This window comes from Microbacterium sp. SORGH_AS_1204, assembly GCF_030818935.1.
Classification (GTDB): Bacteria; Actinomycetota; Actinomycetes; order Actinomycetales; family Microbacteriaceae; genus Microbacterium.
Genome location: NZ_JAUTBD010000001.1, coordinates 3,658,139 through 3,706,564 on the forward strand (window position 1 = coordinate 3,658,139; position 48,426 = coordinate 3,706,564).

40 protein-coding genes and 1 pseudogene (1 of these 41 running past the window's edge) are annotated in these 48,426 nt (G+C 70.6%); 32 read left to right on the forward strand and 9 right to left on the reverse strand.

From position 1 onward, the window contains the following. The 3 genes in view from QE410_RS16850 to QE410_RS16860 are tightly spaced (each overlapping or abutting the next) and all read left to right on the forward strand, a layout consistent with a single transcriptional unit that may run on beyond the window. Positions 1-867, forward strand: partial view of an LLM class flavin-dependent oxidoreductase gene (locus QE410_RS16850; RefSeq protein WP_307334148.1) — the 3' portion only. Its footprint begins 267 nt before the window's first position; the window shows 867 of its 1,134 coding nt (coding positions 268-1,134); its start codon lies off the left edge, out of view; the stop codon is at positions 865-867. Next, positions 864-1,982 carry an LLM class flavin-dependent oxidoreductase gene (locus QE410_RS16855; protein WP_307334150.1) on the forward strand — a complete coding sequence of 373 codons (1,119 nt, stop codon included), beginning with the start codon at positions 864-866 and terminating at the stop codon, positions 1,980-1,982. Before QE410_RS16850 ends, QE410_RS16855 begins: the two co-directional genes overlap by 4 nt. Further along, positions 1,979-2,761, forward strand: a complete 783-nt coding sequence (locus QE410_RS16860) for a DUF1684 domain-containing protein (RefSeq protein ID WP_307334152.1) — start codon at positions 1,979-1,981, stop codon at positions 2,759-2,761. The genes QE410_RS16855 and QE410_RS16860 overlap by 4 nt, the downstream gene beginning before the upstream one ends. A gap of 26 nt (positions 2,762-2,787) precedes the next feature. On the opposite strand, the gene QE410_RS16865 is transcribed toward QE410_RS16860, so the two are convergent. Further along, complete coding sequence (locus tag QE410_RS16865) at positions 2,788-2,988, reverse strand: hypothetical protein (RefSeq protein ID WP_307334155.1); 201 nt, start codon at positions 2,986-2,988, stop codon at positions 2,788-2,790. A gap of 190 nt (positions 2,989-3,178) precedes the next feature. On the opposite strand from QE410_RS16865, the gene pdxH reads away from it, so the two are divergent. The 3 genes from pdxH to QE410_RS16880 all read left to right on the forward strand — a co-directional run bounded on the left by pdxH (position 3,179) and on the right by QE410_RS16880 (position 6,482). Further along, the gene (gene pdxH, locus QE410_RS16870) at positions 3,179-3,820 is read left to right on the forward strand and encodes a pyridoxamine 5'-phosphate oxidase (RefSeq protein ID WP_307334159.1); all 642 of its coding nucleotides are present in this window, start codon (positions 3,179-3,181) and stop codon (positions 3,818-3,820) included. Between the two features lie 236 nt (positions 3,821-4,056). Further along, positions 4,057-5,211 (forward strand): GTPase family protein, encoded by a 1,155-nt coding sequence (locus tag QE410_RS16875; protein WP_307334162.1) that lies wholly within the window; start codon positions 4,057-4,059, stop codon positions 5,209-5,211. Between the two features lie 611 nt (positions 5,212-5,822). After that, positions 5,823-6,482: a HEAT repeat domain-containing protein gene (locus tag QE410_RS16880; protein ID WP_307334167.1), complete on the forward strand. Its 660-nt coding sequence runs from the start codon at positions 5,823-5,825 to the stop codon at positions 6,480-6,482. 283 nt (positions 6,483-6,765) lie between these two features. On the opposite strand, the gene QE410_RS16885 is transcribed toward QE410_RS16880, so the two are convergent. After that, on the reverse strand, positions 6,766-7,389 hold the full coding sequence (locus tag QE410_RS16885; RefSeq protein ID WP_307334170.1) for a hypothetical protein: 624 nt from the start codon (positions 7,387-7,389) through the stop codon (positions 6,766-6,768). Positions 7,390-7,587: 198 nt separating this feature from the next. Between QE410_RS16885 and QE410_RS16890 the strand changes: the two genes are divergently transcribed. From QE410_RS16890 to QE410_RS16900, 3 genes are all read left to right on the forward strand, one after another. Continuing rightward, positions 7,588-8,727, forward strand: coding sequence for an acyltransferase (locus tag QE410_RS16890; RefSeq protein WP_307334173.1), 1,140 nt, complete (start codon positions 7,588-7,590; stop codon positions 8,725-8,727). Between the two features lie 218 nt (positions 8,728-8,945). Further along, positions 8,946-9,104 (forward strand): hypothetical protein, encoded by a 159-nt coding sequence (locus QE410_RS16895; RefSeq protein WP_307334177.1) that lies wholly within the window; start codon positions 8,946-8,948, stop codon positions 9,102-9,104. Between the two features lie 75 nt (positions 9,105-9,179). Further along, positions 9,180-10,667, forward strand: coding sequence for an SDR family oxidoreductase (locus QE410_RS16900; RefSeq protein ID WP_307334181.1), 1,488 nt, complete (start codon positions 9,180-9,182; stop codon positions 10,665-10,667). Positions 10,668-10,947: 280 nt separating this feature from the next. On the opposite strand, the gene QE410_RS16905 is transcribed toward QE410_RS16900, so the two are convergent. After that, the gene (locus QE410_RS16905; RefSeq protein ID WP_307334185.1) at positions 10,948-11,355 is read right to left on the reverse strand and encodes an NUDIX domain-containing protein; all 408 of its coding nucleotides are present in this window, start codon (positions 11,353-11,355) and stop codon (positions 10,948-10,950) included. Positions 11,356-11,531: 176 nt separating this feature from the next. Between QE410_RS16905 and QE410_RS16910 the strand changes: the two genes are divergently transcribed. The 3 genes from QE410_RS16910 to QE410_RS16920 all read left to right on the forward strand — a co-directional run bounded on the left by QE410_RS16910 (position 11,532) and on the right by QE410_RS16920 (position 13,327). Further along, positions 11,532-11,876 carry an LPXTG cell wall anchor domain-containing protein gene (locus tag QE410_RS16910; protein ID WP_307334188.1) on the forward strand — a complete coding sequence of 115 codons (345 nt, stop codon included), beginning with the start codon at positions 11,532-11,534 and terminating at the stop codon, positions 11,874-11,876. Positions 11,877-12,323: 447 nt separating this feature from the next. Further along, a complete protein-coding gene (locus QE410_RS16915) occupies positions 12,324-12,956 on the forward strand; it encodes an acyl-CoA synthetase (protein ID WP_307334192.1) in 633 nt (210 codons plus the stop codon). Beyond that, positions 12,953-13,327: an amino acid transporter gene (locus QE410_RS16920; protein WP_307334195.1), complete on the forward strand. Its 375-nt coding sequence runs from the start codon at positions 12,953-12,955 to the stop codon at positions 13,325-13,327. The genes QE410_RS16915 and QE410_RS16920 overlap by 4 nt, the downstream gene beginning before the upstream one ends. Positions 13,328-13,545: 218 nt before the next feature. Here the strand turns inward: QE410_RS16920 and QE410_RS16925 are convergent, their stop codons facing one another. From QE410_RS16925 to QE410_RS16945, 5 genes are all read right to left on the reverse strand, one after another. After that, entirely contained in the window at positions 13,546-14,586 is a 1,041-nt protein-coding gene (locus QE410_RS16925) for a zinc-dependent alcohol dehydrogenase family protein (RefSeq protein ID WP_307334198.1), read from the reverse strand. 357 nt (positions 14,587-14,943) lie between these two features. After that, on the reverse strand, positions 14,944-17,793 hold the full coding sequence (locus QE410_RS16930) for a discoidin domain-containing protein (protein ID WP_307334201.1): 2,850 nt from the start codon (positions 17,791-17,793) through the stop codon (positions 14,944-14,946). 586 nt (positions 17,794-18,379) lie between these two features. Further along, positions 18,380-19,759, reverse strand: coding sequence for an adenylosuccinate lyase (gene purB / locus QE410_RS16935; RefSeq protein WP_307334204.1), 1,380 nt, complete (start codon positions 19,757-19,759; stop codon positions 18,380-18,382). Between the two features lie 27 nt (positions 19,760-19,786). Beyond that, positions 19,787-20,293: a low molecular weight protein-tyrosine-phosphatase gene (locus tag QE410_RS16940; RefSeq protein ID WP_307334206.1), complete on the reverse strand. Its 507-nt coding sequence runs from the start codon at positions 20,291-20,293 to the stop codon at positions 19,787-19,789. Between the two features lie 366 nt (positions 20,294-20,659). Beyond that, a complete protein-coding gene (locus QE410_RS16945) occupies positions 20,660-21,064 on the reverse strand; it encodes a phage holin family protein (protein ID WP_307334208.1) in 405 nt (134 codons plus the stop codon). Between the two features lie 97 nt (positions 21,065-21,161). On the opposite strand from QE410_RS16945, the gene QE410_RS16950 reads away from it, so the two are divergent. The 4 genes from QE410_RS16950 to QE410_RS16965 all read left to right on the forward strand — a co-directional run bounded on the left by QE410_RS16950 (position 21,162) and on the right by QE410_RS16965 (position 25,893). Continuing rightward, positions 21,162-22,238 carry a histidinol-phosphate transaminase gene (locus tag QE410_RS16950; protein ID WP_307334211.1) on the forward strand — a complete coding sequence of 359 codons (1,077 nt, stop codon included), beginning with the start codon at positions 21,162-21,164 and terminating at the stop codon, positions 22,236-22,238. Positions 22,239-22,358: 120 nt separating this feature from the next. Then, positions 22,359-23,489: a thiamine pyrophosphate-dependent enzyme gene (locus QE410_RS16955; protein WP_307334214.1), complete on the forward strand. Its 1,131-nt coding sequence runs from the start codon at positions 22,359-22,361 to the stop codon at positions 23,487-23,489. Further along, on the forward strand, positions 23,486-24,463 hold the full coding sequence (locus QE410_RS16960; protein WP_307334217.1) for an alpha-ketoacid dehydrogenase subunit beta: 978 nt from the start codon (positions 23,486-23,488) through the stop codon (positions 24,461-24,463). Before QE410_RS16955 ends, QE410_RS16960 begins: the two co-directional genes overlap by 4 nt. A gap of 95 nt (positions 24,464-24,558) precedes the next feature. Then, complete coding sequence (locus QE410_RS16965; RefSeq protein ID WP_307334219.1) at positions 24,559-25,893, forward strand: dihydrolipoamide acetyltransferase family protein; 1,335 nt, start codon at positions 24,559-24,561, stop codon at positions 25,891-25,893. A gap of 9 nt (positions 25,894-25,902) precedes the next feature. Here the strand turns inward: QE410_RS16965 and QE410_RS16970 are convergent, their stop codons facing one another. Further along, positions 25,903-26,592: a gamma-glutamyl-gamma-aminobutyrate hydrolase family protein gene (locus QE410_RS16970; RefSeq protein WP_307334223.1), complete on the reverse strand. Its 690-nt coding sequence runs from the start codon at positions 26,590-26,592 to the stop codon at positions 25,903-25,905. Positions 26,593-26,873: 281 nt separating this feature from the next. On the opposite strand from QE410_RS16970, the gene QE410_RS16975 reads away from it, so the two are divergent. From QE410_RS16975 to QE410_RS17050, 16 genes and pseudogenes are all read left to right on the forward strand, one after another. Continuing rightward, positions 26,874-27,515 carry a hypothetical protein gene (locus tag QE410_RS16975; RefSeq protein WP_307334225.1) on the forward strand — a complete coding sequence of 214 codons (642 nt, stop codon included), beginning with the start codon at positions 26,874-26,876 and terminating at the stop codon, positions 27,513-27,515. Positions 27,516-27,534: 19 nt separating this feature from the next. Further along, positions 27,535-29,244, forward strand: a complete 1,710-nt coding sequence (locus QE410_RS16980; RefSeq protein ID WP_307334228.1) for a signal peptidase I — start codon at positions 27,535-27,537, stop codon at positions 29,242-29,244. 208 nt (positions 29,245-29,452) lie between these two features. Continuing rightward, entirely contained in the window at positions 29,453-32,401 is a 2,949-nt protein-coding gene (locus QE410_RS16985; protein ID WP_307334232.1) for an immunoglobulin-like domain-containing protein, read from the forward strand. Positions 32,402-32,573: 172 nt separating this feature from the next. Further along, positions 32,574-33,605, forward strand: coding sequence for a LacI family DNA-binding transcriptional regulator (locus tag QE410_RS16990; RefSeq protein WP_307334236.1), 1,032 nt, complete (start codon positions 32,574-32,576; stop codon positions 33,603-33,605). 257 nt (positions 33,606-33,862) lie between these two features. Beyond that, positions 33,863-36,847, forward strand: a complete 2,985-nt coding sequence (locus tag QE410_RS16995; RefSeq protein WP_307334239.1) for an immunoglobulin-like domain-containing protein — start codon at positions 33,863-33,865, stop codon at positions 36,845-36,847. A gap of 331 nt (positions 36,848-37,178) precedes the next feature. Further along, entirely contained in the window at positions 37,179-37,835 is a 657-nt protein-coding gene (locus QE410_RS17000; protein WP_307334241.1) for a hypothetical protein, read from the forward strand. A gap of 110 nt (positions 37,836-37,945) precedes the next feature. After that, positions 37,946-39,052, forward strand: coding sequence for a hypothetical protein (locus QE410_RS17005; protein ID WP_307334244.1), 1,107 nt, complete (start codon positions 37,946-37,948; stop codon positions 39,050-39,052). Next, complete coding sequence (locus tag QE410_RS17010) at positions 39,049-39,297, forward strand: hypothetical protein (protein WP_307334247.1); 249 nt, start codon at positions 39,049-39,051, stop codon at positions 39,295-39,297. The genes QE410_RS17005 and QE410_RS17010 overlap by 4 nt, the downstream gene beginning before the upstream one ends. 185 nt (positions 39,298-39,482) lie before the next feature. Then, a complete protein-coding gene (locus QE410_RS17015; protein WP_307334250.1) occupies positions 39,483-40,514 on the forward strand; it encodes a LacI family DNA-binding transcriptional regulator in 1,032 nt (343 codons plus the stop codon). Between the two features lie 200 nt (positions 40,515-40,714). Next, the gene (locus tag QE410_RS17020; protein WP_307334253.1) at positions 40,715-41,731 is read left to right on the forward strand and encodes a substrate-binding domain-containing protein; all 1,017 of its coding nucleotides are present in this window, start codon (positions 40,715-40,717) and stop codon (positions 41,729-41,731) included. A gap of 111 nt (positions 41,732-41,842) precedes the next feature. Further along, a complete protein-coding gene (locus QE410_RS17025; protein ID WP_307334256.1) occupies positions 41,843-43,414 on the forward strand; it encodes a sugar ABC transporter ATP-binding protein in 1,572 nt (523 codons plus the stop codon). After that, positions 43,414-44,451: an ABC transporter permease gene (locus QE410_RS17030; protein WP_307334260.1), complete on the forward strand. Its 1,038-nt coding sequence runs from the start codon at positions 43,414-43,416 to the stop codon at positions 44,449-44,451. Before QE410_RS17025 ends, QE410_RS17030 begins: the two co-directional genes overlap by 1 nt. Next, positions 44,448-45,500 (forward strand): ABC transporter permease, encoded by a 1,053-nt coding sequence (locus QE410_RS17035; protein WP_307334263.1) that lies wholly within the window; start codon positions 44,448-44,450, stop codon positions 45,498-45,500. The genes QE410_RS17030 and QE410_RS17035 overlap by 4 nt, the downstream gene beginning before the upstream one ends. Then, positions 45,497-46,258: an L-ribulose-5-phosphate 4-epimerase gene (locus QE410_RS17040; RefSeq protein WP_373459357.1), complete on the forward strand. Its 762-nt coding sequence runs from the start codon at positions 45,497-45,499 to the stop codon at positions 46,256-46,258. The genes QE410_RS17035 and QE410_RS17040 overlap by 4 nt, the downstream gene beginning before the upstream one ends. Next, positions 46,255-47,862, forward strand: a complete 1,608-nt coding sequence (locus QE410_RS17045) for a xylulokinase (protein WP_307334269.1) — start codon at positions 46,255-46,257, stop codon at positions 47,860-47,862. Before QE410_RS17040 ends, QE410_RS17045 begins: the two co-directional genes overlap by 4 nt. Before the next feature lie 42 nt (positions 47,863-47,904). Next, a pseudogene (locus QE410_RS17050) lies at positions 47,905-48,426 on the forward strand (L-arabinose isomerase); the annotation flags it as partial.

Here is a 48,426-nt window from a genome sequence, read left to right on the forward strand (position 1 = left end):
CAGGCGCTGCTCGTCGACACGTTGTCGGGCGGACGTCTCGACCTGGGCGTGGGCACGGGCATCGCGAACGAGGAGTTCGCGACCGTCTGGGGGTTCGAACGGGCCGACGCACCCGGACGGGCCCGCGAGATCGTCGAGATCCTGCGTCAGGCGATCGATGACGGCGTCGTCGACTTCGAGGGGGAGTTCTACTCCTTCCGCGACGTCGAGATCTCCCCGCCCGCGGGGCGACCGGCGCGGGATCTGCTGTGGACGGCGGCCGGGCGCAATGCCGTGTCGCTGGCCCGCGAGCACGGCCTGCGCCTGATGATCCCGCGGCCGCTGCCCCTGGCCGAACGCCTGCGGATCAACGCCGAGTACCGCGACGCGGTGCCGGGCGGGGAGGTCATTCACCTCCGGTCTGGGCTCGTCGCCCCCACCCGACAGCAGGCTCGCGAGCGGGCGGTGGAGTTCCTCCGCGAATATGCCGCGATCTACCTCCGCACAGACTGGCGTGGCGGTCCCGACAGCGCCAGCTTCGACGACATCGCCGAGAAGCTCAGCTTCGCGGTGGGCACGGCCTCCGAGGTCGCCGACCGCATCTGGGAGTGGACCGCGCAGTTCGGGGGCACCGAGCAGACGGCGATCCAGTTCCAGGGTCCGCACGTCGCGCACGCGCACGTGCTCGAGTCCATCGAACTCTTCGCCGAACAGCTCCCGCAGCTGCAGGCCGACGCCGCGCGCACCTCCGTGCCGTGGGTCGACCGTGGCATCCCCGCTCGTGCCCTCCCCTCCGAGCTCGCACCGTACACCGACCGTCTCGCCGAACCCGACGTGAGCGTCGAGCGGGTCGGCATCCGTTCCGAAACCGCAGGAGTCCTCTCATGACCGCTCGTCCGCTGCCCAGCACCCTCGATGCGCGCGCCGACAGCCCGCTCGGCGAGCGCCTCCGGGTCGGATTCATCACACACCTCGACCAGCACGACGACCTCTCGCGCATCTACCGCGACAACGTCCGCCTGGTGCAGGGGCTGGAGGCACTCGGTTACGACAGCGCCTGGATCGCCACCCGGCACTTCTTCTCGGGTTGGGCCGCGCTGCCCTCGCCCTACGCGTTCCTGGGGGCCGCGGCGGTGAGCACCTCGCACATCGCGCTGGGCACGGCGGTGCTGCCGGTGGTCCTGGATGACGCGGTGCGGGTCGCCGAAGACCTCGCCGTCATCGACCACCTCTCGCAGGGGCGTCTGCTCGCGGGGCTCGGCAAGGGCGTGCCGAGCGACTCGTTCCACGTGTTCGAGGCCTACAGCCCCGACCGCGACGGAACCTTCGAGGCCAAGCTCGACACCCTCAGCTGGGGCCTGCACGGCAGTGCCGTCGAGGGGGGCTCGGCATCGATCTGGCCGCCGGCGCCCGCACTCGAGGGGCGGCAGTTCGCGGGGAGCTCGAACATCGAGAGCATCCGCGCCGCCGCCCGCCGCGGTATCGGACTGATCCTCGAGCGCTTCGGCAACGGGCCCGAGCGGACGCCCGAAGCCCGCGCGGGCTTCCAGAAGCGCCAGGCCGATTCGGTCGTCGAGTACCGGCGTGTGTTCGCCGAGACCTGGGGCGACAGCCGAACCCCCTACGTCATCACCTCGCGGTCCGCGTTCCCCGGCCCCACGACCGACGCCGCGCTCGCCGAAGCCGCTGAGACCGCCTCCCGCTGGAACAGCTTCGCCGCGCAGATCGGGCGCGTGGATGCCTCGCGCTCGGTGGCCGAGCAGTTCCTCTCGGACAACTTCGCCTGGGGCGACCCGCAGGCCCTCGCCGACGACCTGCTGGCCGATCCCACCGTGGCGCTGACCGACGAGCTGGTGCTCGGCATCCATCCCGTCACCGCGTCGATCGACGACACCCTCGAGAAGGCCCGCATCCTCCTCGAAGACGTGGTGCCACTGGTCGAGGAGGGGTGGCGGGCGGCGCGTGCCGTTGAGCGCGCGCCCGCGCAGGCGGTCAGCTCGTGAGCACGGACTTCGCCGAGCGGTGGGAGCGCTGGCACGCGGCGCGCGAACGGACGGTGCTCGCGCCGCACGGCGTGGCGTCGCTCGCGATCACGGCGTGGCTCACGCCCGACGCCCGGGTCATCGACGGAGCCGCGGGGCGGTGGTGGGCCGACGAGGACCGCGCCGTCGGGTCGGGTCTCTCGACGGCGGGATACCGCGACGCCGACGGCAGCCCGATCGGCGACGAGGTCACGTTGCGCGCGGGCGAGATCCTCACCGACGGTGAGCGGGAGCTGCGCGCCTACGCCCGTGACGGCGCTCCGGCGCTCCGGGTGTTCGACCCGCGGGCCGCGAGCCGCCTCCGAGTCGCCGGCATCGACGCGTGGGAACCGCGCGAGGAGTGGTCGGTGACCGCGCGCTTCGAGCCCGTCGACACCCCGCGCGAGGTCGAGTCGGTCGACGGGCACCGATCGTTCGCTGCGACGACGGGCCTTCTGCACCTGGTGACGCCCGACGGTCGGGAGCGGACGCTGGATGCCACGGTGGGCACGGATGCGCTCTCGGTCGTGTTCGCCGACGCCACCAGCGGGCGGGAGTCGTATCGCTTCCGCTTCCTGCGCGTCGACCTGCCGGATGCCGAGGGCCGGACGCGCGTCGACTTCACGCGCGCGTTCCTGCCGCCGTGCGCCTTCAGCGACCACTACGTGTGCCCGTTGCCCTCCGCCCGCAACCGACTGGATCTCGCGGTCGAGGCGGGAGAGAGGGTGCCGCGTCTCCAGGAGGCCGTGGACGCGCTCTGACGCGCAGGGTTCGGCCCCGGGTGCCCTTACGGCTTCCAGAACCCGAGCGTGCAGAGCAGCCGGGTCTCGGCGTCGGCGTCGGCGGGCGCGAGCGCGTGACGAGCGGAGGGCGAGGGCGTGACGAGCGGAGGGCGAGGGAGGAACGGAGGGCGGATGCCGCCCCAGCGTCCTCCCGCGGTCACATCCCCTCCGCCCGTCACGTCTCCGTCCTCCGCGTCGCCGGCCACCCGCCAAGGGTGCGCCCCCGCGTCGTGCGCGGCCTGCTGCGGTTCGCGCTCAGCTGAGCGCCCCTGCCTCGTGCGCGGCCTGCCGCGTCTAGCGACCCCGCGGTCCGCGACCCCGCAGTCCGCGACCCCCCGCCCGTCGCCACGGAGCGGCCGTACGATGGGCCTCCCGCCACAGCCCCGGAGGATCGCGATGACCGAGAACCCCCTCGCCCACCGACTCGACTACACGCTCGACGAGCTCGACGACGGCGCGCTCGCGGCATCCCCCACCGCCCTTCTCCAGCGGTGGCTGCAGGATGCCGCCGACCTCCCCGAGCCGAACGCGATGGTCGTCTCGACGGTGGATGCCACGGGCGCACCGACCTCGCGCACGGTGCTGCTGCGCGGGATCGACGACGACGGTGCGCTGTGGTTCTTCACCAACCGCGAGTCGCGGAAGGGGCGGGCCCTGGCCGCGAATCCCGCGGTGTCGATCCTGTTCCCCTGGTACGCGCTGCAGCGCCAGGTCATCGTGCTCGGGACCGCGACGCCTCTGCCCGCCGAGCGTGACGACGCCTACTTCGCCTCCCGCCCGCGCGGTTCGCAGCTGTCGGCGTGGGCGAGCCATCAGTCGGAGCCGGTGGCATCCCGCGCTCTTCTCGAGGAGCAGATGGCGGAGGTCTCGCGGCGTTTCGGTGACGACGAGGCTGTGCCGCGTCCGCCGCACTGGGGTGGGTACCGTGTGGAGCCGCGCGAGATCGAGTTCTGGCAGGGGCGTCCGTCGCGGCTGCACGACCGGATCGTGTTCACGCGCGACGGCGACGGGTGGGCGGCGGTGCGGCGGCAGCCGTGACGATTCGCTTCGCGCGGAGCGGCGAGCTGCCGATGCGCCGTCCGCCTGACGCGGAGCGGAGGGGAATCCGGTAGCGGAGGACGGGCGCCGCGCGGAACGTCCTCCCCTCGCCGGATCACCTGCGGTCGCAACGGCCCGCGCGCAAGGGGAACCTGCGCCGGGCATGCTGCGCCGTAGATTCGTGGCATCCGCAGTCCAGCGCGAATCGCGCGTGATCCGAGTTGTGAGGCGACACCATGGCGAAGAAGAACGCGGACAGACCCGACCTCGACGACAAGGCGTTCGTCCAGGCGACGTCCGAGGCGCGATCGCGTTACGGGCGGTTCAACCTCGCCATCGTGGGTGCGTCGGGAGTCGGCAAATCGTCGCTCGTGAACGCCGTCTTCGGCCGCGACTGGGCGAAAGTCGGCCGGGGACTGCCGGTCACGCGGGGCGTGCAGTTCTACAGCGACGACTCGCTCGGCATCTGGGACGTCGAGGGGTTCGAGATCGGCTCCCCCGTTCCTCCCGACCAGCAATTGCGCAATCACCTGGATGCCATCGCGGCGCATTCCGGTGACCACCAGATTTCCGTCGTCTGGTATTGCGTGAAAGCGAACGACGACCGGCTCACTCCCGCCGACATCGCGATGATCCGCGAGCTCGATGCGCGGGGACTGCCCGTCATCCTCGTGCTCACGAAGGTCGATTGGATCAAGAACCCTCTCACCGGCCACCAGGGCGTCGCGAAAGACGTCGAAGCGTTCGTCGATTGGCTCAACGACCCCGTCGACGAGGCGGGCGCGCGGCTGCGCATCCCCTACCGACGGGTCATCCTCACCTCGACGCGAGACAAGCACGGAAAGGGGAAGGGGCACGGCCTCGGTGACCTTGTCACGGAGACGCTCGCCCTCGCGCCCGAGCGCGACAAGGATGCCTTTCGCATCGCACAGCGCCTCAACCTCCCGTGGAAGCGGGAGATGGCTCGCCCGATCATCGCGACGGCATCCGCGGCAGCCGCGGGGGCTGCGACCGTTCCGCTTCCTGTCTCGGATGCTCTCACTCTTGCGCCGATCCAACTCACGATGATGGGCCGCATCGCCGCCATCTACGACCTCGAGGTCAAGACGATGCTGTCGGCGGGGGCGCTGGCCCAGTTCGGCGTGCAGGTCGCGGGGCGGGCGTTGGCGACCAGCTTCCTCAAGCTGATTCCAGGCGCCGGCGTGGTCGTGAACGCGGCGGTGGCCGGCGCGCTGACCGCGGCGACGGGCGAGAGCTGGATGAAGATCTGCGAGCTGCTCCACACCGGCAAAATCGACGTACGCAAGCTCGACCAGGAGTGGGCCAAGTACGCGCCCAGCTTCATGGACGTCGCGCGCAAGCTCGTCGAGCGGCGGGTCGGCCGGAAGTAGCCGCCGCCGGGCACTGCCCGTGACGAGCGGAGGGCCGGGGGCGGGCGGAGGAGGGATGCCGCTGACGCGTCCTCCCGTCGTCCCTGCTCCTGCGCCGGTCACGGCGTCCACTCGTCGGCGGCGAGCTTCGCGCCTGCCGGTGATGAGTGGAGGGCGTGGGGCGGGCGGAGGGGGGATGCCGTTGACGTGTCCTCCCGTCGTCCCTGCTCCTGCGCCGGTCACGGCGTTCACTCAATCGGCGGCGAGCTTTGCGCGTGCCGGTGATGGGCGGAGGGCGAGGGGTGGGCGGAGGAGGGATGCCAGTGACGCGTCCTCCCGTCGTCTCCGCTCCTGCGCCGGTCACGGCGTTCACTCAATCGGCGGCGAGCTTCGCGGGTGCCGGTGATGGGCGGAGGGCGTGGGGCGGGCGGAGGAGGGATGCCGTTGACGTGTCCTCCCGTCGTCCCTGCTCCTCCGCCGGTCACGGCGCCCGCGCCCCGCGGAACGAGCGGACGAGAGTCGGCCACCGGAGGAGGGATGCCGCGGCGGAGATCCTCCCGCCCCCGGATCTCCTCCGCTGCGAACCGTCAGCCGCCCGCACCCCTCCCGCAGCGTGACACGCTGGACGCACCATGACCGACACGACCTCCGCCGAACGCCTGCGCGCGGCCCTCGAGCACCGCGACGCGTCGGCCCGGCTGCAGGCCGCACTCGCCGCCGGCACCCGCCCCGACGACAGCTACATCGCCGAGCTCGTCGCCCGGTGCGCGGTCGAGGGCGACTTCTTCGTGCGCGACATGCTCACGTGGGCGTTGACGCGGCACGAAGCGGCGCGGGCCGTCGCGGCGCTGCTGCCCGAGGTGGGGTCGGAAATCCCGCAGGCGCGGAGTCAGGCGCTGCACACGCTGTCGAAGATCGGCGATCCCGCCGCGTTCGCCGTGATCACGCCGGCGGTGCTGCGCGACCGGCACCCCGAGGTGGCGCGGGCGGCGTGGCGCACGGCATCCGGACTCGTCCCTGACGACGCGCACGAGTCGCTCGCCGAAGAGCTCGCCACCCAGTTCGGCCGCGGCGACCACGACACCCAGCGCAGCCTCAGCAGGGCGTTCGCGGCGATCGGGTACCGCGCCGAGCCCACCGTCGAGCGCGCGGCGGCCTCACCGTACGACGTGGTGAGCGCGCACGCGCGGGCGACGGCGATCGTGATGGACGACCCCGACACCGAATTCGCCGAGGCCGTCGTCGAGGCGCGTCGGGTCGTGGCGCAGCGGGCGCTGCCACCCGAGGGCTGACACACGCCAGCGCGGAGGGCGGTTCTCCGCCGAGAACCGAGCGCCGCAAACGCCGGAGTGGAGGGTGAAAACCGGGCGCCGCGAACGCCGCCGCGCAGGGCGAGACCTGAACACCGCCGCGGAGGGCGAGAACCGAACGCCGCCGCGGAGGGCGAGAACCGAGCGCCGCCGCGGAGGCCGCAAACCGTGCGCTGCGCCCCCGCCCCCGGATGCGGCGTGTGCGGCGTCACGGTCGCCGCGTCCACACGAGCGAGCCCCGCGCCCGAGGCGGAACCGACGCCGGTCACTGCATCGCGTACTGCCACACCCGCGGCACGGCGCCGCCGGCGACCCACTCCCGCAGCAGCTCCACGCCCCACGGGTCGAGCCCCCACGTGTCGGGAACGTGGATGCCGCCGATGCCCGCGGCATCCGCTCGCTTCGCCCGGCGGGCGAGGCCGTCGGGCAGGCGGCTCCCCGAGAAGTCGAGCACCGCATCCACCACGACGACCTCGTCGCCGGCGGGGAGCGTGCGCGCGCGTTCGATGAGCGCCTGCACCTTCCAGTGCTCCCACAGCACGTTCGGGCCGGTGTCGACGCGGGTGTCGGTGGGGTCCGCAGGGAGCTCGGCGGCATCCGGGAACCGCACGGCATCCGTCAGCTCGAGCTCGGCAGCCAGCGCCCGCAGAGCGGGCGGGTCGACGAGGCGGCGGGTGTTCCAGACGAGGTCGGCGTCGAGCTCGCGCAAGCCGCTGAGCACGGCGGGCCGGAAGAAGAATCGTCCGTCGGCCGTGACCTCGGCGTCGCCCGGAACGGGCAGGGGGCCTTCTTCTCTGCCCTCGCGCATCGCGGCGTATGCGCGCACCGGGGAGTCGATCTCGACCAGCAGCACGCCGTCGACACCGAGCAGAATCGTTCGTCGGGCCATGCGTCCAGTGTGCCGTCCGCCCGCTCGTCAACCCCCGCGCCTTTCAGGAACTCCTGACCAGAGGGGAGTATCTTCTCGAATGGTCTGCGCGACTCCATGTGCTCAGGTCGGCCCCAACGATGTCGTCGACGCCGGGTGCGTTCGCGCTCGAGAACGACACGGGAGGCGATCATCAGCACCGCACTGAGCGCACCCCCGATGGCGGCCACCCCCGGACCCCTCGACCGCGTGCGCACCCTCCCCTCGCTGACCGGTTTGCGCTGGGCCACGGCGATGCTGATCTTCGGCCACCACCTCATGGCCGTGAACTACTTCGGCGGCACCGCCGGCGTCGCGTGGGGCGTGCTGTTCGAGGCCGGCAAGACCGGCGTGACGCTGTTCTTCATCCTTTCGGGCTTCGTGCTGGCCTGGGGATACAAGCCGCACCAGACCGCTCGCTCGTTCTGGTGGCATCGCGTCGCGCGCATCTACCCCCTGCACCTCGTCGGTGTCGCTCTCGCCCTCGTGGCCGCGGCGACCCTCGTGCCCGAGATCCGCACCGACGGCGCCGCGCCCCTGGTCGCCAACGTGTTCCTCGTCAACGGGTGGGTACCCGACTGGTGGCAGGCCGGTAACGCCGCCAGCTGGTCACTCGTGTGCGAGGCGTTCTTCTACCTCGGCTTCCCGTTCCTCATCCGTCCGCTGGTGCGGGCGTCGAACCGCGTGCTCACGGCGGTCGTCGTGGCATCCCTCGTGCTCGTCGCCCTCGCCCCGCAGATCGCCGCCTTCGCGCCGGGCGTGCTGTCGTCGGCATCCACTCCGCTCCTGCGTTTGCCCGAGTTCGTGCTCGGCATGACCCTCGCCCTGATGCTGAAGAGGGGCGAATGGATGCCGCTGCGCCTCAGCATCGCGTTGCCCCTGGCCGTCGCCGGGTACGCGCTGTCGGAGGCGCCGATGCTGCCGGGCACCGACATCCACCTGGGAATGGCCGGCACCGTCGGTTGCTACGCGCTGCTGGTCGCCTCCCTCGCGAACGCCGATGCCCGCGGGCGCTCGACCTTCCTCGCCCGGCCGCTCTGGCAGGAGCTCGGACGCGTGTCGTTCGCGTTCTACCTCGTGCACCTGCTCGTCATCGCGTCGGTGTCGTCGGCCTGGCCCGACGGTCACCCCGAACTGCCGTGGCGGCAGGCGGTGCCGCTCGCGCTCGCCGCCTTCGCGATCGCGTTGGCCATCGCGTGGGTCATCCACAAGCTGGTCGAGATCCCCGCGCAGCGGTGGCTGCTGCGGTTCGACCCGGACCGCGCGCGGCATCGGGGCAGGCGAATGGATGCCGCGAGCCCGGCGCCGCGGCGCACCTGAGACGGGCCCCTCGCGGTGCCGAGGCCCCTCGATACCTTCTCGCCCGCGGTGCGGGACACAACGCAGAAGATCCTGCCGGGCGCACGTGCGCAGCGGCGGGAACACCCATCCGGCACTCGGCATACCCGCCGATCTTCCTGTCTCATGTCGTGGACGACGGCGCGCGGGTCGGCCCCGACCACGTTGACCAGCAGGGTGCGCCTGGCTAGGCTCGCCGGATGTTCTCCGGACTCGCTGGCCCGCACCTGCTCATCATCCTTCTCACGTGGGGCCTCTCGCTGGCCGTCATCGGCGCCGTCGTCTACGTCGTGGTGCGCCTCGCCGTGCTGCACGCGTTGAAGGCGCATACCCGCTGGGTCGACGGCGGCAAGTCCTAGCCCGCCGCGCCCCGCGACATCAGCGCGACACGCCCGGCCCACCGCGCGTCCAGCAAGCCCCCGGTACACTGCCCCGTGCCCGAAACACTGCTGAGCCCCGACCGCGATGCCGCGCGGTCGACCACCATCGATCCGTTCGAGCTCGAGATCGCGCTGCGCGTCATCGACGCCGCCTCCTCGCTCGACCACGACGACCCCGCCTACATCGCCCTGCGCCGCCAGACCGGCAAGCTCTACAAGGACGTCAAGCGGCAGTCGCGCAAAGAGAAGCGTCAGCGCATCGCCGACGCCGATCGTGCGGTCGTCGCCGCCACCGCTACGGGAGCCCCGGATCGGATCGACGACGAGACCCGCGGCATCCCCCTGGCCGCCCGCACCTCGATGCCGTTCGCGGGCGAGCTGATCAAGGCCCGCGCCTGCTACATCTGCAAAGAGGACTACACCCTCGTCGACGCGTTCTATCACCAGCTGTGCCCCGACTGCGCGTCGATGAGCCACGAGAAGCGCGACGCCCGCACCGACCTCACCGGGCGTCGGGCTCTGCTGACCGGCGGCCGCGCCAAGATCGGCATGTACATCGCGCTGCGGCTGCTGCGCGACGGCGCGCACACCACCATCACCACGCGCTTCCCGCGCGACGCGGTGCGCCGGTTCTCGTCGCTGCCCGACAGCGCCGACTGGATCCACCGGCTCAAGGTCGTCGGCATCGACCTGCGCGACCCCGCCCAGGTGATCGGTCTCGCCGACTCGGTGGCATCCGAGGGTCCGCTCGACATCCTCATCAATAACGCCGCCCAGACCGTGCGGCGCTCGCCGGGTGCGTACAAACCCCTGGTGGATGCCGAACTGGCACCGCTTCCCGACGGACCGCTGCCCGAGCTGCTCACCTTCGGCCACACCAACGACGCGCACCCGCTCGCGCTGGCGCAGTCGGTGTCGTCGCACCCGATCCTCGCGTCGGCGGCGCGCACGGCCGAGGAGCTCACCGCCGAGGCGATGGCCGCGGGCTCCTCGTCGCTGGAGCGGCTGATGACGGGTACCGCGATCGACGCCGGCGGCCTCATCCCCGACGAGGACCGCATCAACAGCTGGACGCAGCACGTCGACCAGGTCGAGCCGCTCGAGATGCTCGAGGTGCAGCTGGCCAACATGACGGCGCCGTTCCTGCTCGTCAGCCGACTGCGGCCGGCGATGGCGGCATCCACCTTCGACCGCAAGTACATCGTCAACGTCTCGGCGATGGAGGGCGTGTTCGGCCGCGGCTACAAGGGCCCCGGCCACCCGCACACGAACATGGCGAAGGCGGCGCTGAACATGCTCACGCGCACGAGCGCCCGCGAGATGTTCGAGTCGGACCGCATCCTCATGACCGCCGTCGACACCGGTTGGATCACCGACGAGCGCCCGCACTTCACCAAGGTGCGCCTGGCCGAGGAGGGCTTCCACGCCCCGCTCGACCTCGTCGACGGCGCGGCGCGCGTGTACGACCCGATCGTGCGCGGCGAGGCCGGCGAAGACCTGTTCGGCATCTTCTTGAAGGACTATCGCAAGAGCAGCTGGTGAGCCGCCGCGCGGCGCTCCCCGAGCTCGAGAGAGCCGGGCGTCGCGGCGTCGGCCATCCGGCGGGCCCGGGAACACGCGTCCTCGGCGACGTCATCTGCGCGGGCGACGTCGGGGGAGGTTCCTTCGCGCCGATCGTGTGATCTCGCGCGCTGACGCCCGGCGCGGGCGCGGGCCGCGCGGCGGCCCGGCACGGGCCCGTGCGGCGTATGGGCGCAGGCGCGGACGGCGGGCCGAGTGCGTATGCGGCGGCCCGAGCCGGGGCCCGGGCGGTCGCGACGCGTCAGGCGGGCAGGAAGTACTGCCGCGCCAGCGGAGCGATCTCGATTCCGGATGCCGTCGCGGCGGTGACCCAGCGCAGCTCGGCGATCTCGGCATCCGGCACCGGCTGCTGATCGCCGATGTCGACACGGAACACGTCGGCGACCACCTCGAAGCCGGGCTCGTTCGCGGCGCTCGCGGTGAAGCGTCCGAGCGGCTCGAGGTCGGCGGCGTCGACGATCAGGCCGACCTCCTCGGCGAGTTCGCGCGCGAGGGTCTCGGCGGGCGTCTCATCGGGTTCGGGTTTGCCCCCGGGCTGCATGAACGCCGTCGTGCCGGCCTTGCGCACGACCAGCAGGCGGCCGTCGGCGTCGGTGATGACCGCGGCCGAGACGTGGATGCGGCGCGGGGGAGTGGCATCCGGAATCACCTGGGCACGGTAACACTCGCGAAGGCGGTTGCTCGCGGCACCCTGGGCCGGCGCGCCCGGAGAACCCGAGCGCCCGTCGATGAATGCCGGCGTTGTGCAATCAATAGACGAATTCCTGTGCATTCCTCGCGCCGCACGGGCCATTTACGCCATACTCCCGAGAGGAGGTTCTTCGCGTGATTCTCAAGACGACGGCGGCAGTGTTGCTGGCCCTCGCCCTTTCCACCCCCCTGGCTGCGCAGGCCGCGACGGGGGATTCCACAGACGGTTCGATGACGATCTCGGTCGAGATCCCCGCCCGCACCGCGGCTCCGACGCCTCTGCCCACGGCGACGCCGACGGCCGCCCCGTCGGCGACCGCGAGCCCCGCCCCGGCCGGTTCGGAATCGGATGCCGACGCCTCCCGGCCGGGTGCTCTTCCGGCGACGGGCGGAGAGATCGCGCTGTGGGCCGGTGCGCTCGGCGCGGTGGCGCTGGTCGCCGGGCTCGCGATCCGCGCCGCACGACGCCGCCGCGTGTGAGTGCGGGGCGCTCTCCGGTCAGGTGCCACCGCCCGATGCGCCACGATCTCCCCCCGCCCACTGCCGGTTCGCGATCGGACGCCCGGAAGCAGCCACCGTCTCTTCGGCGGTGAGTGATCCGCGCCGGGCGGGGATTCCGGAGCACGCTGCCGGCGCGCCACGCTCGAACGTGCGCCGTCCTACGGGCCGGGACGCCCCCACACGCCCCGGACCGCAGCGCGGCGTTCAGTCGGCATCGCCTCGAAAACCGGTGCCGTGGCACGAAACTACGGGTCTGGGTGCGGTCCTTGCGGCCGATGTGACCGAAAGAACACCCATTCTTGCTTTCGCAGTAAGGGACCGGTTGCGGCGGGGGCTCACGTCGCTCGATGTCGTGCTTCCTCGGAGGGCGCTCAGCCCCCGAGGAATAGACTTGGCCTCATCCATTCCGCTCTTCCGGGACCCTCCGTGACCACTTCCTCCTCCGCGCGCGCCTTCGACGTCCGCCACCTGCAGCTCGCCCGCGCCGCTTTCGCGGCGCTCGCGGCCGTCATGGTCACCTTCTCGTCCGACCACTCCGCACCCCTGGGGCTCGGCGTGTTCAGCGGATTCGCACTCGCGACCGGACTCGCGTTCGCGATTGCCGCGTGGCTGGTGTTCCCGCGCGACGAGCGCATGGTCCCCGTGCTCCTGGCATCCGTCTCGATCATCGCGGGGCTCGTCTCCAGCGTCGGCGCCTGGCGCACGACCGGCGTCTTCTTCGCCGTGGTGATCGCCTGGGCGCTCGTGTCGGGACTCATCGAGCTGCTCGGCGCACTGCGCGACCGCAAGGCCGGCCGCACCGCCGGCGTGCGCGACGGCGTGCTCATCGGCATCCTGGGTCTCGTGCTGGCGGCCGTGCTGCTGCTCACCCCCATGCAGTACGCGCTCGATTACGACATCACCGGTGCGGGTTCGTTCACGTTGACCGGCATCACCATCGCCGTGGGACTCTTCGGCGGGTACGCGGCGGTCGTCGCCGTGTTCCTCGCGATCGCGGGCTTCTCGCCGCGTCGCCCCGAGCCCGTTCCGGCCGTATCCCCCGAGGAGGCCGCGTCATGACCGACAAGCCCACCACGCGTAAAGACCTGATGAAGCCCGTACAGCTGCTCGGACTGGCCTTCGTCGCCGCCCTGTTCGCCGGTTTCGTCACCCTCATGTCGATGGGGTTCTTCCAGACGCGTCCCGCCGACCAGATCCAGAACGCCCTCGTCGTCGCGCTCGTCGCCGCCGGCGCGACCTTCATCGTCGTACTCGTGAGCGTCGCCCTCATGCTGCTCGCCGTCGACCCGTCGAAGGTCACGCAGACGGTGGATCGTCCGCTGCTGCTGCCCAAGGACACTCCGGATGCCACGGCCCCCGGTGCCGCGGACGCATCGGCCGAGCGGCCTGTCGACAAGCCCGACGAGGGCGACGCCGCGCCGAAGGCCTGACGCCCCGCGGGGCGCGTGCGGTGATCCGCCGCGCCTCGCGTCTTCTTCGATGCTCGTGGTGGCTCTTCGCGGTGGCTCTTCGCGGTGACGAAGGGAGGGGCAGGGACGAGCGGAGGACGCATAGAGGGCTTTCGGCCCTCCCGTCGCTCCATCTCCTCCCGACGTCACGCGTCGGTCACGGCGCCGGTGAGGCGCGCCGGCCACCGCGCCCGCGGCGGTCAGGCGCGCCGCGGGTCGATCATCGTCATACCGGCGGGTGACGCGGTGTCCATGGTCCGCAGCAGTTCGGCGGCCTCGCCGAGGCCGACCACCCGCTCGATGAGTTCCTGCGGGCGAAGGGCGCCGCTCTCGATGAGCGCGAGCATCGCGGGGTAGTCCGCCGCGGCCATGCCGTGACTGCCCAGCAGGTCGAGCTCCCACGCGATCACGCGGGCCATCGGCATGGCGCTCATGCCGTCGGCCGTGGGGAGCAGGCCGACCTGCACGTGGCGGCCCCGGCGGCGCAGGCTCAGCACGGCGTCGCGCGCCGTCTGCGCGCTGCCCACCGCATCGACCGACACGTGGCTGCCGCCGCCGGTGATCTCGTGCACTGCGGCGGGGATGCCGGCGCCGTCGGCGATCAGCGTGTGCTCCGCGCCCAGCCGGCGCGCGGCATCGAGTGCGGCGGGGGTGCGGTCGACGGCGATCACACGGGCGCCCAGGGCTGCGGCGATCATGACGGCGCTCAGGCCCACGCCCCCGGCCCCGACGACCGTGACCCATTCGCCCGCCTGAATGCGCGCGCGGCCGGTGAGGGCGCGGTACGCGGTGGCGAAGCGGCATCCGAGAGCCGCCGCCGCCTCGAACGAGACACCGTCGGGGATGCGCACGACGTTCGTGTCGGCGGCGCGCAACACCACGCGCTCGGCGAACGAGCCCCACTGCGTGAAGCCGGGCTGCTGCTGATCGGGGCACACCTGGGCGTTGCCGCTCCGGCACCACTCGCACGCGCCGCAGCCCATCACGAAGGGCACGGTGACGCGGTCACCGACCTGCCAACGCTGCACGCCGGCGCCGACCTCGACGATCACGCCCGCCAGCTCGTGGCCGGGGACGTGCGGAAGGGCGACGTCGTCATGGCCGACCCAGGCGTGCCAGTCGCTCTTGCACAGCCCCGTGGCGAACACCTCGACCACCACTCCGCCGGCCGGTGCGCTCGGCGCCGCGACGTCGCGCACTTCGAGCGGCTCGGCCAGGGTGTCCATGATCATCGCGCGCATGGCATCCATTCTCCCGGTCGCGGCAGGGCGTCCACGCTCTAGCGCTGCATTGCCGCGCACGAGGCTCCTGTGCCACCCGGCGCCCGACTCACACGCGACGCCCGACTCATGCGGCCCCCGTCCCACACGCGGCGCTCGGCGCGTCCGCGGCGCTCGGCGCACCCCGACGCCCGCCTCATGCGGCGCCCGGCGTTTACGCGGCGCCCGCCTCACACGCGGTGCTCGCCTCACCCACACCGCCCGCCCCATACGCGCTCGCTCTCGCGCGACGCCCGGCATTGACGCGGCCCCGCCGCGCACGGACGACGCCCGACCCGGTACGCGTGGGGGCGCGTGCCGGGCCGGGCGTCGGGTCGGTCAGCGGCAGGTGCGGGCGGTGAACGCCACCTCCTGGGATCCGCTCGCGTCTCCCGCCGAGGTGGTCACCGTGACGGTGCCCGCGTCGATCGACGTCGCGCGCGTGGACTGCGCGATCGAGGCGGTCTGGCCGGGCTGCATCGCCGTCAGCGTCCGGCGACCCCACGGTGACGACACCTCGACGTTCACTGGCGTCGACTCTGCGTTGCGCACCGTGGTGACCAGCGTCACGCGCCCGCTGATGCACCGCGAGGTGACCGTCGCGGCGGCCTTCGGCGGCACGACGACCTCCGGCACCACGATCTCGGGGATCTTCAGGTACGAGCCGGGAGTGGCGAAGGTCACCCGCAGCCCGGTGGCGCGTACCGCTTCGAAGCGCAGGACCGTCTTGGCGTTGTTCACGACGGCGGGGGCGGCGCCGACCACTGTCACCGGGGTCCACGTGCCGTCGGCGGCGCGGTACTCCGCGCTCACGCCGGTGACCTTGCCCTCGATGTTCGTGAACTCGACGCCGCCGATGCCGTGCGCGCTCCCGGTGGTGAGGGTGAACGTCGCGCTGTCTTTCAGGGCGGTGTCGCTCCACGTCGACCACGAGGTACCGCGCCGGCCGTCGCAGGCGAGGTTCGGCGTCATGACCTCATAACGGGTCTGCCAGAACGACGCCGCCACGGTGGCGTCGCTCGCGCGGCAGACGTTGGGCACGCCGGCCTGGCCCCAGATCGACACCTCGGCGATCGACTGCCAGGTGTTCGTCTGCGTGGTCATGCGCAGGCGGAGGGCGCTCATCGGCGCGAGCGCGCGCGTGTCGAGGGTGACGACGGGCGCCGGCTGCGTGGCATCCTGAGCGACGGTCGCGGCCACCTGCGAGCTCACCCACGCGCCGTTCGCGTCGCGGTACTGCACCTCGATGCGCGAGGGCCAGGTGGCGGTGGCGCCGTCTTTGTAGGTGTCGACGACGACCGAGTCGATCGCGCGAGCGGTGTCCCACTCGAAAGCGAGCCAGCTGTCGCGGGGGTAGCCGCTGCTGGACCAGTCGTCCCAGCCCTTGGAGGTGCGACCGTCGATGACCGTGCGGGCGAGGTCGTTGCGGTGGGATGCCGAGACGGAGGCCTCGGGAGCGATTTGCACGACACCGGGCTCGACCACGTCAACGGTGCGGGTGAAGGTGCGGCCGGCGGTGAAGTGGGCGTCTGCGGCGAGGGTGCCCGTGAGCGTGCGGGTGCCCAGGCGGCCGGTGTCGAGCGTCGTCCAGGTGACGCCGACGTCGGTGCGCCGCCCGTCCACCTCGACGGCGACCGTCGTGGGCAACGTGGCCGACGTGCCGCGGCGGACCGTGTCGGGCAGGCGGTCGTCTGCGACCTTCCACGTTCCGCGGCCGAAGCCCTTGTCATCCCAGTACGAGGCGTCCCAGCCGTCGGCGTAACGGGCGGGGTCCTCGGCCGCGGGGTTGTGCATCTCGAGGCGACCGTTCTCGCCCACCGTCAGCGGCAGCCAGACGTAGGTGGAGTCGGACTTGCCCTCGTTCCACCGGTCGCCCATGTAGACGAACTTGCCGGGCTCGAGCTCGAACACGTTGGTGGTCTGCGACCCGAAGGTGGTGCGGCGGGCGTCACCGACCGACAGCAGACCGTCGCCGCCGTCGGGGATCGAGTTGTACGACACCGTCTCGTTGGCGTCATCCGCTTCGATGCCGCGGATCCACGTGCCCATCAGGTTCTTCGTCGTGTAGTAGGTCTGCGGGTTGGGTGCCCATCCGGTCGCTCCCGACGTGATGACGCTGTACGTGCCGTCGCGCTCGAAGATGGCGGGGGCCTCGAGGTGTCCGCACTCCTTGACGATCTGGAAGTCCTCGCCGCGCACCGGCGCCTCGGGCGTGCCGTCGGCGAAGACGTACGGGTAGCGGCCGTCTTCGGAGTACTGGTTCACGTCGAGCGTGTCGGAATCGGTGGTGTGCGTGACGTTCGTATACGAGTCGTCGAGTTCGGCGACGTAGAGCGTGTAGTTCTCCTCCGACGAGTACGAGATGTACGCCTTGCCGTCGTCATCCTGGAACACCGTCATGTCGCGCGCCTGACCGGGCACGGCGTACTGCGTGCACGCCTGGTAGTCCTGGCGGTTCGGCATGCGGAACGCGCCCGTCATGCGGAAGGGGCCCGCGGGGGAATCCGACACGGCGACCGCCGCCATCGATCGGGCGTACGTGCTGCCGCCGGGGGCGATGCGCCCGTCGGCGTGCCACCACATGACCCACTGTCCGGTCTTCTCGTTGTGCAGGACCTTGGGGCGCTCGAAGATCGCGGTGTAGTCGGAGTTCTGCGTCGAGTTCAGGTGGTACGCCAGGGCGTCGATCTTCTCGGTGCGGGGCTGACCGTTGTCGTCGACGGTGTCGTAGAGGTTCTCGAAGTAGGGCGTGAGCAGCTCGTCACGGGTCGAGATGCTGCGCAGCGCATCGCCCAGGTTGGTCCAGTTCCGGGCATCCGTCGAGCGGTAGACGGCGACGCCGGGGCTGTTCCAGTAACCGTTCGTGCGGTCTTCGCCGTACCAGTAGTAGACGGTCTCGCCGTCTTCCTCCGTGGTCACGACCTGGCCGCCGTGCGCCTGGATGTGACGCCCGTCGGTGTCGTACCACTTCGGCTGGAAGTAGGTCGCCGCACTCGCTCCGGGGTCGGCCAGGGGCTGGAAGTTCGTGTACGTCACGGGCGGGTCGACGCGCGGGACGCCGTCGTTCGGGTCGGTGGCGACCCCGTTCGCGGCAGCCGCGCTGAGGGGGGATGCCAGGGTCCCGGCGAGGACGGCCGTCGTTGCGGCCGCGAGGAGTCGGCGTGTGAAGGAGGGGCGTCGAGGCGTCATCGCGTCTGTTCCGATCCGCGCCGCGACGATGCGGCGCATGACGGCCGGAGCCGTGGTGGGGGTGTGTTGACGTCAACATTAGGAGTCGGCGATGCGCGACGTCCAGTGCTTTCTCCGCGCGAACGCCCCGGGCGTGGGGTGCGGGGCACCGCGGGGAGCGGTGCGGGACAGCTGCCAGGCCCCCGAGACGGGCGCGTGCTCTCGCCGCACGCGACCTCCGCGCGGCGGTGTATGCGCCGTGCCGGTCGGGCCGTGCACAACGGCCGAGGTGGTGGAGGACACGCCGTGTGGGGGTGGGATGGGCCGGCATGTCGGCGGAGACTTCCGCCGTTGTGCACGTCCGGGCGGCGTGCGGGTGCCGCGGGGCGGCGTGCGGGTGCCGCGGGGCGGCGTGCGGCCGCCGCCGGGCGGTGAGTCCGCCGCGCGAGAAGGGCCGTGCACAACGGCGGAGGTCGTGGAAGACACGCCGTGTCGGGATCGGTCTGGACGGCGTGTCGGTAGGAAAGTCCGCCGTTGTGCACGCCCGGGGACCGGTCCGTCGATCTCGACGACCGCCTGCCCCGCGTGTGTCGCGGCTGGTGGCGCCTTACAGCGCGTCGACCACCCGCGACGCCAGCCCCGCATACGTCGCGGGCGTGAGGGCGAGCAGGCGCTCCTTCGCGGCATCCCCGATGTCGAGGCCGCGCACGAACTCCGCCAGCTCGGGGGCGCCGACCCGGCGACCGCGCGTGAGGTCTTTGAGCAGGGCGTAGGGGTCGGTGATCTGCGATCGACCCGCGGCGATCTCGGCGCGCACCACGGTCTGGATGGCCTCGGCGAGCACCTCCCAGTTCACGTCGAGGTCGGCCAGCAGCACGTCTTCGGCGAGCGAGATCTCGGTGAGACCCCGCTGCAGGTTGTCGAGTGCGAGCAGCGAGTGGCCGAAGGCGACGCCGATGTTGCGCTGCGTCGTGGAGTCGGTGAGGTCGCGCTGCAGGCGGCTCGTCACCAGGGTGGATGCCAGGGTGCTGAACAATCCGCCGGCGATCTCGAGGTTGGCCTCGGCGTTCTCGAACCGGATCGGGTTGATCTTGTGCGGCATCGTCGACGAGCCGGTGGCCCCGGCGACGGGAATCTGGGTGAAGTACCCGAGCGAGATGTAGGTCCAGATGTCGGTGGCGAGGTTGTGCAGGATGCCGCCCGCGTGCCGCGCCCGGTCGTACAGCTCGACCTGCCAGTCGTGCGACTCGATCTGCGTCGTCACCTCGTTGAAGCCGAGGCCGAGCGACTCGATGAAGGCGCGCGTCAGCGACGGCCAGTCGACCTCGGGCTCGGCGGCGACGTGCGCCGACCAGGTGCCGGTGGCCCCCGAGAACTTCGCGAGGTACTCCCCGGCATCCAGCTGACGGATGACGCGCTCGAGGCGCCACGCGAAGACGCCGATCTCCTTGCCCATCGTGGTGGGCGTGGCGGGCTGGCCGTGGGTGCGCGAGAGCATCGCGGCGTCGCGGTGCTGCACCGCGAGCTCGGTCAGGGCGGCGGTGACGGCGCGGAGCTTGGGCAGCCACACCCGCTCGACCGCGCGCTTGACGGTGAGGGCGTAGGCGGTGGAGTTGATGTCTTCGCTGGTGCACGCGAAGTGCGTCAGCTCGGCCAGGGCGGTGAGCCCGAGGCTGTCGAGACGGTCGCGCACGAGGTACTCGACGGCCTTCACATCGTGGCGCGTGACGGCTTCTTTCGCGGCGAGCCACGCGATCTCGTCGGCGCCGAACTCCTCGTACAGCGCACGCAGGCGCGCACGGTCGGCATCCGACACCGGCGACGTGCCGAACAGCGAACGGTCGGTGAGGGCGAGCAGCCATTCGACCTCGACCTCGACGCGGGCGCGGTTCAGGCCCGCCTCCGACAGGTAGTCGCCGATCTCCGACACGGTGGCGAAGTACCGGCCGTCGAGCGGGCTGAGGGGCTGCGGAGGCAGAGAGGACACGGGTCTCCCGGGGGTCGCGCGAAAGGGTCAGCCCGCGGAACGGATGGCGGGCTCGAGCTGCCGGAACAGGGCGCGGCTGGCTCGCTCGATCATACCGAGCACCTCGTCGAACATCGGGGCCCCGGCGTAGTACGGGTCGGGCACGTCGAGGGTCTCGGCATCCGGCAGGAACGACTGCAGCAGCGCGATCTTGTCGGTGTCGTCGTCGTCACGCGCCCACCCGCGCAGGACGCGCTCGTGGCTGCGGTCGAGGGCGACGACGAGGTCGTTGCGGGTGAAATCCGCGGACTGGAACTGCCGCGCGCGGTGAGCGGCCCCGTCGTATCCGAGGCGGTCGAGCGCTGCGAGCGTGCGGTGATCGGCGCGCTCGCCGACGTGCCAATCGCCCGTGCCGGCCGAACTCGACGCGATGCGGGCGCCGAGGCCCGAGGCCTCCGCAAGATGCCGGAACACCACATCGGCCATCGGCGACCGGCAGATGTTGCCGCTGCAGACGAACACGACGCGGAAGGGCGCGTCGGCACTCGCGGTCATCCCTCCATCATGGCGGGGACGGGCCGCGACCGCACCCGTCGATTGGGGGCGGGGCGCACGGGGTCGGTCGGGGCGTCCGGCGCACGCGGGTCGCGGTCCCTTCGACAGGCTCAGGGACCTCGGTTCGCGTGTGGATGCGCGGGGCAATGGCATCCGGTTCCTGAGGAGGCTGAGCCCGTCGGGGCGTCCGGGCGCGCGCGGGGTGCGGTCCCTTCGACAAGCTCAGGGACCTCGGTTCGCGTGTGGATGCGCGAGGCAATGGCATCCGATTTCTGAGGAGGCCGGGCCCGTCGGAGCCTCCGGGCGCGCGCGGGGTGCGGTCCCTTCGACAGGCTCAGGGACCGGGGCTGTGGCGCGCGGGCGGCGTCAGCGGCGCTCCCGCTCCTCGCGCCGCGGACGCAGGATGCCGCCGAGCACGGCGTTGATGATGCCGATCAGCAGGGCGGCGATCACCGTGAGCCAGAACTCGCCGGTGCGAAGCCCCCAGTCCCAGTTCTCGGTGATGACCGCGGTCAGCCACAGCAGGAACCCGTTGATGATCAGCGAGATGAGACCGAGCGTGAGGATGTAGAGCGGGATCGCCACGATCTTCACCACCGTGCCGACGATGCTGTTCACGAGCGCGAAGATCAGCCCCACGAGAAGCAGCGTGAGCAGCACCTGCCCCCACTCGCCGGGGGCGAAGGGGATGAGCCGCACCTGCAGGGCGGGCAGCAGGGTGACGATCCAGATGGCGAAGGCGTTGACGGCGACGCGGACGACGAAGCGCATGCCCCCACCCTGGCACGCACGGGCGGTCACCGTCAGGGCGTTGCACCTGTGGAGGAGGGGCTGACGAAACCGGCGGCCCCGCGGATAGGCTCGCGGGGTGAGTGACGAGAAGGTGCTGCCCCGGATCCGCCCCGAGATCGCCGCCCTGCCGGCGTACCGGCAGGGTCGCCAAGCCAGCCCCGACGCCTTCAAGCTCTCGAGCAACGAGAACCCCTTCGAGCCGCTTCCCGGTGTGCTCGAGGCGGTCCACGCCACCGGCGCCTTCAACAGATACCCGGATGCCACGGCCGCACGCCTGCGCGAGCGTCTCGCCGCGCGGTACGGCGTCTCGCCCGACGAGGTGCACGTCGGTGCGGGTAGCGTCTCGCTGCTCGCGCAGCTGCTGCTGGCGACTTCGGGCCCCGGCGACGAGGTCGTCTACGCCTGGCGCTCGTTCGAGGCCTACCCCTCGCTCGTCGCGGTGGCCGGTGCGACCAGCGTGCAGGTGTCGCTCACCGCCGACGCCCGTCACGACCTGCCGGCCATGGCCGCCGCCGTGACCGAGCGCACCCGGCTGGTGATCGTGTGCAGCCCCAACAATCCCACCGGCACGACCGTCGGCTACGACGAGTTCGCGGCCTTCGTCGACGACGTGCCGCGCGACGTGCTCATCGTGCTCGACGAGGCCTACGGCGAGTTCGTCACCGACCGCGGCTCGGTCGAGGGCGGTCGCGTGCGTGCCGTGCTCGACCGGCCCAACATCGTGGTGCTCCGCACCTTCTCGAAGGCGTACGGCCTGGCGGGCCTGCGCGTGGGCTACGCCATCGGCAACCAGGCGGTGCTCGACGCCGCCCGCAGCACGGCCATCCCGCTGTCGGTCACGGCCGCGGGCGAGGCGGCGGCGCTGGCGAGCCTGGATGCCGAGAGCGAGCTGCTGCACCGGGTCTCGGTGATCGCCGCGCGGCGCGATCGGCTGGTCGACCGCCTGCGCGAGACCGGGTGGGACGTGCCCGACGCGCAGGGCAACTTCGTCTGGCTCGCCGCGGGCGAGCGCACGCTCGAGGTGGCCGCCGCGTTCGATGCGGCCGGGCTCATCGTGCGCCCGTTCGCGGGCGACGGCATCCGCATCTCCATCGGGGAAGAGGAGTCGCTCGACCGCATCGTCGAGGTCGCCGCCGCCACCGCCGCGGGCTGACCCGGGTCGTCCCCACCGGAGACGTGGCGGCATCCGTTTGTCACACGTCGACGGCGAATTCCGGCATCCGTTGTGCACCTCATGCGGTCGCATGCATGGGCCGGGCGTTAGCGTGGGGGAATGACCCCGCTCGACGACCCCGCTCTCGTGCGCGTTCTGGCAGCCGACGGCACGCTGGCGCCCACGCCCGCCGCCGAGCGCTACCTGCCGCTCATCGACGCCCTGACCGACGCCGAACTCGAGACCTTCTACCGCGACATGGTCTCGATCCGCGCGTTCGACGTGCAGGCGACCAATCTGCAGCGCCAGGGCCAGCTGGCCCTGTGGCCGCCGTCGTTCGGGCAGGAGGCGGCGCAGGTCGGCTCGGCCCGCGCCGCTCGCGCGCAGGACCACATCTTCCCCTCGTATCGCGAGCACGTGGTCACCCGCATCCGCGGCGTCGACCCGCTCGACATCATCCGCCTGATGCGCGGACTCACGCACGGCGGGTGGGACCCGACCGACCCCAAGAACGGCAACACCCACATCTACACGCTCGTGCTCGGCGCGCAGACGCTGCACGCCGCGGGCTACGGCATGGGCCTGGTGTTCGACGGCAAGTGCGGCACGGGCGATCCCGAGCGCGACGAGGCCGTCATCGTCTACTACGGCGATGGCGCCTCCAGCCAGGGTGACGTGCACGAGGCCATGGTGTTCGCGGCCAGCTTCCAGACCCCGCAGGTGTTCTTCCTGCAGAACAACCAGTGGGCCATCTCGGTGCCCGTCGCCACGCAGTCGCGCTCGCCGCTGTACAAGCGCGGTGAGGGCTACGGCATCCCGAGCCTGCAGGTCGACGGAAACGACGTGCTCGCCAGCTACGCGGTGTCGAAGGTCGCCCTCGACGAGGCCCGCGCCGGCGGCGGCCCCCGGGCGATCGAGGCGATGACCTACCGCATGGGCGCACACACGACCAGCGACGACCCCACCAAGTACCGCACCTCCGACGAAGAGAAGGCGTGGGCCTTGCGCGACCCGATCGCCCGCATGCGCACCTACCTCGAGGGGCGCGGCGCCTCGCAGCAGTTCTTCGACGATGCGGATGCCGAGGGTGCGGCGCTCGCGAACGACGTGCGCGTGCGCACGAACGAGCTCGGTGCGATCCCGCGCTCGCACATGTTCGAGAGCGTCTACTCCGAGGCGCACGCGCTGATCCAGGAGGAGCAGCGCTGGCTCGACGACTACGAGGCGTCGATGGAAGGGGGCGCCCAGTGAGCGAGAACCTGCCGATCAGCCGGGCGCTGAACGCGGGCCTGCGTCGCGCGCTCGAGACCAATGACCGTGTGCTGCTCATGGGCGAGGACATCGGTCCGCTCGGCGGCGTCTTCCGCGTGACCGAGGGCCTGCAGAAAGACTTCGGGCCGCGCCGCGTGATCGACTCGCCGCTGGCGGAATCGGGCATCGTCGGCAGCGCGATCGGTCTCGCGATGGGCGGCTTCCGGCCCGTGCTCGAGATCCAGTTCGACGGCTTCGTCTTCCCCGCGTTCGACCAGATCACCTCGCAGCTGGCGAAGCTCACGAACCGCCACGAGGGCGCGTTGCAGATGCCCGTCGTCATCCGCATCCCCTACGGCGGGCACATCGGCGCGGTCGAGCACCATCAGGAGAGCCCCGAGGCGTACTTCACGCACACCCCGGGCCTGCGCGTGGTCAGCCCCTCGAACGCGAACGACGCCTACTGGATGATCCAGCAGGCCATCGACTCGCCCGACCCGGTGGTGTTCTTCGAGCCCAAGGCCAAGTACTGGCAGAAGGGCGAGGTCGACACGACGGCGCCGGCTCTGCCGCTCCATGCCAGCCGCATCGTCCGCCGCGGCACCGACGTGACCCTGGTCGGTCACGGAGCCATGGTCACGACCCTGCTGCAGGCGGCCGCGCTCGCCGAGAGCGAGGGCACGAGCTGCGAGGTCATCGACCTGCGCTCGCTCTCGCCCGTCGACTACGGCCCGCTGTTGGATTCGGTGCGCCGCACCGGCCGCATGGTCTACGCGCAGGAGGCGCCGGGCTTCACCTCGCTCGGCTCCGAGATCGCCGCCACCGTGATGGAGAAGGCGTTCTTCGCGCTCGAGGCGCCGGTGCTGCGGGTCTCGGGCTTCGACGTGCCGTTCCCGCCCGCGAAGCTCGAGGGCACGTACCTGCCCGACGCCGACCGCATCCTCGAGGCCGTCGACCGGTCTCTGGCCTACTGACCCATCCACCCCTCGACGCCGAGGCCCGTCTCCCGCCGGAGCATTCCGTTGCGGCGACGCCGGTGCCAAGCTGGCTCCCGAGCAAAGGACACACCGTGACCGATCAGACCTTCGTTCTCCCCGATGTCGGAGAAGGCCTCACCGAGGCCGAGATCGTGCAGTGGCGCGTCGCGCCCGGTGACACCGTCGCCGTCAACGACGTGATCGTCGAGATCGAGACGGCCAAGTCGCTCGTCGAGCTGCCCTCGCCGTACTCCGGCACGGTGGGCGAGCTGCTGGCATCCGAGGGGGCCACCGTCGAGGTCGGCGCCCCGATCATCACGATCGGGTCTGCGGATGCCGCGCCCGCGGCGCCGTCGGCCCCGACCACCGTTCCCGAGCCCAGCGACCCCGGCGGGGCGGTGCTCGTCGGCTACGGCACGGGCGGCGCGGTGTCGTCGCGGCGTCGGACCCTTCGACAAGCTCAGGGACCGTCCGCGGAGCGCCCGGTCAAGGCGTCCGTCGGCGTCGTCGCGAAGCCCCCGATCCGCAAGCTCGCGCGCGACCTCGGCGTCGACCTCTCCGCCGTCACGCCGAGCGGTCCCGCCGGCGAGGTGACCCGCGACGACGTCGTAAAGCACGCCGAGCAGGCCAGCGTCTTCCGCAACATCGAGACGCCCGCGTGGGGCGCCGTGCGCGAGGAGACCATTCCCGTTCCCGCCCCGCCCGCGCCGGCCCCGGTCGCCGACGCGCGCGAGGAGTCGATCCCCGTCCGTGGCGTACGCAAGGCCACCGCCTCGGCGATGACCTCGAGTGCGTACTCCGCGCCGCACGTGTCGGTGTGGGTCGACGTCGACGCCTCGCGCACCATGGAACTGGTCAAGCGCCTGAAGGCCTCGCCCGACTTCGCCGACGTGAAAATCTCGCCGCTGCTGATCATGGCCCGCGCGGTGATCTGGGCGCTGCGCCGCACGCCCATGATCAACGCCGCCTGGGTCGACACCGACGCCGGCGCGCAGATTAGCGTGCGTCACTACGTCAACCTCGGCATCGCCGCGGCCACCCCGCGCGGCCTGCTCGTGCCCAACATCAAGGACGCGCAGGCGATGAACACGCGCGAGCTCGCCAAGGCGCTCGAGCACCTCACGCTCACCGCGCGCGAGGGCAAGACGAGCCCGGCCGACCAGACCGGCGGCACGTTCACGATCACCAACATCGGCGTGTTCGGGGTGGATGCCGGCACCCCGATCATCAACCCCGGCGAGGCCGGCATCATCGCCCTCGGCGCGATCCGCCAGAAGCCGTGGGTCGTCGACGGCGAGGTGCGCCCCCGCTGGGTGACCACGGTGTCGGGCTCGTTCGATCACCGCGTGGTCGACGGCGACGGCATCTCGCGCTTCATCGCCGACGTGGCATCCGTTCTCGAGGAGCCCGCGCTGCTGCTCGACTAAGCCGGGCGGTCACGCCGTCGCCGTCGCGAGCAGCGCGGCCATCGCCGGCACGAGCTGGCGGGCGGCCGACCGCGGGTGCTCGAGGTGCCACTGATACGCCCGAACGGGCAGCCCGCGGTGCCGGACGGCCTCGATGGTGCCGTCGGCGGCGCGCGCCGTGGCATCCAAGCCCTCGCCGAGGCGGTCGAGCGACTGGTGGTGGCTGCAGAGGTGGTCGCCGGCCGTCGACATCGGGTCGGGGTGGTCGAAGCCGACCGCGGTGGCGACGAAGGGCTCGCTCTTGGAACCGCGGTGCCCGTCGATGTGCTGGTGGAGGGTGCCGCCGAAGGCGACGTTGACGAGCTGCATGCCGCGGCAGATTCCGAGGAGCGGGCGCCCGGCGGCGACGGTGTCGCGGATGATCGCCAGCTGCGCGTCGTCGGCCGCGGTGTCGTAGGGCGTCCACTCGGGTCGTGAGTCACTCGCGCCGTAGGCGCGGGGGTCGACGTCTTCGCCGCCGAGGATCACGACGACATCGGCCGATCGGGCCACCCCCAGGAGGTCGTCGAGCGGCTGCTCGGCCGCGGCATGCAGAGTCGCGTGCCACCCGGCGTCGCGCAATGCGGTCAGGGCGCCGGCGTTCAGGTCGTCGAGCAGGTCTTGATAGTGCGGTGCATTCGGGCGGGCATCGCGGATGTGGAACAGGGCGGCGGTCGGCATCGGGTCCTCGAAGCGGTCGGGCGGAATCTCAGGATGCCAGCAGCCGGCACTGTGCGCCGAAACGCGCGCGCGAAGGCGTAGATGAATGAACGGATCGGGTCATTGATGAGGCGTCGTTGCGCTTTCCTTGCGCAAAGACCGGCGCAAAAGATGCGTTGTGAGAATCCTATGGAGGACCTCAGGATTCGCTGGTGGCGCCCTCACCCCGCCCAGCGGTGCGCTCCCTACCTTCCTGAGTGCGGCGGGAAACGCCGGCTCCACCTCATCAAGGAGAAGAACACGTGACCAAGCCCACGGCCGCCCGTCGCCGCCTCGTCCTGCCCGTCGTCCTCGCCGGTAGCGTCGCCTCGCTCATCCTGGCGCTCGGCCTCTCGCCGACGGTCGCCGCCTTCACGGCATCCATCCAGAACACCGTCAACTCGGCCGCGACCGGCGTCCTCAGCATGCAGGAGTCGAACGCCGACGGCACCGTGCGCTGCAACAGCACCGACGGCGGCTCGATCTCGACCAACTCCGCCACCTGTTCCACGATCAACAAGTACGGCGGCAGCACCACGATGGTCCCCGGCCAGACGGTCACCACGAACATCTCGATCACTAACACCGGCACGGTCGCCGCCAAGACCTTCAGCCTCACCCCCGGCGCGTGCTCGCAGGCCGCCAACGGCACCGTCAACGGCTCGGCCACCGACCTGTGCACGAAGATGACCCTCGTCATCACCTCCGGCGCGTCGACGATCTACTCCGGTCCGCTCTCGGGGTTCACCGCCCCCGTCGACATCCTCGCGAAGACCACCACCACCTCGCTCGCGGCCGGCTCGACCCTGTCCTTCAGCTTCGCCGTGACCATGCCCGCCGGCGCGGACAACACCTATCAGGGGCTCAAGGCGTCGCAGGTGCTCACCTGGACCTTCAACTCCTGATCCGGGGGACCCGAACCCCATGACAGACAGCACCGTGGCGATCACGCCCCGAGGGAACCGCCGAGCAACGCTCGCGGTGGCGATCATTATCGCCGTCCTCGCGGCCGTGATCGCCACGGTGCTGTCGGTGACCGGGGCCCGCCTCTTCGTCATCGAGACGGCGAGCATGGCCGAGACGGCCCCGGTCGGCACGCTCGTCGTCGCCCACCCGAAGCCGTCCTACGCGATCGGCGACGTCGTCACCTTCGTGGTCGACGGGCGCACGGTCACGCACCGCATCGTCGGCGAGCAGGACGGTCGCTTCATCACCCAGGGCGACCTGAACGGCTCACCCGACGCCTGGCAGCTCCTCCCCGACCAGATCGTCGGCACGGTCGTCGCCATCGTCCCGGGTCTCGGATTCCTCCTCAAGGCCGCGCCGCTGCTCTTCCTCGCCGGACTCATCGTCGAGGCCGTCGCCCGGCTGGTCGGCGGGCGGCGTCGCGGGTGGCGCGTCGGTCTCCGGCTGACGGGGATGTCGCTCGCCGTCTCCGCGCTGTCGCTGTGGCTGCGGCCCTGGTTCAACGTGCAGATGATGGACTTTCGCGCCGCCGACGACGGCAGCGGAGCGCTCATGCACATCGTCAACACGGGCCTGTTCCCCGTGGTGGCGGGGGCGACGCGGCTGGTCAGCGGCGAGGACGGCGTCATCCTCTCCACCGACAAGCTCGCGTCGGGCGCGTACGCCCTCTCTCCCACCCCCGACCCCGACTGGCCGGTGCGGGTGCTGCTCATCGTGTTCTGCCTCGTGCCGTTCTTCGCGTCGCTCCTCCTCCGCGCCGAAGACCCCGTGGCTGTCGCGGGGGGCCTGCGCTCGCGGCCCGACCGACGGGCCCGCGGCTCGATCCTGGTGCCCATCGCGATCGTCACGGTGCTGCTGGTCGTCATCCTCACCTCGGTGTCGACCTCGCACGCCGCCTTCGCCGCGTCGATCAAGAACGACAACGCTTCGGCCGGGACCAACAGCTACTTCACCTGCCGAGGCGCGGTGCAGAGCGTGAACACGCTGGCCAGGAGAGACACCTACGCCGCCTACTCGGTCGAGGGCACGGGACTTCTGGGGCTGGGACTGTTCACCACCGAGAGCGATGTCTCCGGGAACGCGCGCACGGGGACGTACCGCAAGTCGATGACGACGACCACGAGCAACGCCTGCACGCGCGACCAGACCCGCAGAGCCGTCGTCTTCGACGGCTCGCAGTGCCTGTACGTGCCGGGGCGTCAGAACCCCTCGAACGTGTTCACTATCGAGGCGTGGTTCTCGACGACATCGAAGACCTCGGGCAAGATCATGGGCTTCGGCGACTCCGCGACGAGCGACGACGACAAATGGGACCGCCACATCTACATCGACACGGCGGGACGGCTGAACTTCGGACTGTTCCCCGACGCCACGGTCGTGATCGCGACCCCGCCGGGGCGGTCGTACGCCGACGGCGCGTGGCACCACGTCGCCGCGACGCTCTCGAGCGCGGGAGCGGCGTTCTACGTCGACGGTGCGCTGGTGGGCACCGCCGGCACCACCACGGGCCAGAACTACACCGGTTTCTGGCGCGTCGGATGCGGCAACCTCGTCAACTGGACCACGAACCCGTCAAGCTTCTTCACCGGCACCATCCAATGGGCGGCTGTCCACACCCGCGCACTCAGCGCGAGCGAGATCGCGACGCACGCCGCCGCGGGGCGGTGATCGTCAGCAGCGCGCAGGCGCGGCATCCACGACGCGTGACGTGGGAGACCGGCCCCCGGATGCGGCGGGTCGGTTCGTTTTTCGTAGGTATCCGCTGCGCCCGACTCTTGCCCTCGGCCTATGTGAGCGATAACATTGAACACGCTCGGTGAATCCCGCACCGGGCCCGGCGGACGGACTTCGCCATTCATGTCTCGAGGAGGAGACGATGACACAGATCTCATCGGCGCGCACCGCGCCCCCTCGGCGAGGGCGCACTGCGCTGGCCCTCGCCCTGACCGCGGCGTCCATCGCATCGATGGTCGGAGCGAGCGTGCCCGCCGCGAGCGCGGCCGAGACCGCGCCGGCTCCTGCGCTGGAATACACCTTCGACCAGCTCGACGCCCGTCCGGCGAACGGCGCGGTCGTCGCCGACGCCGCTCCCGGCGCGCACCCCGGCATGATCGTCAACGGCGGCGCGTCGAGCGTCGCGGGGCCCACCGGCGCGGCGGGCGACCTCGCGCTGTCGCTGCCCGGCGGGGCGAACACCTCTGCTGCGCCGCACGTGCGCATCGCCCCCGGCCTGATTCCGGCGGGAACCGCCGACGTCACGATGTCGGCGTGGATCAACTGGAGCGGCGCGCCGCAGTGCACCTGGCCGTTCACGCTCGGTTCCAGCGTCGACGCCCATGTGCTCGCGACCACGCAGTGCGGCAACTCCGGCTACGGCGCGATCAAGAGCGGTTACGAGGTGCGCGCCTCGGGCACCGCGCCGGTCGCGGCATCGCGTTGGGTGCACATGGCCGTCGTCGTATCGGGCGGCAAGACCGTGTCCACCTACCTCGACGGTGCCCTCGTCGGTCAGGCGGCCACCACGCACACCGCCGCAGCGGCAATCGGCAGCTCGACCTTCTCGGGCTACCTCGGCAAGTCCTTCTACGGCCCGGATGCCTACTGGGCCGGCGCCATCGACGACGTGAAGGTGTGGACCTCGGCATTGACCGCGGGCCAGCTGCAGCAGTCCGAGAGCGATGTGCACACCGCCATCGCGCGCGGAGACGCGACCGTCTCGCTCGGCGACACCTCGAACGTCACGACCGACCTGTCGCTGCCGACCACCGGCGCGGGGGGATCGGCGATCAGCTGGACCTCGAGCGCCCCCGGCGTGGTGAGCACCACCGGCGCCGTCGTGCGCCCCGCCGCGGGCTCCCCGGACGCCACCGTCGTGCTGACTCCCACCGCCACCCACGGCGGCATCGCCGTGACGGGTGCCGGCATCACGGTGAAGGTGCCGGCATACGCCCAGGGCGACAGCGCTGAGGCCGAGCTCGCCCGCGCGGTCGCCGACGCCGTCGCCGCCGACCCGGCCCTGGCGGGTCCCATCCGCGGCAACGTCACGCTGCCCTCGACCGGAGCCGATCTCGACGCGACCAAGGCCCGCGCGGGCGCTTCGGGCGCGAGCATCACCTGGGCCTCATCGAACGAGGCGGTCATCTCCAGCACCGACACAGGCACCGCCCCGAACGTCATCGCCAAGGGCGCGGTCACCCGTCCCGCCGCCGACACCCAGGTCACCCTGACCGCGACCGTCACCGTCACGGGGGCCACCCCGGTCACGCGGGAGCTCACCCGCACGGTGCCGGCCGCGGCGCCGGTCGCCGCGGGCGACCTCGACGCGTACCTCTTCGCCTACTTCACGGGCGACAACGTCGAAGGGGAGAAGATCCGCTTCGCCACCTCTGACGGCAACGACTCGCTGCGCTGGAAGACGCTCAACGACGCACAGCCCGTCCTCACCTCCACGAAGGGCACCCAGGGCCTGCGCGACCCGTTCATCCTGCGCTCGAAAGAGGGCGACCGCTTCTTCCTCCTCGCCACCGACCTCTCGGTCGGCACGTCCGGCTGGGGCGGCGCCACCGACCGTGGAAGCCACTTCCTCGAGATCTGGGAGTCCACCGACCTCGTCAACTGGGGCGAGCAGCGTCACATCGAGGTCAACCTGCCCAATGCCGGCATGACGTGGGCGCCCGAGGCGATCTACGACGACAGCATCGGGGCGTACACCGTCTACTGGACCTCGACGCTGTTCACCGACGGTGCCGCTCGCACGGTCGCCGACGGCAACGGTCCGCAGATCCTCATCTCCACCACCCGCGACTTCCGCGACTTCACGACGCCGCAGCCGTGGTTCAAGGCGAAGGACGTGGCGGGGCTGAACCAGGGCAACGGCCTCATCGACTCGACCGTGCTCAAGGAGGGCGACACCTACTACCGCTTCACGAAGGCGACGCAGACGAGCGGCTGCCCGTCGCCCGACATCATCGGGCAGAAGTCGACGAACCTCCGCGCCACCACCGAGTCGGGTGCCTGGTCGCTCATCGACACCTGCATTGGCCGCAACGCCGGGACCCCCGAGGTCGAAGGCCCCGAGATCTTCAAGGCCAACGAGGGCGACCGCGCCGGGTACAAGTACTTCCTCTGGGTCGACAACTACGGCGGCCGCGGATACATCCCGCTGGGGACGAACTCCCTCGAGGGCGACATCCAGTGGACGATCCCGAGCAGCTTCTCGCTGCCGGCCTCGCCGCGACACGGTTCGATCCTCGCGATCACGGCGAAGGAGCGCGACGCGCTCGCGGCGAAGTGGAACCCGTCGCTGCTCGTGACGTCGGTCGACCCGGTCGCCGCCACCGTTCCGGCCGGCTCCACCGAGGTCTCGCTTCCCGGCACCGTGCAGGCGACCTTCAAGGACGGGCACCGCGAGACGGTGGCCGTGACCTGGGAGAAAGCCGACCTGTCATCGCTGAAGAAGGCCGGTGACACCGTCCAGGTGCGCGGGCAGCTGGCGAACTCGGCGGCCACGCCGGCCGTGGCGACCGTGACGGCGACGGCTCCTCCCGGACCCGCGGTCACCGCCGTGGCCTCGGCGCGCTGCATGGCGGGCAAGGTGGTGCTGGTCACGCGGGCGACCAACGACAGCGACGCCGCGGCCACCATCGCCATCACGTCGGCGTGGGGCTCCAAGACCCACACCGCGGTCGCCCCCGGCGCCACGGTCTCCACCACGTCCACGATCCGCGCCTCGCAGGTCGCTGCCGGGTCGGTCGAGGTCACCGCGACGGGGCCGTCCGGCACACGCACCGTGAACGCGGAGTTCGCCGCGGTCAGCTGCCGGTGACGGATCGCCGCTGAACCGGGCGGGAGGGCGGACCCTTCCGCCCGGTTCAGCGGCCCTCGCGTATCGTCCGGGGCCACGGCATCCGCCTCTCCCTCGTCTCGAGGCGCCGCAGGCGGGCGATGATCCGCCCGCCGGTGCCCACCGCATCCCGTCAGAGGGGAATCGATAAGCAATGCCGGAGTCTTCCGACCGCGGACGCTCGCAACGACGGTGGCGCAGGCCGAGCGTCTACGACGTCGCGCGCCAGGCCGGGGTCTCGCACATGACCGTGTCGCGCGTGCTGAACGACCAGCCCAACATCCGCGACGACACGCGGGCCCGGGTGCTGGATGCCATCGAAGAGCTCAACTACACCCGCAACAACATCGCACACGCGCTCGCCACCCGGACGGGGCGTCGCATCGGGGTGCTCGTGGACGCGCCCATCGAGAACGGACCGAACAACACCCTCCGGGCCCTGGAGCAGGCCGCCCGGACGGCGGGCTACGCGGTGAGCGCGTTCGGCATCGACGACGGCGACGCGCACATCCGCTCGGGGGTCATGGAGCTGGCGACCCAGGGCATCGACGCCCTCTGCGTCATCGCTCCGCGCGCGTCGTCGCTCGACGCCCTGCGCGAGCAGCCGACCGGCCTGCCCGTCGTCGTCATCAAGTCGGAAGCGGATGCCATGTGGCACACGGTCGGCGTCGATCAGCGGGCCGGAGCCCGCCTGGCGGTGGAGCACCTGCTCGACCTCGGTCACGTCTCGCTCGTGCACCTCGCCGGGCCGCAGGACTGGCTCGACGCGCGCGAACGCCAGCAGGCGTGGCACGACACCCTGCGCGACGCACCCGCCGCCCGGGGCAGGTCGGTGGTGGGCGAGTGGACGTCGGATTCGGGATACCGCTACGCCTCGACTGCGGAGTGGGGCGACGTCACCGCGGTGTTCGCGGCCAACGACCAGATCGCCCTCGGCGTCATCCACGGTCTGGCGGATCGCGGCATCCGGGTGCCCGGTGACGTCAGCGTCGTCGGCTTCGACGATCTCTCGGAGGCGAAGCACTTCTCCCCGCCGCTGACCACGGTGCGGCAGGACTTCTCCGCCCTCGGGGAGCGGGCGCTGGAGTGCATCGTCGCGGCGATCAACGGCAGCGACGACCTGAGTCATTCGCTCGTGAAGCCCTCGCTCATCGTGCGGGAGTCGACGGCGGCGGCATCGTCCTGAACGGACGCCGCCGGCGAGACGCCGATACCAGGGCGGCCGGTGGGGTGCGGCTCCGAGGTGCGGAGACGTTGTCTACGTCAACAGTTACCGCTAACGTCATGACTGACATCGGTGTCCGTCCTCGGCGTGGCGCTGCTGCCGTTCCCCTGGACCCGACCCGAGTGCACATCCCCCTCCCGAAGCGGTGACGTGCCTGCTCTCGACCCCCGCTCGCCTCTCCTTTCGGTTCTGCCCCCACAACCCAGAGAAAGGTCTCGATGATGAGATCATCGGCCACCCGCCCACCCGGCGCTGCGCGCCCACGTCGCGCGGTCAAGGCGCTCACCGCATCGTTGACCGGCGTGCTCGTCGCCTCGACGATGAGCCTCGTCGCCCCCGCCGCCCACGCGGCCGACGTGCCGGCACCCACCGCCCACTACGACATGTCGCACTCCGCCACCTCGCTGCTCGACGTCTCGGGCAACGGACGAAACGCCTCGTTGACCGGCCTCACCGACGCGTCGTTCGCCGACGCCGCCGGCGACGCCGTGCTGCGGTTCAAGGCGGACGGCTATGCGGCGCTGCCCAAGGGCCTCGTCACCGGCACCGACAACGACTTCACGGTCGAGTACACCGTCGCGGCCTCGAGTGCGGCCAACAGCTTCGGCTGGGTGATCGGCGACGGCGTCGGCCCGTGGAACACCACACAGCTCGGCAACCACATCTTCCTCAGCCCGCGCTCGGCGCAGGGCGGTTACACCGACCAGGTGCTCGCGGCCATCCGCGTCAAGACCGGCAGCAGCAACGGCGAGACCCGCATGCCGGCCGGCGGCGGACTCAACCCCGGCTTCACCACCCTCACGATGGTCGGCTCGGGCAACACGCTGACGGTGTACCGCGACGGCAGCGTCATCTCGACCGTGACGCACGCGAACTCGCTCAGCTCGATCATCCCCTCGGGCAACGTGCTCGGGTACCTGGGTCGCTCGCTCTACCAGGGCGACGCGCTGCTGCGCGCCGACGTCAGCGACGTCAAGTTCTGGGATGCCGCCCTGACCTCCGAGCAGGTCGGAGCGAGCATGCCCACGTCGTCGCAGAAGTCGTCGACGACCGCCGCCCTGCTGCGCGGCGATGTCGCGGCCACGATGCTGCGTTCCAACACGTCGCTCGACAACGTCTCGAGCAACCTCAACCTCGCGGCATCCGTGAACGGCGTCGCCCTGTCGTGGGCGTCGTCGAACCCGGCCGTGGTGTCGACCACCGGTGTGGTCTCGCGCTCGATCACGACCAACACCCCGGTCACCCTCACGGCCACGAGCTCGCTCGGCGTGCTCACCTTCGACGTCACCGTCATCGCCCCGAACGTCTCGACCGATCTGGATGCCATCTCTCTGGCATCCCGCACGACGGAGAACCTGCCGCTGGCGACCAAGGGTGCCGTCAACGGCGCTGCCATCACCTGGACCTCGTCGAACCCGGCGCTGGTCACCTCGACCGACGCCGCCTACTCGGCGCCAGCGGTCGGCGCGGCCGACCCGTTCCGCGGCGGAGGGATCGTCGCACGCCCCGCCTATGGTGCGGGCGACGCGAAGGTCACCCTGACCGCGACGGCGACCCTCAACGGGCAGTCCGCCCAGAAGTCGTTCGAGGTGACCGTCGCCGAGAAGGGTCGCTGGGCTCCGGACGCCGGCTACGCGGCCGCGTACTTCAAGTCCGACAGCGACGAGAAGATCTACCAGGCCGCGACGAACGGCAACGACTTCTTCTCGTTCTCTCCCGTGAACGGCGGCTCACCCGTCATCACCTCGACGACCGACACGAAGGGTCTGCGCGACCCGTACATCCTGCGGTCGAAGGACGGCGACAAGTACTACATGGTCGCCACCGACCTCTGCATCAGCTGCGGCACGGGCTGGGGCCCGGCGCAGTCGAACGGCTCGCTCAAGATCGAGGTGTGGGAGTCCACCGACCTCGTGCAGTGGACGCGCACGAACGGTGCGAACGAGGGCATCACGATCAACCAGCCCGAGGCCGGTATGACGTGGGCGCCCGAGGCGTACTGGGACGACGCGCTGCAGACGTACGTGGTGCACTTCTCGTCGCGCCTGTACGCCGACGCGTCGCACACCAACGGCAACAACCTCCACGCCCGCGTCTTCTACGTGCTCACGCGCGACTTCAAGACGTTCACCTACCCGCCCACCGAGTGGCAGAACACCGGCTTCGCGCGCATCGACTCGACGGTGCAGAAGATCGGCGACTACTACTACCGCTTCACCAAGAACGAGGAGGGTGGCGCGGCCGATGGTCTGGAGGCCGGCAAGGACATCTTCCTCGAACGGTCGAAGGTGCTGACCGCCCCCACGACGCGCTCGAACTGGAACGCCGACCCCGAGACGACCTGGCAGCTGACGGACACCAACATGACGGCGCTCGAGACGGGCCAGCAGGGCGAGGGGCCGCAGATCGTCAAGCTCAACGAGGGCGACCCGAACAACGCCGGCGGCAACGGCTACGCCTTCCTCGTCGACAACTTCGGCGCCGGCGGGTACCGGGCGTTCGTCACCACCGGCGACCAGATCGCCAGCAGCACGCAGAACGACCGCCTGTCGCGCCGCGCGGACTGGAACGTCCGCCCGGTCGGCGGTCTGCCCGCGAGCCCCCGTCACGGGTCGTTTGTGAGTGTCAGCCAGTCGGTGCTCACCGCCATGCGCGAGTGGAGCGCCGTCAAGGCGGTCTCGTCGACCACGACGCTCACCCACCAGGGCCGCACGGCCACGGCCACCGTGGCCGCTGCCGACCGCGGCGATGTGGCGGGCACCGTGACCTTCACGGGCGAGGGGTGGACGCAGACGGTGAAGCTCGACAAGCGCACCGCCTCGGTCGAGGTCCCCGCCACGGTCCGCTCGGTGACGGCTCGCTACGACGGCTACACCGACGCTCGCGTGACCGCTTCGACGTCGCAGGCAGTGACCCTGGGTCTCGACCTCTCCGCCGCCGTCTCGAACCGTTGCGTGGCCGGCAAGGTCACGCAGTTCGTCACCGTGACCAACGGGGACACCGTCTCCGCAGACGTCACGGTCGCGGGTGCCTACGGCAGCAAGAAGCTGACCGTCGCCGCGGGCAAGACGGCATCGGCGACCTTCTCGACCCGCGCGCAGACGGTCGATGCCGGCACGCTGTCGGTCGACGCCGTCGTGAGCGGCACGAAGGACGGCGCCACGTCGTTCACCGTGGCGACTCCGCCGGCCCGCTGCAACTGACGCCGTACGGTCGGTGCGGGGTTCGGATCCGTCCGCGCCTCGCACCGGCCCACGGCAGCACGGCTCGTCCCCGCGTCGGGTGCTCATCGCATCGGGCGCGGGCGCGGGCGCGGGCCGACGCCGATCGGCGGCGCTTCGGCGCGGCCGGGGTGGTCGGCGGCACCTCGGATGAATCCCCCGACGAAACTCTTGTTATCGCAAACTGTTCCCGCTAACATTTTCAGTGCACGGCGGGGAGAACCCGGCTCCCCGCCTCCCCCCATCTACCGGAGCGTCCGGTGATCTCGCTACTCGTACGACGTCGAAGTCGCACGAAGAAACGGAGTACACAATGAAGTTCTCTCACGGCGCAGCTGCTCGTATGGCCGCTGCCACCCTCGGTGGTCTGGTGCTCGTCGGTACGGCCGGTGCGGCCGTCGCCGCAGAGGTCGGCGACGACCAGAATGTCGACGTCAACGTCCAGATCGCTCCGGTCGACGGCCCCGGCAGCCTGAGCCTCACGGTGGCGGGCACGTCTTCGACCCTGACCGAGAGCGCCTCGGGCAACCCCGAGGTCCGCCAGTTCGACGGCACGCTCCCCACGGTCACCGTCACCGACACCCGTGAGCTCGCCGACATCCCGGCGGACCATTTCTGGTACGTCGTCGGCCAGGCCTCGGCCTTCACCGGCCCAGGCGATGCGCGCATCCCCGCCGCCAACCTCGGCTGGACCCCCAACCTCGTCGACGAGGGCGACACCGGTCTCGTGCTGGAGGGTGAGCCGGTCGGCACCGCCGAAGACACCGGTGACGACGCGGTCGGCCTCGTCGACAAGGAACTGCTCTACGCCGCGTACGAGTCCTCGGCCCTGAAGGCGGGAGGCGAGACGTCGTGGACCGCCAACGCCGCCCTCGTGCTCAAGACCGACGCGGGTGTCACCCCGGGCGCGTACTCCTCGAAGCTGACCCTGTCGCTCTTCGAAGACGCGGTCGACCCCGGCCAGCCGTAAGCTCGGAGCACCGCGAGGGCCGGGTCCTGAAGAGGGACTCGGCCCTCGCCTTCGTCCGAAAGACCCCCGTCGACGCGATCGACGAAGATCCGGGATGGTGATGCACCGTCATGTCCACGACACGCTCCCTCGTGACGAGGGTGGTGACCGCGCTGGCGGTCCTGTTCGCCTCCGTACTGCTCGGTGTTCCCGCGGCGCACGCCGCGTCCGACGCCGACATCACCTGGTCGGTGACGCCGGCTGATCAGTCCGGGCCGGACAAGCGCGGCGTCATCCAACAGGAGCTCGACCCCGGCGCCTCGCGGTCCGACTTCTTCGCGGTGCGCAACCTCAGCCGCACCGAGGTCACCTTCGCCCTGTCCGCGGCGGACGGGTACTACACCGACATGGGGCGGTTCAACATGCTGCCGTCCGACAAGGAGTCGGTCGACGCGGGTCTGTGGATCGACCTGCCCGACACGGTCACGGTCGGTCCGAACGCCACGGTCGTGGTGCCCTTCACCACCACCGTGCCCGAAGGTGCGATCCCCGGCGACCACGCAGCGGGTATCGCGGCATCCGTCACCTCGGCGGGAACCGACGCCGGCGGGTCGCAGGTCGGAGTCGAGAGCCGGGTGGGCTTCCGCATCATGACGCGCGTGACGGGCGACATCGTGCCGTCCTATGTGGTGTCCGGGATCGGCACGGCGTACGACATGTCGTGGAACCCGTTCCGTCCTGGGTCGGTGCAGAGCACCTTCACGGTCGAGAACACCGGCAACGCCAGTCTCGTCGTCAACGGCACGGCGGCGATCGGCACCGGGTCGGCGGCGTTCCCCGAGGAGGGTGCTCCGCGTCAAGAACTCCTCCCCGGCGAGTCACGCGCGTTCACGGTCGCGGTCGCCGACGTGTGGCCCACGATCTTCGTCCCGGGCTCCATCGACGTCGCTCCGACCGCGGTCGATCTCGGCGGCGACCCGGTCGAGGTCGCGCCGCAGTCGGCCCCGGCGTCGCTGTGGGCCTTCCCCGTGGCCCAGGCTCTCGTGGTCCTCGGCCTCGTGCTGATCGTCGCCGCTCTGTTCTGGCGGCGCCGTCGCTTCGCCGCCGCGCTCGACCGGGCACGCGAAGAGGGGCGGGTCTCGGCCGCCGCGACCGCATCGCGGGACGGCGACGGCTCGCCGGCCCACGTGGTGTCGACGGGCGGCGCGCCGCAGCCGACCGAAGGGTTCCGCCCGTGACGATCCCGGCCACCCGCGCCCTCCGCGACGACGCCGTCTCGATCGACGTCGATATCACCCCGCTTCCGAGCCCCTCATCGACCGTCGTCGCCACGACCCCCGGGGGTACGGCCGCACCCGGCGGTGTCGACCAGGGGTGGCTCGCGCTGACGGGTCTGGAGCCGGCGTGGATGCTGTTGGGCGTCGGGGCGCTCGCCGTGATCCTCGGCGTGGTCGTCTCGCGCGTTCGCCGTCGGCGACCGTGACCCCCCGCCCTGCGCCATGACGGAGAGAACGCCGGCGACGCCGTGCAGGTATGACGTCATCCCGTTGCAGATCCGGTGAGGCGCATACTATCGACGTGGTGGGATCGGTTTCTCCGGTGGGGGGTCTGCGGTCTGCTGCGCGTTCCGGAACGTCCGGCACGCACCTTGATCGACGGCGGGATCGGATGAGCACACAGCCTCAATCCTCGAAGAGCGGATGGCAGCGGCCCAGCATCTACGATGTCGCGCGCCGCGCGGGGGTCTCGCACATGACCGTGTCACGCGTGCTGAACGACCACCCCAACATCCGCGAGTCGACCCGCTCCCGCGTATTGCAGGCCATCGACGAGATGAACTACACCCCCAGTTCGATCGCGCGGGCGCTGGCCACACGGCGGGCGCGCCGCATCGGCGTGCTCATCGACGGCCCCGTGCAGAACGGTCCGAACAGCACCCTGCGTGCGCTCGAGAAGGCGGCGCGCGAGGTCGGATACGCCGTCAGCGCCTTCTCGATCAGCGACGACGACGCGTCGCAGATGGATTCGGGCGTGATGGAGCTGGTGACCCAGGGGGTCGATGCGCTCTGCGTCATCGCCCCTCGCGAGTCCTCCCTCGACCTCCTGCGACAGCAGACGACGGGTCTGCCCACCATCGTCATCAAGGCGGAGGCCGACACGGCCTGGCACACGGTGGGGGTCGACCAACGCCAGGGCGCGCGTCTCGCCGTCGAGCACCTGATCAGCCTCGGCCATCGCACGATCGCGCATCTGGCGGGTCCGATGGACTGGTTCGATGCTCGCGAGCGCGCCCAGGGCTGGCGCGAGAGTCTCGCCGAGGCGGGCCTGGCGGAGGGGCCGTTCATCATCGGCGACTGGACCTCCGATTTCGGTTTCGAGTTCGGCCGGTCCTCCGACCTCGGAGAGGCGACCGCCGTCTTCGCGTCGAACGACCAGATCGCGCTGGGCGTCATCCACGGCTTGCACGGCCGCGGCATCCGGGTGCCGGATGACATGAATGTCGTCGGCTTCGACGATCTCTCGGACGCGCGTCACTTCCTTCCGCCGCTGACCACCGTCCGACAGGATTTCGCGGAACTCGGCGAACTCGCGCTGCAGCAGATCATCGCCGCCATCGACGGTGCGACCGATCCCACGCACGACATGATCCAGCCGAAGCTCATCGTGCGCGGCTCGACGAAGGCGCTGCACTCCGCGTAAAACACCGGGCGAACTCTCGCGAGGTCGCCCGCCACGGCCGTGATCGAGTTGTGATCAGCTGACGCCGGAAATCCACTATGTGGGACTTGCGCAACTCAATGTTAGCGCGCACACTAGGTCTACCAGGAGTGCTGCCCCCCAAAGCTGCACGGCATCCCTCTCCAACCCGAACGCTGGAGAGATCTCAAGGAGGAGAAAAAATGACCATTTCGAAGCGCATGCGCGGCGTCGTCGGACTGATCGGTGCGGGCGCTGTCGCCCTCAGCCTCGCCGGCTGCGCCGGTGGCTCCGGTTCGGGCGACGACAGCGCCGACGCGGGCGGCTCCGGTGACGGCCTCACCACCGTCGGCTTCGTCGCCGTCGGCCCCGAGGGCGGATGGCGCAACGCCAACGAGCAGGCCGTGAAGGACGCCTTCACGACCGAGGCCGGCTTCGACCTCAAGTACGCTCCGGCCGCCAGCCCGAGCGACCAGAAGTCGCAGCTCGACGCCTTCACCACCTTCGTCAACGACGAGGTCGACGTCATCCTGCTGACCGCGACCGAGGCGTCCGGTTGGGACTCCGCGCTCGAGCTCGCCAAGGAGGCCGAGATCCCCGTCGTGCTCCTCGACCGCGGCGTCGACGCGTCCGACGACCTGTACGTCACCCGCATCGCTCCCGACAACAAGCAGGTCGCGGCCTCCGTCGGCTCGTGGGCCGTCACGGCCTTCCCGCAGGGCGCGAAGTACTTCGTGCTCGAGGGCGTCCCGGGCCTGTCGGTCGTGAACGAGCGCAACGAAGGCTTCGACGCCGAGGTCAGCGCCGCGAGCGGCTTCACCAAGGTCGGCGCTCAGACCGCCAACTGGAAGACCGACGAGGGCAAGTCCGTCATCGAGACCGTCCTGAAGGCCAACAACAACGACATCCAGTTCATCTTCGCTCAGAACGACGAGATGGGTATCGGCGCGGCCCAGGCCGTCTCCGCTGCGGGCCTGACCCCCGGCACCGACGTCAAGATCGCCACCATCGACGGCACCAAGGGTGCGCTCGAGGCCCTCGCCGCCGGTCAGCTGAGCTTCGTCGCCCAGTACAACCCGTTCTTCGGTGACACCGCCGTCGACGCCGTCCAGAAGGCTCTCGCCGGCGACAGCGTCGAGAAGGAGATCATCGTCAAGAGCGCCACGTTCGACTCGCCCGAGGCGGCCGAGAAGGCCCTCGCGGACGGCCTGGGCTTCTAAGTCCGGTCCAACCGCTCGACGCAACCATAAAGGAGCGGGGGTCGCCCGCCCGGGTCGGCCCCCGCTCCGCATTCCCCACCCGCTCCGTACCAGCGAGGAAGTTCGTCAGCGATGACAGAATCCCTACCGATCGTCGAAGTCCGCGGCGCATCGATCACGTTCCCCGGCGTCAAAGCCCTCGACGACGTCAACTTCCGCCTCCTGCCGGGAGAAGTCCACACCCTCATGGGTGAGAACGGCGCGGGCAAGTCCACCCTCATCAAGGCGCTGACCGGCGTCTACCAGATCGACTCCGGGTCGATCCTCATCTTCGGTGAAGAGCGTCGGCTGACGGGCACCGCTTCGGCGCAGGCCGCCGGCATCTCGACCGTCTACCAAGAGGTCAACCTCTGCACCAATCTCACCATCGGCGAGAACGTGATGCTGGGCCACGAGGTCCGCGGCCCGCTCGGCATCAACTGGCGCGCCACCCACGCCCGCGCCAAGGAGGGCCTGACCCGTATGGGTCTCGGCCACCTCGACACGCGGGCCCCGCTGTCGTCGATCTCGATCGCGCTGCAGCAGCTCGTGGCCATCAGCCGCGCGATGGTCACCGACTCGAAGGTGCTCATCCTCGACGAGCCCACCTCGAGCCTGGATGCCGCCGAGGTCGAGGTGCTGTTCACGGTCATGCGGCGCCTGCGCGACCAGGGCGTCGCGATCCTCTTCGTCTCGCACTTCCTCGACCAGGTCTACGCGATCAGCGACCGCATCACGGTGCTGCGCAACGGCGGTTTCGTCGGTGAGTACCTCACCCGCGACCTCGACCGCACGCAGCTCATCTCGAAAATGATCGGAAAAGACATCGAGGCGCTGCGCGCCCTCGGCTCCAATCGTCAGGTCGACGCCCGCGATCGCAGCGAGACGCCCGTCTACGCCGCCGAAGGCATCGGCCGCGCCGGAGCCCTCGCTCCCACCGACATCGAGATCCACAAGGGCGAGGTCGTCGGCTTCGCCGGGCTTCTCGGGTCGGGCCGCACCGAGCTGGCCCGCCTCATCGCCGGAGCCGACCGGTCCGACTCGGGCACCGTGCGCCTGAAAGGCAAGAAGGTCAACGTCAACTCGCCCGTCACGGGTCTGAGCAACCACATCGCCTACTCCACCGAGAGCCGTCGCGACGACGGCATCATCGGCGACCTGAGCATCCGCGAGAACATCATGCTCGCGCTGCAGGCAAAGCGCGGATGGCTGCGTCGCATCCCCGCCAAGGAGGTCGACCAGCTCGTCTCGACCTACATGGAGCGCTTCAGCGTGCGGCCGAACGACCCCAACCGTCCCATCCGTCTGCTCTCCGGCGGCAACCAGCAGAAGGTCCTCCTGGGTCGCTGGCTGGCGACCGAGCCCGAGCTCCTGCTGCTCGACGAGCCCACGCGCGGCATCGACGTCGGCGCCAAGGCCGACATCCAGGAGACCGTCGCCGAGCTGGCCGAGGCCGGCATGAGCGTCGTCTTCATCTCGTCGGAGCTCGAAGAGGTCGTGCGTCTGTCCGAGCGCATCGTGATCATGAAGGACCACGAGAAGGTCGGCGAGATCGTCAACGGCCCCGACGTCACCGCGGAGCGCGTCGTGTCGATCATCGCGGCGGAGTCCGAAGAAGAGGCGGAGGCCCAGACCGCGGCCCTCGCCGAAGGAGAAACCCACTGATGACCGTTTTCAAGTCGCTGCTGCGCACTCCGTGGTTCTGGGGCGTCATCGGCATCGTGCTGCTGCTGTCGCTCAACGTGATCAAGGACCCGACCTACCTCGCGATCGGCATCAACCCGACGACCGGTCTGCTCGCGGGCAACCTGCTCGACATCCTGCGCGTCTCGGCGCCGATCATCATGATCGCCCTGGGCATGACGTTCGTCATCGCCACCAAGGGCATCGACCTCTCGGTCGGCTCGATCATGGCGGTCGGCGGCGCCGCCGCCATGGAGCTGCTGCGCTCGCTCAACGCCTCGACCTCGTTCGGCGCCATGTTCATGGCCATCGCCCTCGCGCTGCTGCTGGGTGCGGTCCTCGGTCTCGTGAACGGCCTGCTCGTGTCGATCGTGGGTCTGCAGCCCTTCATCAGCACGCTGGTGATGATGCTGGCCGCACGCGGTATCGCCCGCGTCATCACGGGTGGTCAGAACACCAACTCGCAGAACCAGCCGTTCCAGCAGATCGCCAACGGGCAGGTGCTGGGCCTGCCGATCAGCTTCGTCGCCGCCATCGTCATCGTCATCGTCGTGACCGTGATCATGCGCCGCACCGCCCTGGGTCTCATGATCGAGTCGATCGGCGTGAACCCCGACGCGAGCCGCCTCGCCGGCATCCGTCCCCGTCCCATCCTCATCACCGTGTACGTGCTCTCGGGCATCCTCGCCGCCGGCGGTGGTCTGTTCACGGTGTCGGAGGTCATGACCGTCGACGTCTCGGGCACCGGCTACCAGATGGAGCTCGACGCGATCCTCGCCGTCGTCATCGGCGGCACCTCCCTCGCCGGAGGCAAGTTCTCCATCCTCGGGTCGACCGTCGGGGCGTTGCTCATCGCGACCCTCAACAAGACCGTGCTCTTCCTCGGCGTCTCCGCCGCGGCGACCCCGGCCTTCAAGGCCATCGTCATCGTGCTGCTCGTCCTGCTGCAGTCCGAGCGGGTGAGGACCTTCGTCCTCCAGGCCGGACGCCGCCGTACCCGTAAGGAGGTCGTCGCATGAGCGCGACCGTCTCACCCCCGTCGCCCTCGCACGGCACCGAAGTCCCGGTGCGGGGCCTGGCGATATCCCGCATGTGGGGTCGCAGCCAGTCCGCCATCCCGACGCTGGCCGCCGTCATCCTCCTCGTCGCGATGCTCGTGTACGCCGAGCTCGCCTACGGCCGCGTCTTCCACGCCGGCACGATGTCGAGCCTGCTCGTCAGCTTCGCGCCGACGATCATCCTCGCCGTCGGCATGACCATCGTCATCCTGTCGGGCGGTATCGACCTGTCGGTCGGCGCGGTCGTCGCCTTCACGTCGGTGTCGGGCGTCATGCTGATGAACAACGGTGTCAACGGCTGGCTCGCCGTGATCCTGATGATCGTGTTCGGCGCCCTGTTCGGGCTCGTCTCGGGCGTTCTCATCCAGTACTTCAACGTGCAGCCGTTCATCGCGACCCTGGCCATGATGTTCCTCGCCCGGGGTCTGGCATCCATCCTGTCGACCGTGCCGGTCCAGGCGCCCGAAGATGCGCCGATCCTGGCGCTCGCGACCGACTGGAAGCTCTACGACGGCCCCAAGACGAACGACCTGGTGCTCACGCCCGGTTTCTTCGTCGCCGTGCTCGTCGTCATCGGCGCGTTCGTGCTGCTGCACCGCACCCGCACCGGCCGCACGGTCTACGGCATCGGCGGAGCCGAGAACTCGGCGCAGCTGATGGGTCTGCCCGTCGCCCGCACCCGCGTGTTCATCTACGTGCTCAGCGGCGCCCTCGCCGGACTCGCGGCCGTGGTCTACACGGCCGAGGTGGGCGGCAAGGCCCAGAACGTCACCGGCATCGGGTGGGAACTGGATGCCATCGCCGCCGTCGTCATCGGCGGAACGCTCCTGACCGGCGGTGCCGGCTACGTGCTCGGCTCGGTCGTCGGCTCGCTCGTGCTCGCCGCGCTTGCCATGATCATCACGAAGGACGGCGGCATCCGCCCCGAGTACCTCACGATCATCACCGGTGGCATCCTGCTCGCCTTCGTCCTGCTGCAGCGCGTGCTGACGGCCCGCCGCCGAAAATGAGCACCGTCGTCGAACCGCACCCCCGCAAGGAGAACACCGTGGCAGCGTCCCCTGCTGACATCACCCCCGAGGTCCAGGCATCCATCGATCGCGTGCGCGAAGACGTCGCGCGGCTGCACGCCGAGCTCGTGCGCTACAACCTGATCGTGTGGACCGGCGGGAACGTCTCGGGCCGCGTGCCCGGCGCCGACCTGTTCGTGATCAAGCCCTCGGGCGTCTCGTACGACGACCTGGCGCCCGAGAACATGATCCTGTGCGACCTGAACGGTGACGCGATCCCCGGCACCCCCGGGAGCGAGCGGAGCCCGTCGAGCGACACCGCGGCGCACGCCTACGTGTACCGCAACATGCCCGAGGTCGGCGGTGTCGTGCACACGCACTCCACCTACGGCGTCGCATGGGCGGCGCGCGGAGAAGAGATCCCCTGCGTCATCACGGCGATGGCCGACGAGTTCGGCGGGCCCATCCCGGTCGGCCCGTTCGCGATCATCGGTGACGACTCGATCGGTCGCGGCATCGTCGAGACCCTGCGGGGTCACCGTTCGCGCGGTGTGATCATGCAGAATCACGGCCCGTTCACCATCGGCACGAACGCGAAGGATGCCGTGAAGGCCGCGGTCATGCTCGAGGACGTCGCCCGCACCGTGCACATCGCGCGTGAGGCGGGCCCGCTCATCCCGATCCCGCAGGACAAGATCGACGCGCTCTACAACCGCTACCAGAACGTCTACGGCCAGAACACGGACGCCCGCCGGTGAGCGCCGCGACCACCTCGGCCGCCGAGGTCATCTCGTCGGGGCGCGCAGCGCTCGGCATCGAGCTCGGCTCCACGCGCATCAAGGCCTGCCTCGTCGACGCCGACGACCCGACCCGCGTGCTCGCGACCGGTTCGCACGCGTGGGAGAACCGCTACCGCGACGGCAACTGGACCTACGCCCTCGACGACGTCTGGACGGGGCTGCAGAGCGCGTACGCGGCGCTGACCGCCGAGGTGCAGCGCGTGCACGGCGTCGCGATCGAGACGCTCGCGGCGGCCGGTGTCTCGGCGATGATGCACGGCTACCTCGCCTTCGACGCCGACGGCGAGCTTCTCGTGCCCTTCCGCACGTGGCGCAACACCTCGACCGAGCGCGCCGCGGGCGTCCTGAGCGAGCTGCTGGGCACGAACATCCCGCTGCGGTGGTCGATCGCGCACCTCTACCAAGCGGTGCTCGACGAAGAAGACCACATCCCCGACGTGGCGTCGTTCACCACCCTCGCGGGCTACGTCCACGAGAAGCTCACGGGGCGCCGCGTGCTCGGCATCGGCGACGCCTCCGGGATGTTCCCCATCGACGTCGCGACCAACGACTACGACGCCGAGATGATGGCCAAGTTCGACCGCCTCGTCGCCGAACGCGCGCCGGGCCTGGAACTGCGGTCTCTTCTGCCCGACGTGCTGGTCGCCGGCGCGTCCGCCGGTGAGCTGACGACCGAAGGTGCGGGTCTGCTCGACCCGTCGGGCGCACTGCGGCCGGGAGTGCTGTTCTGCCCGCCCGAGGGCGACGCCGGCACCGGCATGGTCGCGACCAACTCGGTCGCACCCCGAACCGGCAACGTCAGCGCCGGGACGAGCATCTTCGCCATGGTCGTGCTCGAGCAGCCCCTCGACAGCGCGCACGACGAGCTCGACCTCGTCACCACCCCGGCCGGCGACCTGGTCGCGATGGTGCACTGCAACAACGGCGCCAGCGAACTCGCGGCGTGGGTGGGGCTGTTCGAGCGGTTCGCCGCGATCGCCGGGGGCACCCTCGACCCCGACGAGGTGTTCGAGGCGCTCTTCGTCGAATCGCTCGACGGGGCGCCCGACGCCGGCGGTCTGCTCGCCTACAACCACCTGGCGGGCGAGCCCATCGCGGGCCTGCCGGAGGGTCGACCGCTCTTCGTCCGCACGCCCGACAGCCGCCTGACGCTGGCCAACTTCATGCGCGCGCAGCTGTACGGCGTGTTCGGCACGCTGGCCCTGGGCATGCGCGTGCTCGCCGACGAGGGCGTGCAGCTCGACCGCATGTACGCCCACGGCGGTGTGTTCCGCACGGCCGGGGTCGCCCAGCGCTTCCTCGCGGGGGCGCTGGACGCGCCCGTCGCCGTCGCCGCGACCGCCTCCGAGGGCGGCGCGTGGGGGATCGCAGTGCTCGCAGCCTTCGCCGCCGACACCTCCGGTGACCCGCTCGACACCTATCTGACCGACCGCGTCTTCGCCCAGACGAGTTTCGACTCCATCGACCCCGACCCCGAGGACGTCCCCGGTTTCGCCGCATATCTCACCCGATACCGCGCGGGCCTCGCCATCGAGCACGCCGCGATCGCGGCGACGCACTGACCGAGGCTCCCGCCTCCTCCACCACCCAAAAGGAATACCCGCATGACCCGCACCCCGCTCAAGAACGACCTCGATGGCTACGAGGTCTGGTTCGTCACCGGCAGCCAGAACCTCTACGGCGAAGAGACGCTGAAGCAGGTGGCCGAGCAGTCGCAGGCGGTCGTCGAGGGCCTGAACGGACTGCCCGTCAAGGTCGTCTGGAAGCCCGTGCTGAAGGACTCCGACAGCATCCGCCGCATGGCGCTGGAGATCAACGGCCGTGACGACGTCATCGGCGTCATCGCGTGGATGCACACGTTCAGTCCGGCGAAGATGTGGATCTCGGGCCTCGACGCGCTGCAGAAGCCGCTGCTGCACCTGCACACGCAGGCCAACGTCGAGCTGCCGTGGAACGACATCGACTTCGACTTCATGAACCTCAACCAGGCCGCCCACGGCGACCGCGAGTTCGGGTACATCCAGACGCGCCTGGGCGTGTCGCGCAAGACCGTCGTCGGACACGTGTCGAACCCGGCCGTGCGCCAGCAGATCGAGGACTGGGAGCGCGCCGCGGCCGGCTGGACC

What these genes read in the sequence shown, in the direction of transcription:
- QE410_RS17015 (WP_307334250.1), top strand. Translation starts at nt 39,483, where the DNA reads ATGAGCACACAGCCTCAATCCTCGAAGAGCGGATGGCAGCGGCCCAGC.
- QE410_RS17025 (WP_307334256.1), top strand. Translation starts at nt 41,843, where the DNA reads ATGACAGAATCCCTACCGATCGTCGAAGTCCGCGGCGCATCGATCACG.
- pdxH (WP_307334159.1), top strand. Translation starts at nt 3,179, where the DNA reads ATGACCGAGAACCCCCTCGCCCACCGACTCGACTACACGCTCGACGAG.
- QE410_RS16880 (WP_307334167.1), top strand. Translation starts at nt 5,823, where the DNA reads ATGACCGACACGACCTCCGCCGAACGCCTGCGCGCGGCCCTCGAGCAC.
- QE410_RS16995 (WP_307334239.1), top strand. Translation starts at nt 33,863, where the DNA reads ATGATGAGATCATCGGCCACCCGCCCACCCGGCGCTGCGCGCCCACGT.
- QE410_RS16875 (WP_307334162.1), top strand. Translation starts at nt 4,057, where the DNA reads ATGGCGAAGAAGAACGCGGACAGACCCGACCTCGACGACAAGGCGTTC.
- QE410_RS16920 (WP_307334195.1), top strand. Translation starts at nt 12,953, where the DNA reads ATGACCGACAAGCCCACCACGCGTAAAGACCTGATGAAGCCCGTACAG.
- QE410_RS17040 (WP_373459357.1), top strand. Translation starts at nt 45,497, where the DNA reads ATGAGCACCGTCGTCGAACCGCACCCCCGCAAGGAGAACACCGTGGCA.
- QE410_RS16980 (WP_307334228.1), top strand. Translation starts at nt 27,535, where the DNA reads ATGACAGACAGCACCGTGGCGATCACGCCCCGAGGGAACCGCCGAGCA.
- QE410_RS16970 (WP_307334223.1), bottom strand. Translation starts at nt 26,592, where the DNA reads ATGCCGACCGCCGCCCTGTTCCACATCCGCGATGCCCGCCCGAATGCA.
- QE410_RS17000 (WP_307334241.1), top strand. Translation starts at nt 37,179, where the DNA reads ATGAAGTTCTCTCACGGCGCAGCTGCTCGTATGGCCGCTGCCACCCTC.
- QE410_RS16890 (WP_307334173.1), top strand. Translation starts at nt 7,588, where the DNA reads ATGGCGGCCACCCCCGGACCCCTCGACCGCGTGCGCACCCTCCCCTCG.
- QE410_RS17030 (WP_307334260.1), top strand. Translation starts at nt 43,414, where the DNA reads ATGACCGTTTTCAAGTCGCTGCTGCGCACTCCGTGGTTCTGGGGCGTC.
- QE410_RS16895 (WP_307334177.1), top strand. Translation starts at nt 8,946, where the DNA reads ATGTTCTCCGGACTCGCTGGCCCGCACCTGCTCATCATCCTTCTCACG.
- QE410_RS17020 (WP_307334253.1), top strand. Translation starts at nt 40,715, where the DNA reads ATGACCATTTCGAAGCGCATGCGCGGCGTCGTCGGACTGATCGGTGCG.
- QE410_RS16955 (WP_307334214.1), top strand. Translation starts at nt 22,359, where the DNA reads ATGACCCCGCTCGACGACCCCGCTCTCGTGCGCGTTCTGGCAGCCGAC.
- QE410_RS16855 (WP_307334150.1), top strand. Translation starts at nt 864, where the DNA reads ATGACCGCTCGTCCGCTGCCCAGCACCCTCGATGCGCGCGCCGACAGC.
- QE410_RS16990 (WP_307334236.1), top strand. Translation starts at nt 32,574, where the DNA reads ATGCCGGAGTCTTCCGACCGCGGACGCTCGCAACGACGGTGGCGCAGG.
- QE410_RS16940 (WP_307334206.1), bottom strand. Translation starts at nt 20,293, where the DNA reads ATGACCGCGAGTGCCGACGCGCCCTTCCGCGTCGTGTTCGTCTGCAGC.
- QE410_RS17035 (WP_307334263.1), top strand. Translation starts at nt 44,448, where the DNA reads ATGAGCGCGACCGTCTCACCCCCGTCGCCCTCGCACGGCACCGAAGTC.
- QE410_RS16945 (WP_307334208.1), bottom strand. Translation starts at nt 21,064, where the DNA reads ATGCGCTTCGTCGTCCGCGTCGCCGTCAACGCCTTCGCCATCTGGATC.
- QE410_RS17005 (WP_307334244.1), top strand. Translation starts at nt 37,946, where the DNA reads ATGTCCACGACACGCTCCCTCGTGACGAGGGTGGTGACCGCGCTGGCG.
- QE410_RS16930 (WP_307334201.1), bottom strand. Translation starts at nt 17,793, where the DNA reads ATGACGCCTCGACGCCCCTCCTTCACACGCCGACTCCTCGCGGCCGCA.
- QE410_RS16925 (WP_307334198.1), bottom strand. Translation starts at nt 14,586, where the DNA reads ATGCGCGCGATGATCATGGACACCCTGGCCGAGCCGCTCGAAGTGCGC.
- QE410_RS16985 (WP_307334232.1), top strand. Translation starts at nt 29,453, where the DNA reads ATGACACAGATCTCATCGGCGCGCACCGCGCCCCCTCGGCGAGGGCGC.
- QE410_RS16885 (WP_307334170.1), bottom strand. Translation starts at nt 7,389, where the DNA reads ATGGCCCGACGAACGATTCTGCTCGGTGTCGACGGCGTGCTGCTGGTC.